The sequence below is a fragment of the Collinsella sp. LCP19S3_C9 genome, assembly GCF_052121575.1.
In the GTDB taxonomy this organism is placed as follows: Bacteria; Actinomycetota; Coriobacteriia; order Coriobacteriales; family Coriobacteriaceae; genus Collinsella.
Window position 1 is genome coordinate 57672 of sequence record NZ_JBQKDZ010000005.1, and the last position, 57333, is coordinate 115004.

General features: G+C 59.6%; 52 protein-coding genes and 2 tRNA genes (2 of these 54 running past the window's edge). 50 read left to right on the top strand and 4 right to left on the bottom strand.

Annotation, left to right across the window (positions count from 1 at the left end):
* From ACTQXI_RS03705 to ffh, 8 genes are all read left to right on the top strand, one after another.
* Nucleotides 1-8, top strand: the 3' portion of a protein-coding gene (locus ACTQXI_RS03705; protein WP_441041153.1) for a YceD family protein. 547 nt of this gene lie to the left of the window's left edge; 8 of the gene's 555 nt are visible here — the last part of the coding sequence; its start codon lies beyond the left edge, outside the window; the stop codon is at nt 6-8.
* A 64-nt stretch (nt 9-72) separates the two neighbouring features.
* A complete protein-coding gene (gene rpmF / locus ACTQXI_RS03710) occupies nt 73-252 on the top strand; it encodes a 50S ribosomal protein L32 (RefSeq protein WP_022094017.1) in 180 nt (59 codons plus the stop codon).
* An 88-nt stretch (nt 253-340) separates the two neighbouring features.
* Complete coding sequence (plsX, locus tag ACTQXI_RS03715; RefSeq protein WP_154515449.1) at nt 341-1357, top strand: phosphate acyltransferase PlsX; 1017 nt, start codon at nt 341-343, stop codon at nt 1355-1357.
* Nucleotides 1358-1474: 117 nt separating this feature from the next.
* Nucleotides 1475-1717: an acyl carrier protein gene (locus tag ACTQXI_RS03720; protein WP_441548341.1), complete on the top strand. Its 243-nt coding sequence runs from the start codon at nt 1475-1477 to the stop codon at nt 1715-1717.
* Nucleotides 1718-1720: 3 nt separating this feature from the next.
* Complete coding sequence (rnc, locus tag ACTQXI_RS03725; protein WP_154515455.1) at nt 1721-2446, top strand: ribonuclease III; 726 nt, start codon at nt 1721-1723, stop codon at nt 2444-2446.
* Nucleotides 2447-2456: 10 nt separating this feature from the next.
* The gene (gene smc, locus ACTQXI_RS03730; protein WP_441548342.1) at nt 2457-5993 is read left to right on the top strand and encodes a chromosome segregation protein SMC; all 3537 of its coding nucleotides are present in this window, start codon (nt 2457-2459) and stop codon (nt 5991-5993) included.
* Nucleotides 5993-6910 (top strand): signal recognition particle-docking protein FtsY, encoded by a 918-nt coding sequence (ftsY, locus tag ACTQXI_RS03735; RefSeq protein ID WP_441548343.1) that lies wholly within the window; start codon nt 5993-5995, stop codon nt 6908-6910. Before smc ends, ftsY begins: the two co-directional genes overlap by 1 nt.
* Before the next feature lie 10 nt (nt 6911-6920).
* Nucleotides 6921-8414, top strand: a complete 1494-nt coding sequence (gene ffh, locus ACTQXI_RS03740) for a signal recognition particle protein (RefSeq protein ID WP_441548344.1) — start codon at nt 6921-6923, stop codon at nt 8412-8414.
* Between the two features lie 116 nt (nt 8415-8530).
* Here the strand turns inward: ffh and ACTQXI_RS03745 are convergent, their stop codons facing one another.
* Nucleotides 8531-9295 carry a NifB/NifX family molybdenum-iron cluster-binding protein gene (locus ACTQXI_RS03745; RefSeq protein ID WP_441548345.1) on the bottom strand — a complete coding sequence of 255 codons (765 nt, stop codon included), beginning with the start codon at nt 9293-9295 and terminating at the stop codon, nt 8531-8533.
* Nucleotides 9296-9511: 216 nt separating this feature from the next.
* Between ACTQXI_RS03745 and thyA the strand changes: the two genes are divergently transcribed.
* The 4 genes from thyA (at nt 9512) to ACTQXI_RS03765 (ending at nt 13387) form a co-directional block, all read left to right on the top strand.
* Nucleotides 9512-10360, top strand: a complete 849-nt coding sequence (gene thyA, locus ACTQXI_RS03750) for a thymidylate synthase (RefSeq protein WP_154515464.1) — start codon at nt 9512-9514, stop codon at nt 10358-10360.
* Between the two features lie 9 nt (nt 10361-10369).
* Nucleotides 10370-10888, top strand: coding sequence for a dihydrofolate reductase (locus ACTQXI_RS03755; RefSeq protein WP_441016327.1), 519 nt, complete (start codon nt 10370-10372; stop codon nt 10886-10888).
* Between the two features lie 109 nt (nt 10889-10997).
* Nucleotides 10998-11912: a TrmH family RNA methyltransferase gene (locus ACTQXI_RS03760; protein WP_427719619.1), complete on the top strand. Its 915-nt coding sequence runs from the start codon at nt 10998-11000 to the stop codon at nt 11910-11912.
* A 125-nt stretch (nt 11913-12037) separates the two neighbouring features.
* Nucleotides 12038-13387 carry an MATE family efflux transporter gene (locus ACTQXI_RS03765; RefSeq protein ID WP_441548346.1) on the top strand — a complete coding sequence of 450 codons (1350 nt, stop codon included), beginning with the start codon at nt 12038-12040 and terminating at the stop codon, nt 13385-13387.
* Between the two features lie 85 nt (nt 13388-13472).
* Here ACTQXI_RS03765 and ACTQXI_RS03770 read toward each other — a convergent pair whose 3' ends face one another.
* A complete protein-coding gene (locus ACTQXI_RS03770) occupies nt 13473-13958 on the bottom strand; it encodes a cob(I)yrinic acid a,c-diamide adenosyltransferase (RefSeq protein WP_441548347.1) in 486 nt (161 codons plus the stop codon).
* 92 nt (nt 13959-14050) lie between these two features.
* Between ACTQXI_RS03770 and ftsH the strand changes: the two genes are divergently transcribed.
* The gene (ftsH, locus tag ACTQXI_RS03775; RefSeq protein ID WP_195838531.1) at nt 14051-15943 is read left to right on the top strand and encodes an ATP-dependent zinc metalloprotease FtsH; all 1893 of its coding nucleotides are present in this window, start codon (nt 14051-14053) and stop codon (nt 15941-15943) included.
* A 75-nt stretch (nt 15944-16018) separates the two neighbouring features.
* Nucleotides 16019-16471, top strand: coding sequence for a DUF523 domain-containing protein (locus ACTQXI_RS03780; RefSeq protein ID WP_441016321.1), 453 nt, complete (start codon nt 16019-16021; stop codon nt 16469-16471).
* A gap of 130 nt (nt 16472-16601) precedes the next feature.
* On the opposite strand, the gene ACTQXI_RS03785 is transcribed toward ACTQXI_RS03780, so the two are convergent.
* On the bottom strand, nt 16602-17690 hold the full coding sequence (locus ACTQXI_RS03785; protein WP_441048807.1) for an iron-containing alcohol dehydrogenase family protein: 1089 nt from the start codon (nt 17688-17690) through the stop codon (nt 16602-16604).
* Between the two features lie 510 nt (nt 17691-18200).
* Between ACTQXI_RS03785 and ileS the strand changes: the two genes are divergently transcribed.
* The 25 genes from ileS (at nt 18201) to ACTQXI_RS03910 (ending at nt 44158) form a co-directional block, all read left to right on the top strand.
* Nucleotides 18201-20978, top strand: coding sequence for an isoleucine--tRNA ligase (gene ileS, locus ACTQXI_RS03790; protein ID WP_427794734.1), 2778 nt, complete (start codon nt 18201-18203; stop codon nt 20976-20978).
* Between the two features lie 469 nt (nt 20979-21447).
* Entirely contained in the window at nt 21448-21975 is a 528-nt protein-coding gene (gene lspA, locus ACTQXI_RS03795; protein ID WP_441548348.1) for a signal peptidase II, read from the top strand.
* Nucleotides 21975-22988 (top strand): RluA family pseudouridine synthase, encoded by a 1014-nt coding sequence (locus tag ACTQXI_RS03800; protein WP_441016312.1) that lies wholly within the window; start codon nt 21975-21977, stop codon nt 22986-22988. Before lspA ends, ACTQXI_RS03800 begins: the two co-directional genes overlap by 1 nt.
* Before the next feature lie 82 nt (nt 22989-23070).
* The gene (locus ACTQXI_RS03805) at nt 23071-24366 is read left to right on the top strand and encodes a glycosyltransferase family 2 protein (protein ID WP_427793780.1); all 1296 of its coding nucleotides are present in this window, start codon (nt 23071-23073) and stop codon (nt 24364-24366) included.
* A 77-nt stretch (nt 24367-24443) separates the two neighbouring features.
* The gene (locus ACTQXI_RS03810; protein WP_441535921.1) at nt 24444-24866 is read left to right on the top strand and encodes a prepilin peptidase; all 423 of its coding nucleotides are present in this window, start codon (nt 24444-24446) and stop codon (nt 24864-24866) included.
* A 31-nt stretch (nt 24867-24897) separates the two neighbouring features.
* A complete protein-coding gene (locus ACTQXI_RS03815) occupies nt 24898-26145 on the top strand; it encodes a deoxyguanosinetriphosphate triphosphohydrolase family protein (protein WP_441548349.1) in 1248 nt (415 codons plus the stop codon).
* 60 nt (nt 26146-26205) lie between these two features.
* Nucleotides 26206-27555, top strand: a complete 1350-nt coding sequence (locus ACTQXI_RS03820) for a replication-associated recombination protein A (RefSeq protein ID WP_441548350.1) — start codon at nt 26206-26208, stop codon at nt 27553-27555.
* Nucleotides 27556-27655: 100 nt separating this feature from the next.
* Nucleotides 27656-28246: a hypothetical protein gene (locus ACTQXI_RS03825; RefSeq protein WP_441548351.1), complete on the top strand. Its 591-nt coding sequence runs from the start codon at nt 27656-27658 to the stop codon at nt 28244-28246.
* Entirely contained in the window at nt 28239-28616 is a 378-nt protein-coding gene (locus ACTQXI_RS03830) for an ATP-binding protein (protein WP_154515503.1), read from the top strand. Before ACTQXI_RS03825 ends, ACTQXI_RS03830 begins: the two co-directional genes overlap by 8 nt.
* Before the next feature lies 1 nt (nt 28617).
* Nucleotides 28618-29409, top strand: coding sequence for an RNA polymerase sigma factor SigF (locus ACTQXI_RS03835; protein WP_427717298.1), 792 nt, complete (start codon nt 28618-28620; stop codon nt 29407-29409).
* Nucleotides 29406-30815 carry an AI-2E family transporter gene (locus ACTQXI_RS03840; protein ID WP_441548352.1) on the top strand — a complete coding sequence of 470 codons (1410 nt, stop codon included), beginning with the start codon at nt 29406-29408 and terminating at the stop codon, nt 30813-30815. The genes ACTQXI_RS03835 and ACTQXI_RS03840 overlap by 4 nt, the downstream gene beginning before the upstream one ends.
* A gap of 148 nt (nt 30816-30963) precedes the next feature.
* The gene (gene alaS, locus ACTQXI_RS03845) at nt 30964-33621 is read left to right on the top strand and encodes an alanine--tRNA ligase (RefSeq protein ID WP_441048802.1); all 2658 of its coding nucleotides are present in this window, start codon (nt 30964-30966) and stop codon (nt 33619-33621) included.
* 17 nt (nt 33622-33638) lie between these two features.
* A complete protein-coding gene (gene ruvX / locus ACTQXI_RS03850) occupies nt 33639-34067 on the top strand; it encodes a Holliday junction resolvase RuvX (RefSeq protein ID WP_035138185.1) in 429 nt (142 codons plus the stop codon).
* Nucleotides 34060-35493: an endolytic transglycosylase MltG gene (mltG, locus tag ACTQXI_RS03855; RefSeq protein ID WP_441048801.1), complete on the top strand. Its 1434-nt coding sequence runs from the start codon at nt 34060-34062 to the stop codon at nt 35491-35493. Before ruvX ends, mltG begins: the two co-directional genes overlap by 8 nt.
* 2 nt (nt 35494-35495) lie before the next feature.
* Complete coding sequence (locus tag ACTQXI_RS03860) at nt 35496-35993, top strand: YqeG family HAD IIIA-type phosphatase (RefSeq protein ID WP_117646451.1); 498 nt, start codon at nt 35496-35498, stop codon at nt 35991-35993.
* A gap of 8 nt (nt 35994-36001) precedes the next feature.
* Nucleotides 36002-36535 carry a shikimate kinase gene (locus ACTQXI_RS03865; protein ID WP_154515515.1) on the top strand — a complete coding sequence of 178 codons (534 nt, stop codon included), beginning with the start codon at nt 36002-36004 and terminating at the stop codon, nt 36533-36535.
* Entirely contained in the window at nt 36532-37641 is a 1110-nt protein-coding gene (locus ACTQXI_RS03870) for a hypothetical protein (RefSeq protein ID WP_441548353.1), read from the top strand. Before ACTQXI_RS03865 ends, ACTQXI_RS03870 begins: the two co-directional genes overlap by 4 nt.
* A gap of 132 nt (nt 37642-37773) precedes the next feature.
* On the top strand, nt 37774-38904 hold the full coding sequence (locus tag ACTQXI_RS03875) for a M24 family metallopeptidase (protein WP_441048799.1): 1131 nt from the start codon (nt 37774-37776) through the stop codon (nt 38902-38904).
* A gap of 159 nt (nt 38905-39063) precedes the next feature.
* On the top strand, nt 39064-39627 hold the full coding sequence (gene efp, locus ACTQXI_RS03880) for an elongation factor P (protein WP_154515524.1): 564 nt from the start codon (nt 39064-39066) through the stop codon (nt 39625-39627).
* A 24-nt stretch (nt 39628-39651) separates the two neighbouring features.
* The gene (locus tag ACTQXI_RS03885) at nt 39652-40014 is read left to right on the top strand and encodes an Asp23/Gls24 family envelope stress response protein (protein ID WP_427717319.1); all 363 of its coding nucleotides are present in this window, start codon (nt 39652-39654) and stop codon (nt 40012-40014) included.
* Between the two features lie 3 nt (nt 40015-40017).
* Nucleotides 40018-40602, top strand: a complete 585-nt coding sequence (nusB, locus tag ACTQXI_RS03890; protein ID WP_441048798.1) for a transcription antitermination factor NusB — start codon at nt 40018-40020, stop codon at nt 40600-40602.
* A gap of 2 nt (nt 40603-40604) precedes the next feature.
* A complete protein-coding gene (locus tag ACTQXI_RS03895) occupies nt 40605-40871 on the top strand; it encodes an exodeoxyribonuclease VII small subunit (RefSeq protein ID WP_154515533.1) in 267 nt (88 codons plus the stop codon).
* Between the two features lie 8 nt (nt 40872-40879).
* Nucleotides 40880-41683: a TlyA family RNA methyltransferase gene (locus ACTQXI_RS03900; protein WP_441048836.1), complete on the top strand. Its 804-nt coding sequence runs from the start codon at nt 40880-40882 to the stop codon at nt 41681-41683.
* On the top strand, nt 41680-42540 hold the full coding sequence (locus ACTQXI_RS03905; protein WP_427728169.1) for an NAD(+)/NADH kinase: 861 nt from the start codon (nt 41680-41682) through the stop codon (nt 42538-42540). Before ACTQXI_RS03900 ends, ACTQXI_RS03905 begins: the two co-directional genes overlap by 4 nt.
* Nucleotides 42530-44158: a DNA repair protein RecN gene (locus ACTQXI_RS03910; protein ID WP_441048797.1), complete on the top strand. Its 1629-nt coding sequence runs from the start codon at nt 42530-42532 to the stop codon at nt 44156-44158. The genes ACTQXI_RS03905 and ACTQXI_RS03910 overlap by 11 nt, the downstream gene beginning before the upstream one ends.
* Nucleotides 44159-44378: 220 nt before the next feature.
* Here the strand turns inward: ACTQXI_RS03910 and ACTQXI_RS03915 are convergent, their stop codons facing one another.
* Complete coding sequence (locus ACTQXI_RS03915; protein ID WP_427717331.1) at nt 44379-45236, bottom strand: MurR/RpiR family transcriptional regulator; 858 nt, start codon at nt 45234-45236, stop codon at nt 44379-44381.
* 271 nt (nt 45237-45507) lie between these two features.
* On the opposite strand from ACTQXI_RS03915, the gene ACTQXI_RS03920 reads away from it, so the two are divergent.
* The 11 genes from ACTQXI_RS03920 to ACTQXI_RS03970 form a co-directional block, all read left to right on the top strand.
* On the top strand, nt 45508-47517 hold the full coding sequence (locus ACTQXI_RS03920) for a fructose-specific PTS transporter subunit EIIC (protein ID WP_441048795.1): 2010 nt from the start codon (nt 45508-45510) through the stop codon (nt 47515-47517).
* A gap of 506 nt (nt 47518-48023) precedes the next feature.
* Nucleotides 48024-48287: an HPr family phosphocarrier protein gene (locus ACTQXI_RS03925; protein ID WP_022094575.1), complete on the top strand. Its 264-nt coding sequence runs from the start codon at nt 48024-48026 to the stop codon at nt 48285-48287.
* Nucleotides 48288-48420: 133 nt separating this feature from the next.
* The gene (gene ptsP / locus ACTQXI_RS03930; protein WP_441548354.1) at nt 48421-50124 is read left to right on the top strand and encodes a phosphoenolpyruvate--protein phosphotransferase; all 1704 of its coding nucleotides are present in this window, start codon (nt 48421-48423) and stop codon (nt 50122-50124) included.
* Between the two features lie 74 nt (nt 50125-50198).
* On the top strand, nt 50199-51131 hold the full coding sequence (locus tag ACTQXI_RS03935; protein WP_441548355.1) for a 1-phosphofructokinase family hexose kinase: 933 nt from the start codon (nt 50199-50201) through the stop codon (nt 51129-51131).
* 227 nt (nt 51132-51358) lie between these two features.
* On the top strand, nt 51359-52291 hold the full coding sequence (locus ACTQXI_RS03940) for a 1-phosphofructokinase family hexose kinase (RefSeq protein ID WP_427717343.1): 933 nt from the start codon (nt 51359-51361) through the stop codon (nt 52289-52291).
* A gap of 192 nt (nt 52292-52483) precedes the next feature.
* Nucleotides 52484-53878, top strand: coding sequence for a CCA tRNA nucleotidyltransferase (locus tag ACTQXI_RS03945; RefSeq protein ID WP_441548356.1), 1395 nt, complete (start codon nt 52484-52486; stop codon nt 53876-53878).
* A 226-nt stretch (nt 53879-54104) separates the two neighbouring features.
* A tRNA-Glu gene (locus ACTQXI_RS03950) sits at nt 54105-54181 on the top strand.
* 22 nt (nt 54182-54203) lie between these two features.
* Nucleotides 54204-54280: transfer RNA gene (locus tag ACTQXI_RS03955), tRNA-Glu, on the top strand.
* Between the two features lie 151 nt (nt 54281-54431).
* Complete coding sequence (locus ACTQXI_RS03960; RefSeq protein WP_154515563.1) at nt 54432-55724, top strand: lysylphosphatidylglycerol synthase transmembrane domain-containing protein; 1293 nt, start codon at nt 54432-54434, stop codon at nt 55722-55724.
* A 136-nt stretch (nt 55725-55860) separates the two neighbouring features.
* Nucleotides 55861-56472, top strand: coding sequence for a TetR/AcrR family transcriptional regulator (locus ACTQXI_RS03965; RefSeq protein WP_441048792.1), 612 nt, complete (start codon nt 55861-55863; stop codon nt 56470-56472).
* Nucleotides 56473-56666: 194 nt separating this feature from the next.
* Nucleotides 56667-57333, top strand: the start of a protein-coding gene (locus ACTQXI_RS03970; protein WP_441548357.1) for a sensor domain-containing diguanylate cyclase. 995 nt of this gene lie beyond the right edge of the window; only the first 667 of its 1662 coding nucleotides appear in the window; it begins with the start codon at nt 56667-56669; the stop codon falls past the right edge of the window.

The window sequence follows — 57333 nt, forward strand, 5'->3', positions numbered from 1 at the left end:
ATGAGTAAAAATGTGGTAGTATCGCTACTTGCGCGTAATCGCCACACTGGATAGTTCATAAGGAAGGTCACTATGCCCGTACCTAAACAAAAGCAGGGTCGTATCCGTACCCATACCCGTCGTTCCGCCAACATGAAGATCTCGGCTGCGGCTCAGTCCACGTGCCCCCGTTGCGGCGCTGTCAAGCTCCCGCACCACGTGTGCCCCAGCTGCGGTTTCTACAAGGACCGCGAGGTTATCGTTACCGAGTAACTGTATACTCTGGATACGATGCCGTTCCAACTGGAACCACAATGGCCGGCTCAATGAGTCGGCCATTTTTGTATAAGGAGCACTTGAAATGAGTAACGTTCGCGTTTGTGTAGACGTTGTGGGCGGAGACGAGAAGCCCCAAGTTGTCCTCGACGGTATTGAGGCCGCACTTGCCGCCGATCCCGATATCGAGGTCATTGCTGTTGGCCCCGCCGATATCGTCAACCCCTTTGCCGCGGCGCACGCGCGCGTGGAGGCTCTGGAGGCCCCCGATGTCATCGCCATGGACGACGATCCCATCCGCGCCGTGATGACCAAGCGTAAGTCTTCGATCGTGCTTGCCTGCCGTGCTATTAAGAAGGGCAACGCGGACGCGTTTTTCTCCGCGGGGTCGACCGGCGCCATGACGGCTGCCGCCACCGCCTACGTGACGCCGTTTAGATATTTGGTAGAGGGTAAGAAGCAGCCGGTGCGCCCATGCCTCACCAATGCGCTGCCCAACCGCGCCGGTGGCCTTACGGTACTGTGCGACATGGGGGCCAACCCCGATGTCGAGGTCGACGACATGGTTCGCTTTGCCCAGATGGGTGCAGCCTATGCCCGCGTGGTCCTGGGCATCGAACATCCGCGTGTGGGCCTGCTTGGCAACGGCACCGAGGACGAGAAGGGTTCCAACTTTACCAAGGCGTGCTTCCCGGCTATGAAAGCCGCGGTCCCCGGTTTTGTGGGCAACTGCGAGGGCACCGATCTTACGTCGGGCAATTTTGACGTTGTGGTCGCCGACGGCATGTCGGGCAATATTGCGCTCAAGGCAACCGAGGGCGCTGCCAAGTTTTTGCTGCAAGAGCTCAAGGGCGCCTTTATGTCTTCGCTCGGTACCAAGATCGCCGCGCTGCTCATCAAAAAGCAGATGCGCCAGATGAAAGCCAAGCTCTCGGGCGATGCCAAGGGCGGCGCGATCCTGCTGGGCCTTCGCGGCGTCGTTTTGATTGGCCATGGCGCCACGTCGGCCGAAGCCGTTAAAAACGGTACGCTCGCCGCGGCTCAGGCCGTTCGAGCCGGGCTTATCGAAAGCATTGCCAATTCCATGGAAGGTATCGTTTAGCAAGAGCTCCGTTACGTGGCTCAAGCTATGCATCGTGGGGTAGAATCGGAGCCGTGCTGCAATGCGGCTTCCGCCCGCGCGACACATTGTATTCCACGACGTATGAGAGGATGCGCTATGGATCGCTCCGAAATCTTTGACAAGATCGCCGAGATCGCTGCCGACGTGCTGGGCATCGACGTTGCCGAGATCAGTGATGAGACGACTTTTGACGACCTCGATGCCAATTCGCTCGAGCGCCTGCAGCTGGTGACGGCCATCGAGGACGAGTTTGACCTCGAGATCGATGACGAGACCCTGTTGTCGCTCACCTCCGTTGCCGACGCCGTCGACGCTATCGAAAACGCCAGGGAGGCCTAGGTCTTGGCTTTATCTCAACGACTCACGCGCGCTCAGGAAATCCTGGGCCATGAGTTTAATAACAAGGTGCTGCTACGCGCGGCGCTCACCCACCCCTCGGCAGTAGAGGGGCAGCCGGTCTCTGCCAGCTATGAGCGGCTTGAGTTTTTGGGTGACTCCATTCTGGGCGCCGTAGTTGCCCGTTCGCTCTTTGAGTCTTATCCCGAGTTCGATGAAGGCAAGCTCACGCGTCTGAAGGTATCGCTTGTTTCGGGTGCCACGCTGTCCGAGGTTTCGCACGAGCTGGGCATCGACGACATCATCATCTTTGGTGCCTCCGAGACCGGTACCGGCGCGCGCGGCCTTAACTCGGCGCTCGAGAACGTCTATGAGTCGCTCGTGGGTGCGTTGTACCTCGATGCCGGCTGGGATGCGGCGGCGGAGTTCATCCATCGCACGCTTAAGCCCCATTTGGCCTCCGAGCGTGCCGAGCACCCCGCGAACCCCAAGTCGTTCTTGCAGGAGTGCGTGCAGGCAGACGGTCACGAGCCCCCGGCATACAAGCTGGTAGGCTCCGAGGGCCCGGCACATGCGCCCACCTTTACCGCCGTGGTGCTTGTCGACGGTATCCGTCAGGGCCGCGGCACCGGCGCCTCTAAGAAAGAGGCCGAGGGAGCCGCTGCACTCGAGGCGCTCGACCGCATGGGTTACACCACCAACGGTGTGATTCTCAACAAGAAGCCCGTTTAAGCGAGGAACCGTGTATCTCAAGTCCCTTACGCTCAAAGGGTTCAAGTCGTTTGCCGACCGCGCCCATATGACGTTTGAGCCGGGCCTGACCGTCATCGTCGGTCCTAACGGCTCGGGAAAATCGAATATCTCCGATTCGATTCTGTGGGTACTGGGTGAGCAGAGCGCCAAGCAGCTGCGCGGCCAGGCCATGGAGGACGTCATCTTCTCGGGCTCGTCGGCGCGCAAGCCGGTGGGCGTTGCCGAGGTCACGCTGGTGCTCGATAACTCGGACCATGTGCTGCCTGTCGACTTTGACGAGGTTGCCATCACCCGCCGCATGTATCGTTCGGGCGAGAGCGAATACCTCATCAACTCGAGTCCGTGCCGCCTGATGGATATCCAGGACATTTTGCACGATTCGGGCTTGGGTAAGGATACGCATTCCATTATCAGCCAGGGCAAGCTCGATGCCATTTTGCAGAGCCGTCCCGAGGAGCGCCGCGCCCTTATCGAGGAGGCTGCCGGCATTTCCAAGCACAAGCGCCGCAAGGAGCGTGCGCTCAAAAAGATTAAGTCGATGGACGAGCACCTTACTCGTGCCCGCGACATCAATAAGGAGATTGCCCGTCAGCTGCGACCGTTGGAGCGTCAGGTCGATCGCGCGCGCAAGTACAAAGAGCTGTCCTCGCGCGCGAACGAGCTTACGCAGATGCTGGCCGTTGACGAGCTTCGTTCGCTGCAGTCGCAGTGGAACGATCTGGAGAGCCGTTCCAAAGAGGGTGCCGCCGAGCTGGAGCTTGCGCAGTACCGCTTGGGCGAAAAGGAGCGCGAGCTCGAGAAGCTCCAGTTGATGCTCGAGGAAAAGGGCCTGTTTGTGGGTGACTTGGGCGAGCAACGCCGTCATATGCAAGATGTGGTCGGCCGTATTAACTCCGATATGCGCCTGCTCGAGGAAAAGGGCCACAATATGGTGTCGCGCCTGTCCGATATGCGCGGCCAGATTTCGAGCTCCGAGCATCAGCGTCGTCGCGTGGTCGAGGAGCTCGAGGATGCACGTGCCCAGCTAGAGGAAGTGACCGGTGCGCACATGCAGGCCCAGGACGACGTTGACGCCGCCGGCCCTGCCGCTGCCGAGCTCCACGAGCGCCGTGTTGCGCTCGACCATCAGATTTCGCAGCTTACGCGCGAGCAACGCGATGTGCAGCGCGTGGCCGACAAGGCTGCGCTCGAGCTTGCCAAGGTGAAAGACTCGCTGAGCAATGCCGAGGTCGAGGACAACATGTACGCCTCGCGCCTGGAGCAGATTGACGAGCAGCTCGAGGAGGTCACGGCCTCGCTCGAGAGTCGTCGCGACCGCGCCGAGGAGCTCGACGGCGCGCTCGATCAGGCTCGCCAAGCCCAGGCCGATGCGCGCCAGGCCACCGAGGTCGCCCGTGCGGCGTTGAAGGACTTGCGCGCCCGTGAGAGCGAGTCGCGCAACAAGCTGTCCGAGGTGCGCTCTGAGCTTGCGAGCCAAAAGAAGCTCGATGCCCGTATGGCCGATAGCTCGCCGTTGGTGAGCCGTCTGGTAGGGGCATTGGGCGATGACGTAACGGGCCGTCTGGGCGACGTGCTCGAGGCGCCGCGTGAGCTTGAGGGCCTGGTCGAGCAGCTGCTTGCCGGCGATATCGATGCCCTGTTGTTTGATGACGCCGCCACGCTTGAGCGTGCCGGTCGTGCGGCTTTGGACCAAAAGAAGGCCTCGGGCGAGGCACTGCTGGTGGCGCGTGGTGTGAGCGGCTCTGCTGCTGCCGAGGGCGCTGCCGGTTCGCGTCTGGTTGATCGCCTGTCCGTGCGTGCCGGTTATGGCCCGATTGTCGAGGCGCTGCTCGGCGGCTATTACGTGGTCGATGACTTAGCTGCCGCGCTGGCGGCGCCAGTCGTTGACGGTGTGACTTATGTGACGCCCGATGGCGCTCGCGTGAGCTTTGGTGGCCTGGTGCGCGTGGGGCTCGATGCCGGCGAGGCCTCGGGTGCCCTGGAGCGGAAGCGCCGCATTCGCGAGCTCGAAGGCCTGGAGCCCGATTTGGCTGCCGTTTTTGAGCATGTGTCGAACCAGGTTATCGAGGCCAATGCGGCCGTCGAGGAGGCGCGTGCCGCCGAGGGTGATGCCGCCGGCGAGATCGCCCGTCTTGAGGGCGAGCGCCGCTCGCTGCTCTCCGAGATTGGCCGCCTGGAGCAAAGCGCCAACAACGCTGAGGTCGAGCGTGCGCGCATCTCCAGGCGCCGCGAGCAGGCGGCCGAGGCCGTGAACGCCGCGCGCCCGCGCGTTGACGAGCTCACCCGTTCGCGCGACGAGGCCCGTGCGCAGGCAAGCGACCTGGGTCTCCAGATTGCCGAAGCCAACGACGAGCTCGATCGCGTGCGCCGTGACGATTCCGAGGCAGCCGGTAAGCTTGCCGATGCCAAGGTGCGCCTGGCCCAGACGAGCGAGCGCCTGCGTTCGCTGAAGGGCCGCGTGCCCGATCTGGAGCATCGCCTGGAGGGCATTGACCGCCGTATCCGCGGAACACGTCAGGCTTCGCGCTCGCTCGAGCTGCTGCGCTTGCGTGTCGATCCCATGCACGAGCGCTATTCGGCCCTGCTGGAGCGTGCATCTGATTGGGCCGCGCGCCTGCGTGACCAGGCCTCACTCGAGGAGGCAGACTCGGCTTCGCTCAAGAAAACCATCGAGGATGCCAAGGCCGAGGTCTCCCGCGCCAAGGAGCGGGTCGATGCCGCCACGGCGACACAAAACGAGTTCAAGGTCGCGCGCGGCAAGCTCGAGGTGCAGGTAGAGGCGGCCATCAAGGCCATTACCGCCGATGGCACCACCGTGCTCGAGGAAGCGCTCATGCTTCCTGCTCCCACCGATCGCGACGCCGCCGAGCGCGAGCTCAATCAGCTCGTGCGCCAGATCAACAACCTGGGCCCTGTGAACCAGGTTGCCATGGAGGAGTACGAGCAGCTCAAGCGCCGCGCCGACTACATCGAGGAGCAGCTGGCCGATCTGGAGAGCGCGCGCAAGGCGCTCACCAAGATTACCGTGGCCATCGACCGCAAGATGCGTAAAGCCTTCCTGGTGACCTTCGAAAAGGTCGATGCGAACTTCCGCGAGATCTTCGCCATGCTGTTCCCGGGTGGCCAGGCACATCTGGAGATGACCGACCCCGAGCACCCGGCCGAGACGGGCATCGAGGTCGTGGCGCAGCCGCGCGGCAAGCGTATCACCAAGATGATGCTCATGTCGGGCGGCGAGAAGAGCCTGACGGCGCTCGCCCTGCTCTTTGCCGTGTATCGCACGCGTACGGTGCCGTTCTATGTGCTGGACGAGGTCGAGGCGGCGCTCGATGACGCCAACCTGTCCAAGCTCATCGGCGCGCTCGACGTGCTGCGTTCCGATACGCAGCTCTTGGTTATCTCGCATCAGCGCCGTACTATGGAGGACGCTGACGTCCTCTACGGCGTCTCGATGCAAGCTGACGGCGTCAGTCGCGTCGTCTCGCAAAAACTCGATCGTGAAACCGGAAAGGTCGTGAATGCATAATGGGATTCTTCGATGCTCTCTCGCGCGGACTTGAGCGCAGCCGCGAGGCCCTCAACGAGGTCTTTTACTTTGGCGGCGAGGTCGACGAGGATTTTTGGGAGGACCTAGAGGACACCCTCGTCATGGGTGACATGGGTGCCGAGGTCGCCATCCAGGTCTCCGACGACCTGCGCGATGCCGCGGCCAAGAAGAACCTCAAGACCGCCCCGCAACTCCGTCGGGCCCTGGCCGAGCAGCTCGAGCAGCATTTTGTACCCGTCGAGCGCGATCCGTTCGCCGACACGCCGAGCTGTGTTCTGTTTGTGGGCATCAACGGTGCCGGCAAGACCACTACGGTCGGCAAGATCGCGAGCGCCATGGCCGCCCGCGGCAAGAACGTCGTGATCGGCTCGGCCGATACCTTCCGCGCTGCCGCCATCGAACAGCTCGATGTGTGGGGCCAGCGAGCCGGCGTCCCCGTCATAAAGCGCGACCGCGGCTCAGACCCGGCAAGCGTTTGCTACGACGTGCTCGACGAGGCCGATAAGCGCGGCAGCGACTTGGTGCTCATCGACACCGCCGGTCGTCTGCACACGAGCCCCGAGCTCATGCGCGAGCTTGCCAAGGTGGTCAACGTGACGCGTAAGCGCGCCGCCAATATGGCCGCCGGCCCCATGCCCGTCTCGGTCGTCCTCGTGATCGATGCCGCGACGGGCCAAAACGGCCTGAACCAGGCGCTCGAGTTTAATGATGCGCTGGGTCTGGACGGTATTATCATGACTAAGCTCGACGGCACGGCAAAGGGCGGTATCGCCATGGCCGTGGCCGAGAAGCTCAAGCTCCCGATCCTGCGCGTGGGCGTGGGCGAGCAGGTCGATGACCTGCAGGAGTTTAATGCCAAAGATTTCTGCCGCGCCCTGGTGGGCGAGTCCAACTAAGGAGTGACCAGTGTTTGATTCTCTGAGCGATCGCCTCAACGACACATTTGACCGCCTGCGCGGCAAGGGCAAGCTGACCGAGGCCGATATCACCTCGGCCATGCGCGACATTCGCATGGCGCTGCTCGAGGCCGACGTCAACTTTAAGGTCGTCAAGGAGTTTGTCGCCAAGACTAAGGAGCGCTGCATGACCTCCGAGGTCATGGAATCGCTGACGCCGGCGCAAAACGTCGTCAAGATCGTGCTCGACGAGCTCACCGAGATGCTCGGCTCCACCGAGAGCAAGCTCGTCTTTAGCAACCGCATTCCCAACGTCATTATGCTCGTGGGCCTGCAGGGCTCCGGTAAGACCACGGCGGCTGTAAAGCTGGCATACCTGCTCAAGAAGCAGGGCCGCTCGCCGCTGCTCGCCGCGTGCGACGTCTACCGTCCCGCCGCTGCCGACCAGCTGGCCACGCTTGGTGGAGAGATCGGCGTGCCGGTCTTCCGCGGTGACGGCGAGCACCCGGTCGATATTGCCAAGGGCGCCATCCAGGAGGCCGTCGACCACCTGCGCGATGTGGTCATCGTCGATACCGCCGGTCGTCTGCAGATCGACGAGCAGATGATGCAGGAGGCCGTGGACATCAAGAAGGCCGTCAAGCCCGATCAGGTGCTGATGGTCGTCGATGCCATGACCGGCCAGGATATCGTCAACGTTGTCTCGACCTTCGCCGAGCGCACCGACTTTGACGGCGTGATCATCTCCAAGCTCGACGGCGATGCCCGTGGCGGCGGCGCGCTTTCGGTGCGCCAGGTGACCGGCAAGCCCATCAAGTTCGTGAGCATGGGCGAGAAGCCCGATTCGCTGGAGCCGTTCTATCCCGATCGCATGGCCAAGCGCATCTTGGGCATGGGCGATGTTGTCGGCATTATCGAGAAAGCCCAGGAGGCAGCCGATGCCGAGCAGCTCGAGGCTGCCGAGCGCATGCTGCGCGAGGGCTTTACCATGAACGACATGCTCGACCAGATGAAGGCCGTCAAGAAGATGGGCGGTATGAAGGGCATTCTGGGCATGCTTCCCGGCGGCCAGCGCGCGCTCAACCAGATGGGCGGCAACCTGGATGAGGGCATCTTCGATAAGAACGAGGCCATCATCATGTCGATGACCAAGGAGGAGCGCCTGCGTCCTTCCATCATCAACGGCCAGCGTCGCGCCCGCATCGCCAAGGGTGCCGGCGTGACCCCCACCGAGGTCAATAGCCTTATGAAGCAGTGGGGCGAGATGAACAAGATGATGGGTCGCATGCGCTCGATGGCCAACCAGGCGCAAGCCGGCGGCAAGAAGGGCAAGAAGGGTAAAAAAGGCAAAAAGATGCGCATGCCCAATATTCCCGGTCTGGATGCCATGGGCCTGGGCAGCATGGGCGGCCTGGGTGGCCTGGGTGGCATGGGAACAGGTGGTCCCAAGTCCGATATGGACCTGCTGCGCCAGATGGAAGCGCAGATGCGTAATAAAAAGTAACGACTGGTTGAGTCGAGTATGGCGAAGGCCGCCTGGATGGTACTCCAGGCGGCCTTCGCCGTTCGTTCGCAGGTTTTCTCACGCGCGGAAGCGTGTTGGCGTTGAGGTGCTTGCCACTAGTGGCAGCCACAGCTCTCGTGCCCATCATGGTCGTGGTGGCCGTGGCAGCCGCAGGACTCGCCATGCTCGTGGGCGTGCTCGTGGTCGTGGCCATGGCAGTCGCAGGTGGCCTCGCCGGTCTGCGCGAGCGTGCCGGCAATGAGGGCCTCGACGCAGGCGTCGCAGCTGCCCTGGGCGCCCGCATAGACCGTGATGCCTGCCTGGGTGAGCGCGTTGATGGCGCCGCCGCCGATACCGCCGCAGATGAGCGTATCGACGCCACCGTTGGCGAGCAGACCCGCTAGGGCGCCGTGACCAGTGCCGCCGGTGCCTACGACCTGCTCGTTGAGTACCTTGCCATCCTGGATGTCATAGATTTTGAACTGCTCGCTGCGGCCAAAGTGCATAAAGATGTTGCCGTTGTCGTACGTCGTTGCCACCCTCATGGTGCCGACCTCCTTTGCTGGCCATATGGCCGTCGTCGTAGGTGTGGGGGAGTATGCGATATTGCCGCCCTCGATACTAAGTGCTCGCCCGTTGACCAGCGCGTTTGCCACCTTGCGATGCGCGCGGCTGCAGATGGCCGCCACGGTGGCACGGGCGATGCCCATTTGCTGGGCGACGGCCTCCTGATTGAGGCCTTCTAGGTCGCAAAGCCGTAGGACTTCGAGCTCATCGACCGTCATGTCGATGGCGTCTCCGCTGGCAAGGCCGTCAGGGGTAAAGCCGCGATATTCGGGAATGATCCCAACACGGCGCAATTTTTCGCGTCTTCCTGCCATACACTCTCCAAATCTGACATATGTCAACAATAGGATAGCGCGTATACGAAACCCTTCAAGCTATTTTTGTCATATGTCAAAAAAGCTAAAGGTGGAGCATTTGCGAATGCGGTGCCGTACTGCCGTGCATTGCGTGTGCCGCCCCAAGTGTGCAATTCGATGCTGCGCGCCTGGGCTACAATAAAAATCGCTTATAGGCGACTGACAGGAGGGTCAATGAGCAAAGCTGATCAACAGTTTGTAGCCATGTGCCGCGATATTCTGGACCATGGCACCACTACCGAGGGCCAAAAGGTTCGTCCGGTGTGGGAGGACGGCACCCCTGCCTATACTATTAAAAACTTTGGCGTTACGGCACGCTACGACCTGCGTGAGGAGTTTCCGGCGCTTACCCTGCGTCGTACGGCCCTCAAATCTGCCATGGACGAGATCTTGTGGATCTATCAAAAGAAGTCCAATAACGTGCATGACCTCAACAGCCATATTTGGGATGAGTGGGCCGACGAGACCGGCTCCATCGGCAAGGCCTACGGGTACCAGATTGGGCAGAAGAGCCATTATGCCGAGGGTGACTTTGACCAGATGGACCGCGTGCTGTACGACCTTAAGCACACGCCGTACAGCCGCCGCATCATGACCAATACGTACGTGTTTAGCGACCTGTCCGAGATGCACCTGTATCCGTGCGCCTACAGCGTGACCTATAACGTCACGCAGCGCCCGCAGGACGATAAGCCAACACTCAACATGATTCTCAACCAGCGCAGCCAGGACATTTTGGCCGCGAACAACTGGAATGTGTGCCAGTACGCCATTTTGCTGATGATGGTCGCGCAGTCGGTCGATATGATCGCTGGCGAGTTGCTGCATGTGATCGCCGATGCCCATATTTACGACCGTCATGTCGATATCGTCCGCGAGCTTATCGAGCGTCCGCAGTTTGCGGCTCCTAAGGTAACGCTCAACCCCGATGTGCATGATTTCTACGCGTTTACGACCGACGACTTGATCGTTGAGGGCTATGAGCACGGCCCGCAGGTCAAGAACATCCCCATTGCGGTGTAGGTGACGCGCATGACGTGTAAGCTTTCTGCCATTGTCGCCGTGTGCGATGACTGGGGCATTGGGTGCGAGGGTGACATGGTCGTGTCCAACCGTGCCGACATGCGTCATTTCGTGGCGTGCACCAAGGGTTGTCCGGTCATTATGGGACGCAAGACCCTGCTGAGTTTTCCCGGCGGGCGTCCGCTCAAGAACCGTCGCAACATTGTGCTCACGCGCGACGAGGGCTTTGCCCCCGAGGGCGTCGACGTGGTGCATAGTATCGACGAGGCGCTCGCCGCGGTTGCCGATGAGCCCGTTGCGTGGGTGATCGGTGGCGGCGAGGTGTATCGGCAGTTTTTGCCGTACTGCGTGGAGGCCGAGGTCACGCATGACCATTGCACCCATGCCGTGGACACGTATTTTCCCAATTTGGATGTCGATCCTGCGTGGGAAGTTGCGCGGCGCGACGGGGTTGCCACGATTGCCGCGGGCGAGGGTGACGAAGGCCTCGATTATGAGTTCGTGACATATCGTCGTGTTGATGCTTAAATCGTCTGGCGTGAACGGTATCACCGGGTTGATTGAATGCATGGGGCGGCGCTTAGCGTCGCCTCGTTTGGTATAGATGTGCTGTAAAGAAGGGTACGGGCTGGCTGCTATGACTGATGCCGTTGAGGTGCTGCGAATCGATTCCCTTAATGATGAGCGGCTCGACGCCTACGTGCGACTGACCGAGCGCGAGCTGCGCTGCGTGCTGGAGCCGCAAAAGGGCATCTTTATCGCCGAGAGCGCCAAGGTCATCGAGCGCGCGGTGCGTGCCGGATACGAGCCGGTGAGCTTTCTTTTGGGTGAGCGCTGGCTCGATCAGATGATGCCGCTGTTCGAGCGTCTGGTTGTACGCGAGGGCGCAGGTCCGGTTCCTGTGTTCGTGGCCTCCATGGAGCTCATGGAGCAGTTGACGGGCTTTAACGTGACGCGCGGTGCGCTCGCGGCGTTCCGTCGCCCGCGTCAGATTCCGGTTGATGAGTTCTTGGGCGGCGTCGTCGAGGTGGCGGGTGAGCGCCCGGTGCGCGTGTGCGTGCTCGAGGGTATTGTCGACCATACTAACGTGGGTGCGATTTTCCGCTCGGCGGCAGCGTTGAATGTCGATGGCATTTTGGTAAGCCCCACTTGCTGTGACCCGCTGTACCGCCGCTCGGCCCGTGTGAGCATGGGCACGGTGTTCCAGGTGCCGTGGACGCGCATTGGCAGCGAGGCGCGCGTATGGCCGCATGATGGGCTGGCGGCGCTGCACGATGCCGGCTTTTCGTGTGCCGCCATGGCATTGACGGATGATTCGGTGTCGTTGGACGATCCCGCGTTGCGGGAGATTGACCGGTTGGCGATCTTTATGGGCACCGAGGGCGCCGGCCTGGGCGCCAAGACCATCGCGGGCTGTGACCGGGCTGTGCGTATTCCGATGGCGCATGGGGTCGATTCGCTCAACGTGGCCGCGGCGAGTGCTGTCGCTTTTTGGCAGTTGTGTCCGCACGTGAGCAACGAGTATCACTACCAGCCGGGACTGTATCACTAGGCAGATATTTTGCACCGGGCTCTGAGTCCGGGTGTTTCGGTTGACGCCGGTCGGTGCTAAGCTGGTGCTGGCCTTGGTCTTAAATTGACGTTTTGTTGTTTGACGTGCGCTGGTGGGGAGGGCGTGTGGCTAAGAAATCTACGGCTATCGATGTAACACAGGGTGTTATTTGGCAGCAGTTGCTTTCGCTGTGCGTTCCCATCTTTTTTAGTTCGTTTTTTCAGCAGGCCTACACACTTATCGGTACCTATATCGTCGGTCAGTTTGGCGGCAAGCTCGCGCTGGGTGGCATCCAGGCCACGATGGTGCTCACGGAGCTCTGCATCGGTTTTTGCGTCGGTGTTGGCGCCGGCTGTGCTGTTATTACGGGTCAGTATTTTGGCCAGCACGATGATGAGCGACTGAGTCGTTCGGTCCATACGGCCATGACGCTCGCTCTGGTGGGCGGTATCGTCGTCTCGATTTTGGGCATAGTGTTCGTTGAGCCCATGCTGGTGCTTATGAATACGCCGCATGAACTATTAGCCGAGGGTGTGGCCTATGCTCGTTGCTATTTTGCCGCCATGGTTGCGGCGCTGCTGCTCAATATGGGAACGGCACTGCTGCGCGCCGTGGGCGACACGCGTGGACCTGCCGTGATCATCGCTTCCGGCTGCCTCGTTAATGTGGTGCTGGATATCATTTTTGTTGCCGTGCTGCATATGGAGGCTCTGGGCTGCGGCATTGCGGTGGCGCTGACCATTTGCTCCAACGCCACGATGATCGTGATTCGCATGATGCACGCACCGGGTGCGTGGCGGCTTTCACTGTCCAAACTCGGCATTGATCCAGGTATTTGCAAGAGCATGATCTCGTGTGGTCTGCCGCTTGGCTTTCAGTCTGCTGCGTATTCGATTTCCAACGTTTTGATTCAGGTGTCGGTCAACTCGTTTGGTGCCGATGTCACCACGGCTTGGGGTCTTTCGGGCCGCTTAGATGGCATTGTCTGGATGGTTACCGAGGCGCTTGGCGTGTCGATCACCACGTTCTCGGCACAGAACTTTGGCGCGCGCAACTACGAGCGCATGCGCAAGGGCTACCATACGTCGCTCGTGCTGTCGTTTATGCTCATTGGTGGCCTGTCTGCCGTGCTGCTGGTGTTCTCGGGTCCTCTGTCGCGTCTGTTTGTCGACGATGCTTCGATTTCGGCCTACACCACGACCATCATCCATTTTATTGCGCCGTTCTATGCGATTTTCTCGATTATCGAAAACGCGTCGGGCTCCATTCGCGGTGCCGGCGTGAGCTTGCAGCCCATGATTCTCACGATTTTCGGCACCGTCGTGCTCAGGGTGATCTGGGTGTTTGCGATCATGCCTTTCGATCCGTCGCTTGAGCTCCTGCTGCTGGTTTACCCCGTAACCTGGCTCATCACGGCCACGATGTTCACCATCTACCACCACAGCGGCAACTGGCTAGGCCGCGCCACTGCCTAATGATCCGTATGAGACAGAGGAAAACGGATCATTGCTCTCCGTGGTGATGTCGATGATTCGTTTTCCTCCGTCCCCTTTGGATCAATTAGTATTCGATGCCTTGGCGGGCTAGGAGGCCTTCGTCGAAGTAGTGTTTGACGGGGCGCATTTCGGTTACGAGGTCGGCAAGGTCGGCGAGGGGCAGCAAGCCGCGGCCAGTGAGCACGAGCTCCGTGGCGGTGGGTTTCATCGCGATCAACGTTTCGACATCTTCGCGCGTCACAAAGCCCCGTCGCATGGCTTCTCCCAGCTCATCCAAGATCAGCACGTCGACTTGGCTAATCTGCTCGCGCGCCAGCTCCATGATCTGTGCGGCACAGGCTTCGGGCGTGTCGCGGTCGGCTTGTACGATGCAAAGCCCCAATCGAGGAGCTGCGTCATGTTCGGCGCAGTGCAGCTTCTTGGCAAACTGAAGCATGAGCACGTTAAGTCCATAGCCCGTGGCGCGCAGCGCGAGCCCCAGCGCAGCCGTCGTCTTGCCCTTGCCGTCGCCCGTATAGATTTGAACCTTGCCGACTTCCAGTGATGCCATCTCTGTCCTTTCGTGTCCGGTGTCGGTTTATCGCCGGCCGGGTGGGGTATTCTAGTTAGCATTATCAACCCCAGTAGATGGAGTTCAAGCAGATGGAGATGGATGACAACAAACGTAGACGGAATATGATCCTCTACGTGCTCATCGCCTTCGTCGTCTACCTCGTGCTCTCGACCGTTCTGTTCCCCAACATCGGTCACACGCAGCAGATTACGAAGACCGATTACTCGACGTTTGTCAAAGCGCTCGACAAGAAGAGCGTCGATAAGGTCGAGTACAACACGGACGATTACTCGATTTATTACACCAAGAAGGGCGAGGACGAGAACATCGCCTACAAGACGACCGGTGTGCCGAATGATGCGGGCTTTACCGATCGCGTGCTTGAATCTGGCGCCTCGCTTGAGTCGGTCGTTCCCGATAAGAACTCGGGTCTGATGACTTACTACCTGCTCACCCTCATTCTTCCCATGGCGATTTTCTTCCTGATCGGCTGGTGGCTCAACCGCCGCATGAAGAAGGCCATGGGTGATGACGGCCCGTCGATGAACTTTGGCGGCGGCGGTTTTGGCGGCGGTGGACTGGGCAAGTCCGGCGCGCGCGTGATTGCCTCCAAGGATGTGGGCGTGACCTTTAAGGATGTCGCTGGCCAGGAAGAGGCCAAGGAGTCCCTCAAGGAGGTCGTCGACTTTCTGGAGAAGCCGCAGCGCTACGAGGAGATTGGCGCCAAGCTGCCGCGCGGTGCCCTCCTTGTCGGCCCTCCGGGTACCGGTAAAACCCTGCTTGCCAAGGCTGTGGCGGGCGAGGCTGGTGTGCCGTTCTTTAGTATTTCGGGCTCTGAGTTTGTTGAGATGTTCGTCGGCCGCGGCGCCGCCAAGGTTCGCGATCTGTTTAAGCAGGCCAAGGAAAAGGCCCCGTGCATCGTCTTTATCGATGAGATCGATACCATCGGCAAGAAGCGCGACGGCGGCGGCTTTAGTGGCAACGACGAGCGCGAGCAGACGCTCAACCAGCTGCTGACCGAGATGGACGGCTTCGATAACCACAAGGGTATCGTCGTCCTCGCTGCCACCAACCGTCCCGACAGCCTTGACCCGGCCCTGTTGCGCCCCGGTCGTTTTGATCGCCGCATCCCCGTTGAGCTGCCCGACCTGACCGGCCGTAAGAACATTCTTGAGCTGCACGCCAAGAGCGTGAAGACGCAGCCGCCGATCGACCTGACCGCGATTGCCCGCGCCACGCCCGGTGCCTCGGGCGCCGACCTGGCCAACATTATCAACGAGGGCGCCCTGCGTGCCGTCCGCGAGGGTCGCAAGCGCGCCACGCAGGACGACTTTGAGGAGTCGGTTGAGGTCGTCATCGCCGGTCAGCAGCGCAAGTCCACGGTGCTGTCCGACCACGAGAAGCAGGTCGTTTCTTACCACGAGATCGGTCATGCCATCGTTGCCGCTCGCCAGAAGGGCTCTGCGCCGGTCACAAAGATCACCATCGTGCCGCGCACGAGCGGCGCTCTGGGCTACACCATGCAGGTCGAGGAGGACGAGCGCTTCCTGACCACGCGCCAGGAGATCCTGGACAAGCTCGCCGTCTATTGCGGTGGCCGTGCAGCCGAGGAGCTCATCTTTGGCGAGATGACGACCGGCGCCGCCAACGATATCGAGCAGGCCACCAAGCTCGCCCGTAACATGGTGACGCGCTTTGGTATGTCCGATGAGTTTGGCATGATGGCGCTCGGTACCGTGCAGAACGCGTACCTTAACCAGGATACGTCGCTCACCTGCGCCCCCGGTACGGCCGAGCGCGTGGACGCGATTGTCGCCAAGCTGATCGAGGATGCGCACGACCGCGCCCTGCAGATCTTGAAGGAGAACAAGTTTAAGCTCCACGAGTTGGCTCGTTATCTGTACAAGAAGGAGACGATCACGGGCGAGGAGTTTATGAATCTCCTCACGCGTGAGAATCCGCTGATGCCAAAGCAGCAGTAATACTAGTTGCGCAGTGCTTTCGCCCCATTTGAGTGTCCACCTCAAATGGGGCGTTTTGCTTGGGAAGGGTTGTATATGAAGATCGTGGTAAGTGCCTGCTTGATGGGCGAGAGCTGCAAGTATAACGGGCTCGATAATTATCATCGCGAGCTTGTTGAGGCTTGCGAGCGCACGGGAACCGAGGTGCTCCTCGTGTGCCCTGAGGTTTTTGGCGGCCTGCCCACACCGCGCAAGCCGTCCGAGATTGTGAACGGCGAAGTCCGTACCTGTGAGGGCGCCTCGGTCGATCGTGAGTTTCGCCTGGGTGCTGAGCGTGCACTCGACATGTGCGAGCAAGCGGGCGGGCCGGAAGAGATCGCCGCGTGCATCTTACAGGACCGTAGTCCCTCGTGCGGTGCAGGTCGCATCTACGATGGCACCTTTAGCGGCACGCTCACCGCGGGCAACGGCGTTTTCGTCGACCTGCTCCTGCGCCACGGGTACCGTGTGATTCCCGCAAGTGAATTTGACCCGAGCATGTTGGAATAGCAAAAGAATGGGGGCGGCCATCGAGTAGATGGTCGCCCCCTTTACTGGCAAGCTAAACAATTTCAACAGATGTTCAATGGCGTTTGCCCAGATAAAACCTGCCAAAATAAACCTGTCCCTTTTTGGTAGGTTAGGCGAGGAGCGTGTGGCCGTAGGCGTTGGCTGCCTTGATGGCGGCGGCGAACTTCTCGTCGGTGAAGGGCTCGGGGTTACCCTGCTTCCACTCGTTGGTGGCGTGCGCGTACTCGCACAGGGCAGGGATATCGGCCTCGGAAAGCCCGACCTGCTCAAGCGTCACGGGCAGGCCCATCTGCTTGTTAAAGGCGGCATAGCGCTCAAGGTTCTCGGTGTCGCCCGTGTAGGCGAACAACACGAGCACGCCCAGGCTTACGACCTCGCCGTGCAGGTAGGTGCCCTCACGCGGAATGCTGCAAGTGGCGTTGTAGAACGCGTGTGCCACGCTCGAGTTGTAGTAGTAATCGTTCTGGTTGGTCAGGTTCGAGACATAGCCCGTGTTGACTACGATGTCGAGCGCGATCTGCTTGACGGCCTCGCTCGACAGGTCCTGGCGCACGTCCTCAAGACCCTGGACGCCATAGGTAAACAGCGGCTCGGAGCAGGTGTGGGCGAGTGCCAGGCCAAGACCGGCGGTGTGCTCCAAATTTCCGGCGCTCGTGGCGTACTCGACCTCGGGCTGCTTAGACAGGGCATCGCCCACGCCGGCCCAGAAGTACTCTGCCGGTGCCTCGGCGATGATCTTGGGGTTGATGAAAATGTGCGCCGGTCGGTTGGGGTACGAATAGCCCTCGAGCGAGCCGTCGTCGTTGTAGACAACGGCAATGGCGGTCGCGGCGGAGCAGTTAGAGCAAATCGTCGGCACGGTAAAGACGATCTTCTTGAGCTCGATAGCTGCGGTCTTCACGGTGTCGAGTGCCTTGCCGCCGCCGCAGGCGATAAGCACGTCGGCTTCCTGGCAGGCGGGGGAGTTTACGACCTTGGCGATATTGGCGCGTGTGCTGTTGGTGCCGTAGACGCGCGTCTCCAGAACCTCGACGCCGGTGCCTGCCAGCGCGGCTTCGATACCGGGAAGTGCTGCAGCCAGTGCTCGCTTGCCACCGATGATTGCGACCTTGGTCGCTCCGTATTCGGCCAGCGTGCCGGGCAGCTCGTCGAAGCAGTCCTCGCCGACGGTATAGTCGCTCATTCCGATCGTGCGCATAGCAACCTTCTTTCGTTCGATAAAGTGCTTTCAGGTATTTTGCTCCTAGAGAAGGTCCACAGCCGCGAGAAATTTCGAACGTATAAAACCAGTGTTGAGGGTTTTTCGTCGGCGCGGAACGTGCTAGCATACTCCGCATAAGCGTTGATGGGGACGAGTAGTCGGCCGTCCGCATGCTACAGAGAGCGGGTAGCGCTGAGAACCCGTGCATGCGACCGATGAAAATCACCCCGGAGCTGCGGTCCCAACGGACGTGCCGCGCAGGCACGTCTTAGTAGATATCGCCGAGATGGTCGTCGATACAGGCCAGCCGAGTAACGGATGCGAGCGCGCGGCGACGCGGGCGAGGGCATCTAAGCTGGGTGGTTAAGCGAAGAGCTTTTACGGGCAGACTGCCTGTCTTGTGGCGCTTCGTCCCAGCTTGCAGGGACGGGCGCTTTTTTGGTGCCCAGAGGGCGTGCGCGCCCATGACAAGAAAGGGGTACCGTGGCAAACGAGTACAAGCAGACGATGAATCTGCCCAAGACCGGTTTTCCCATGCGTGCCGGTCTTTCCAAGTCCGAGCCCAAGCGACTCAAGGACTGGCAGGACAACAAGGTCTACGAGCAAGTTCTAAAGAAGAACAAGGGTCACAAGAAGTTCGTGCTGCACGACGGCCCTCCGTATGCCAACGGCCCGATCCACATCGGCCACGCCATGAACAAGATCTCTAAGGACATGATCAACCGTTACTGGATGATGCAGGGCTATGAGGTTCCCTATGTCCCCGGTTGGGACTGCCACGGTCAGCCGATTGAGCACAAGGTCGAGGAGAAGCTCGGCACCGAGAAGTTCAACCAGACCTCCACGGCTAAGATCCGCGAGCTTTGCAATAAGTTCGCTGTCGAGAACATCGAGCTGCAGAAGGCCGGCTTCCGTCGCCTGGGCGTGCTTGGCGACTGGGACAACCCGTATCTGACGCTCTATCACCAGCATGACGCCGCCGACATCGAGGTCTTCAAGGCCATGTTCGACAAGGGCATGATCTATCGCGGTCATAAGCCCGTCCACTGGTGCAAGCACTGCCACACCGCGCTGGCCGAGGCCGAGATCGAGTACTCCGACGAGACGAGCCCGTCCATCTTCGTGCGCTTTGAGATGACCACTAAGCCTGCCGGTCTCGAGAACTTCGACGGCCCGGTTGACTTCATCATCTGGACGACCACGCCGTGGACCATCCCCTCCGACCAGGCCGTTTCCCTTAAGCCCGGCGCCGCCTATGTTGCCGTTGAGCACGATGGCCGTGCCGAGGTTATGCTCGAGGACCTGGCTCCCAAGTGCTGTGAGGAGTTTGGCTGGGAGTACACCCCGGTCATGGTCGACGGTAAGCCCTATGTGGTTCCCGCTGAGACCTTCCACCACATCCACTACAAGCAGCCAATCTTTGACGGTGTCGAGGGCGTGGCACTGCTGGCCGATTACGTCGGCGTCGATGACGGTACCGGTATCGTCCACAACTCGCCCGGCCACGGCGTCGACGACTACTTCGCCTGCCTCAAGGAGGGCATCACCGATATCTGCATGCCGGTCGATGACGACGGTAAGTTCTACACCGGCGAGGAGTTTGGTACCGGTGGCCCCTTCAGCGGTATGGATACCGACGAGGCCAATCCGCACATCATCGAGTTCCTGCGCGAGCGCGGCACCCTGGTCCTCGAGAAGAAGATCACGCACAGCTATCCGCACTGCTGGCGCTGCAAGCACCCGGTGCTCTTCCGTGCTACCGACCAGTGGTTTGTCTCGATGGACAAGACCGGTTTGCGCGAGCAGGCTGGCAAAGAGATCCGCGAGAACGTCAAGTGGTATCCGGCCCACGCGGCCAACCGCATCGGTGCCATGGTCGAGCAGCGTCCCGACTGGTGCATCAGCCGTCAGCGCAACTGGGGCGTGCCTATCCCCAGCTACACCTGCGCCGACTGCGGCGAGAAGGTCATGAACGACGCCACGCTCGACGCCGTCATCAAGCTCTTCCACGAGAAGGGCTCCGACGCCTGGTTCACCGACGCTCCCGAGAGCTACCTGGGCGAGGCTTGCGTCTGCCCCAAGTGCGGCGGCCATCACCTCAAGGCCGATAAGGACATCCTCGACGTGTGGTGGGACTCCGGCGTGTCCTGGAAGGCCGTCTGCGAGTATCGCCCCGAGCTTGAGTACCCGGCGGATGTCTACCTCGAGGGCTCCGACCAGCACCGCGGTTGGTTCCAGAGCTCGTTGCTCACCTCGGTGGGTGCCAATGGCCACGCTCCGTACAAGGCGGTCGTCTCGCAGGGCTTCACGCTCGATGGCCAGGGCCGCAAGATGTCCAAGTCGCTCGGCAACGTCATCGACCCCAACAAGGTCTGCGACGAGATGGGCGCCGATATCATCCGCCTGTGGGTCGCCTCGGTCGATACCAGCTCCGACGTCTCCATCGACCACGAGATCCTTGCTCGTACGTCCGATGCCTACCGTCGTTTCCGCAACACGCTGCGCTTCCTGCTCTCCGAGCTCGAGGGTCAGTTTGAGCCCGAGACCGACGGCGTCGCCTTTGCCGACCTGCTGCCGCTCGACAAGCTCATGGTTGCCCGTCTGACCCAGGTCCAGGCAGAGGTCGACGACGCCTACGCCAGCTACGAGTTCCCGCGCGCCTACCGTGCGCTCTACGACTTTGTGGTTACCGAGCTTTCCAACGTGTACCTCGACGCCCTGAAGGACCGTCTGTACTGCGACAAGCCCGGCTCGCTCGAGCGCCGCAGCGCCCAGACCGTGCTGGCTGAGCTCTTCTCGATGCTCATGCGCGACCTGCAGCCGATCCTGTCCTACACGGTCGACGAGGCCATGGCCTATGCGCCCGCCGGCTGCGTCGATCATCAGAAGTACGCCGCGCTGCTCGATTGGTACAAGTCGCCCATCACGGTCGACGAGGCCAATGAGTTCGAGGGCGTGCTCGAGGCCTCGCTCGAGCTCCGTAGCGCTGTGACCAAGGCCCTTGAGGATGCCCGCTCCGCCGGCACCTTCACCAAGAGCCAGCAGGTCCGCGTCAAGGCGGTCGTTCCCGCCGAGATGTATGCGCTGCTGACCGGCGACAAGGCCGTCGATCTGGCCGAGTTCTACATCGTCTCCGATGTTGAGCTGACCCAGGGCGAGGAGCTTTCCGTCGCTATTGAGGCCGCCGAGGGCGAGTGCTGCGACCGTTGCTGGAACTATCGCACCACCGTCGGCGAGTACAACGGTCACGCGCATATCTGCAAGCGCTGCGCGAATGCCTTGTAGTTACGCGGTTTTACCAAACCGCGTAACAGGTTGACGCTGCAAACCCGCCAGAGCGGCAATCTGCCTTTCAGCTTCGGCGGCATGACCAGAAGGTCTATGCCGCCTTGCTTCAAGGCACCTTGCTCGCTCTGGCGGGTTTTCGATGTCGGTAGTCTTTTTGGGACGGGGCTTTTTTAGCTGCCCTACCTCAAATAAGGACTTAATCTTCGAAAGCGCTGGACTGAGTAGCTAAAAAAGCCCCGTCCCAAAAAGACTACCAAAAAGACTGCCCGGTGAAGGGACAAGGGGACAGCCCCTTTGTCGCATTGGTGGATATGTCGTGCGTTCTGCGTATGGCAATATAAGATGGTTATTTGCGTTAAATGGAATTCGATTGTTTTGAGGGTAGGGGATTTCTTTGGGTCGTGGTGCGGATATGACGCCGCCTTTGCGTTGGCGGTTGGGTGTTGCTGGTGGGGTGGCGCTCTTTGTGTTGCTTGTTGACCAGCTGACCAAGCTTGCGGTTCGTGCCGTGGGCGATACCCTGCATATGACCGCTATCCCCGGCGTGATCGATTTTGTGTTTGTCCGCAATATCGGAGCTGCCTTTAGCATGGGCGAGGGCCATGGCAAGGCGTTTGCCGTGCTGGCGCTTGCGGCCATTGCCGCCATTGCCGTGTACTTGCTCCGTGCTCCTCAGCTCGCTCGCCTAGAGGTCGTGGGTATGGCCATGGTTGCGGGCGGCGCCATCGGCAACGCGATCGATCGCCTGGCCATGGGCTTTGTGACTGATTTTATTGCCACTACCTTCATTGATTTCCCCGTCTTTAACGTGGCCGATATCGGCATTACCGCCGGTGTCGTGCTGGCGCTCATCGGATACATGTTCTTGAGTCCGGCCGCTCGCGAGGTCGATGCGACCGCCGAGCTCAACGCCCGTGACGAGGCCCGCGCCAAACGTAAAGCTAAGCAGCGTGGGGAGCGTGCCCGCAAGATTCGCGAAAGGAATGAGCGCTAATGGCCGACATCCATATTCTCGTTGCCGACGATTGCGCCGGTCAACGTCTCGACGCCTATCTGGGCGCCAACGATGGCTGTCCCACGCGCTCTGCCTGCGCGCATCTGATCGAGGGAGGCGCCGTTGCCGTCAACGGCGAGACCTGCCTATCTAAAAAGTATGCCGTACGCTCCGGTGACCGCATCTCGGTCGACCTGCCCGAGCCGCATGACCCGACCGACGTGATCCCCGAGGCCATCCCGCTCGACATTCGCTATGAGGACGACTATCTCATGGTGCTCTCCAAGCAGCGTGGCCTGGTGTGCCATCCTGCGCATGGTCATGAGAGCGGCACCCTTGCGAATGCCCTGGTCTATCACTGCGGCATCGACCATCTGGGTACCGTGCAGGGCGAGGACCGCCCCGGCATCGTGCATCGTCTGGATCGCGATACCTCGGGCCTTATGCTCGCGGCTAAAGACGACGACACCCAGCGTGCGCTTCAAAATCTCATCCGCACGCGCACGCTCGACCGTCGCTACATTACGCTCGTTCATGGGCACATCGCCATGGACGAGGGCACTATCAACACCGGTATTGCCCGATCGACGCGCGACCGCGTGAAGATGGCGGTTTCCGATGACCCCTTTGCGCGCCAGGCCATCACGACCTTTAAGGTCCTTGAGCGTTTTGATTCCACGCGCTTCGACGACGGCTACACGCTTGTCGAGTGTCACCTGTTTACCGGCCGCACGCATCAGATTCGCGTTCACATGCGCCATATCAACCACGCCTGCGTGGGCGATCCACTCTATGGCAAGTGCGATGCTCGTGCCGATCAGGGTTTGACCAGGCAGTTCCTGCATTCCTGGCGTGTGGCGTTCGATCATCCCGTGACGGGGGAGCACATCGAGTGCCGTGACGAGCTGCCATGGGATCTTGCGGCGGTTCTGGATGATCTGGCCCCGCGTTCGCTCGGTCGCACTGCCGCTGGCAACGAAATCGTCCCTCAGCTCGGTCTGCTCGAGGCCTAGCCAGTATTAGGTGGTTTCTTGAACTCCGTAAGCCTGCGGTAAGATATACGGTTGTTTACGTCACGCGTTCCTGGGAGCCTGCATGCTCGCCTTTTTACAAACCAACACACCTATCGTGATCTTCAACCAGATTGTCGTCACGCTGCTTACGGTCTGTTTTCTGTACCAGGTGGTCTTCTTTGTCATCGGCGCTCTTCGTGGTGAGGTCGCGCCTCCCAAGGCCAAGAAGCTCCATCGTTATGCCTTCTTTATCGCGGCGCATAACGAGGAGGCCGTGATCGCCAACCTCGTGCGCTCCATTAAGGACCAAGATTATCCGTCCGAGCTTATCGAGGTCTTCGTGGTCGCCGATGCCTGCACCGACAACACGGCGCAGCTCGCGCGCGAGGCGGGCGCCGTCGTCTATGAGCGCAATGACTTGGCCCGTAAAGGCAAGAGCTGGGTTATGGACTATGGCTTCGACCGCATCCTTAACGAGTATCCCGATACGTTTGAAGGCTACTTTATCTTCGATGCCGATAACGTTATCGCCCGCGATTACGTGACCAAGATGAACGATGCTTTTGACCAGGGCTTCCATGTTGTTACGAGCTATCGCAATTCCAAGAACTTTGGCAGCTCGTGGATCTCGGCAGCTAATGCCACGTGGTATCTGCGCGAGGCGCGCTTTCTCAACAATGCGCGCAACATCTGTAAGACGTCTTGCGCCGTTTCGGGTTCGGGCTACCTCATCTCCGCCAGCGTTATCGAGGGTATGCACGGCTGGCAGTTCCACACGCTGACCGAGGATATTCAGTTCACCACGTTCTGTGCCATTCACGGCATTCGCATTGGCTATGCGCCGGCGGAGTTCTTTGACGAACAGCCCGTGACGTTTAAGGCATCCTGGAAACAGCGTATGCGTTGGACCAAGGGCTTCTACCAGGTGTTCTTTACGTACGGTAAGCACCTGGTCAAATCGACCTTCCGCTATCATCGCTTTGCCGCCTACGACATGTTTATGACGATCGCACCGGGCATGCTGCTCTCTCTGATCTCGATGCTCGCTAATGCGACGTTCCTCATCGTGGGCGGCCTTTCGCACGGTTTCTTGGCTACCGAAGTCGAGATGCAGGCGTGTGCCGCTTCGCTCATTATGACCTTCGCTATGATGTATCAGACTTTCTTTATCCTGGCGCTGCTCACGACTATCTTTGAATACAAGCATATTCACTGCGCACAAAAGTGGCGTCTGGTAACCAACCTGTTTACCTTCCCGATCTTTATGTTCAGCTATATCCCCATTACGGTGGCAGCGCTGTTCTTGAAGGTCGACTGGGTGCCGACGCAGCACGCCGTAAGCGTTACCCTCGACGAAGTCATGCAGGGTGCCAAATAACCACCATCAAAACCACCACAAAGGGGATAGAACCTTTGCGGTGGTTTTACGTTTGAGCGCTCAGTTGAGGGGTTTCGATGTTCTATATCCCGTTTTGGATTTGCATCTTTGCCGGCGCGGCGATTGATGCCCGCGAGCGGCGGTTTCCCAATGAGCTTGCCGGCGCGTGTGCGGTGGCGGCGTTTGCAGGCGTCTGGCTCGACAAGGGCGTTAACATGGCGCTTGACCACGCCGGTCTTGCGGTCATCGTCTACCTTGCCCTTGTGCTTACTGAGTCACTCTGGCGTCGCCTTCGCCATGCCCCTGGCGTTGGCATGGGGGATGCCAAGGCGCTCTTTGCCCTTTGCACCTTCGATCCCCTGGGCGGCGTCGTCGCGTTTGCGGTTGCGCTCCTGACCCTTGCCGCTGCCTGTCTCATCGTAAAATCGCGCTCGCTGCCTTTGCTGCCGTTTTTGGTGCCAATATTTGCCATAATCGAGTTCGTGGGTAGTACGCTATAACCGTTTGCGCGCCCTTTTTAAGGAGCATGCCATGGCAATCAATCAACAGACAGCCGCCATCAAGGCGCGCCTGGATCGCATTCCCGCGGCGTTGTCGCCCGAGCTGGTCGAGCGCATTGCCGCCGACCGCGCCTCGGGTGTCGTTAATCCCTATCGATGCGGTGACGACCAGGCCATCCGCCGTGTCGATCGAGCCGCAGACGAGGGCACGCTTATGCGTCCGGCCTTTATGCGCGATATCGAAAAGATTCTGCATCTGCCAGCATACACACGTTATGCAGGCAAAACGCAGGTCTTCAGTTTTCGCAGCAACGACGATCTGTCGCGCCGCGGCCTGCACGTGCAGCTTGTCTCGCGCATCGCTCGCGATATCGGGCGTGCTCTGGGGCTCAACTGCGATCTGATCGAGGCGATTGGCTTAGGCCACGACTTGGGCCACACGCCCTTTGGCCATGCCGGTGAGCGTTTCCTCAACGACATCTATCATGAGCGCACGGGGCGTTATTTTTTCCACAATGTGCAGTCGGTCCGCGTGCTCGACGCGCTGTACGGCCGCAACGTGTCGCTCCAGACGCTCGATGGCGTACTGTGCCACAACGGCGAGTACGAACAGCGTGTTTTTGAGCTTTCGGACATGGGTTCCTTTAACCAGTTCGACCGAACCGTCGAGGAATGCATTGCCACGGGTTATAGCGCAATTGAGCACCTGCGCCCCATGACGCTCGAGGGCTGCGTGGTTCGCATCTCGGATATCCTTGCCTACGTTGGGCGCGATCGCCAAGACGCCATTGCGGCGGGCCTGCTGTCACCCGACGCCTTTGACGATGACCTGGGCGGTGCATACAACAGCTGGATCCTTACGCATGCCTCTATCGATATCGTCGAGCACAGCTATGGCAAGCCGCGCATCGAGATGAGCGAGGACCTGTTTGAGGAGATCCGCCGGGCCAAGCGCGAGAACTACGAGAAGATCTATAGCAAGGGCGGCATAGAAGGCGACTCCGAAGCGGAGCTGCGCGAGGCCTTCGAAAAGCTCTATGGCCGTTGCCTGCGGGACATAAACGAAGGCGACGAGTCCTCGTATATCTTTAAGCACCACATTTCGCGCATTGAGCAGCAGCTTTCCTACTACGATCGCACCTATGCCTGGCAGGACGATAAGGACCAGACGGTCGTGGATTACATTGCGAGCATGACGGACGGTTATTTCTGCGAGCTCACGAGCAAACTGTTCCCGGGATTGATGTTTCCGCACCGTACCTATATTAACGAACGGTAGTTCGTATATATTCGGTATACTGTTTATGGAAAACGTTTTTGATTGATGCACGGGATGGCTATGGACGACCTTTTTTCTGCTTCGACGCGTGAGCGTTCCTTTCAGAATGCGCCGCTTGCGGTGCGCATGCGGCCCAATTCGCTCGACGAGTACGTGGGCCAGCAAAAGGCCGTCGGTAAGGGCTCGTGGTTGCGTGCCGCGATTGAGCATGACGTGCTGTCGAGTGTGATTCTGTATGGGCCGGCCGGTACGGGCAAGACGACGCTGGCCCACATTATCGCCAACCATACCAAGAGCGAGTTTGTCGAGGTCAGCGCCGTGACGGGCACTGTGAAGGACCTGCGCCGCGTGATTGACGAGGCCAAGACGCGCCTGAATACGTACGACCGTCGCACCATTCTTTTCATCGACGAGATTCACCGCTTCTCCAAGTCGCAGCAGGATGCCCTGCTGCATGCGGTTGAGAACCGTACCGTCATTATGATTGGCGCCACGACGGAGAATCCGTACTTCGAGGTCAACTCGGCGTTGCTCTCGCGCGGTCGCGTGGTGGAACTTGAACATTTAAAGGACGAGGATATCGCCACGCTTATCGAGCGTGCGCTCGAGGCGCCGCAGGGTTTGAACGGCAAGTTCTCGGCCGATGAGGATACGGTTAAGACCATCTGCACGCTGGCTGCGGGTGACGCCCGCTCGGCACTCACGACGCTCGAGCTTGCGAGCGAGATTGCCGTCACGCGTCCCGATACCGAGGGAACGTCAGCGCCGGCGGCGGGGGAGCGTTATCCCATTACCGTGGATGACGTAAAGATTGCCAATCCGCGCCGTGGTTTTTCGTATGACAAAAACGGCGACATGCACTACGACATCATCAGCGCGTTTATTAAGTCTATGCGCGGCAGCGACCCCGATGCCACGATCTATTGGCTCGCGCGCATGATCGATGCGGGGGAGGATCCTAAGTTTATCGCTCGCCGTATTATGATTCAGGCTTCTGAGGATGTTGGCAACGCCGACCCGCAGGCGCTATTGGTGGCCCATGCCGCGTTTAAGTCTGCCGAGGTTATCGGTTATCCCGAGTGTCGCATTAATCTGGCTCAGGCTGCACTCTATGTGTGCTTGGCGCCAAAATCCAACGCGTGTGAGGCCTCGATTGATGCGGCGTTGGCCGATATTCATTCAAGTGGGCTGCGCGAGGTGCCGAGCTATCTACGCGATCGTCATCGCCCGGGCAGCGACGAATACGGTGTGTATAAGTATCCGCATGATTATCCCGAAGGCTGGGTCGATCAACGCTATTTGCCCGAGGGGCTGGAGCGCGGTGCGTTTTGGCAGCCTGCCGGCCGCGGCTGGGAAGAGTGGCGTGTAGAGCAAAGCGAGCGCGACCGTAGCGGGAATGCACCGAAGTAGCTGCTGGTAATTTTGTCTCACGTTGCTGCTTTTGGCATGTTCGGTCCCCTTTGGGGTACCATGAACAGCGTCTGTATTTCGATTCCTTCGGGAGGCTTGTATGAGTCCCATCCAAATCGCCCTGCTGCTGCTCGCCGTTGCCGGCGTGTGGGCTGTCATCGAGCTCGCGCTCACGCTGCGAAAGACCCGCACTGTCGTTGATTCGCTCGACAAGACGGTGAGCGACCTTAACAACACCATCGCCGAGGCTCAGCCCGTGGTAGCAAAGCTCGATGGCGCCGTCGATGAGCTCACCCCCGCGCTGGCGCAGGTTGAGCCGCTCCTCAAGTCGAGCAAGACCGCCGTCGACGCTCTTACCTCCAATCTCGTAGAGGTCGAAGCCGTGGTTCGCGACATTTCCGAGGTTACGGGCAGCATGGCCGAAGCCAGCAATGCTGTGTCGAGTGTGACCGACTCTGCGGCCGGTGCCGTTCAGAAATTCTTTAACAAGGTGAAGGCCCCCGCGGTCGAGGCCGAGCATAATCTTTCCGCTGCCGCCGAAGCCGAGCAGCCGACCGAGCGTGTCCTGATTGGCGAAGCCGGGGACGATGCCGCTGCTGGTGACGATGATGCACAGAAGCCTGCTGCTAAAGCAGCCCGGTATTACACTTACACGCCCGCCGAGACCTCCGAGGAGTCCTGCGATGAGTAGTGAAGCAACTTGCTCTATCACGCTGACTGTTGCCGGGGATCCGCGTCTTGCACGCCTGGTGCGCATGACGGCGGCTAATGTCGGCGCGCTGTGTTCCATGTCCGTCGATCGCATCGAGGACATTCGTATGGCTGCCGAGGAGGCCTTCATCTTTGGCTGCACGGCCGTTGATTCTGACGTTATCTCGATCAAATTCGATGTCGATGAGTCTCACGTGGGCATGACCTTCACCTTTGGCGACCAGGCGACTGTCGATGAGGATGACCAGGCCGCCGTATATGCCGAGCTCATTCTGGCAAGCGTGTGCGATTCCTACGAAAAGACTGCGGCGCCTCTGACGCTTTCCCTCGATCTCAAGGCGGATATCTAATATGACCGAACGTTCCCGGAGCGGTAAGACCGCTTGGGACAAGGAGAAAACCCGCGAGCTGTTTCGTCGCTACAAAGAGACCGGTGATCCGGACGCCCGCGAGCAGCTCGTCATGTCCCATATGAACCTGGTAAGGTTTCTTGCCAACAAATTTAAGAATCGCGGCGAGCCGCTCGACGACCTCATGCAGGTCGGCTATCTGGGTTTGCTCAAGGCTATCGACCGCTTTGACCCCGAGCGCGGACTTGAGTTCACCACGTTCGCCACGCCCACCATCTTGGGTGAGATCAAGCGTCACTTCCGCGACAAGGGTTGGAGTGTGCGCGTTCCGCGTCGCCTACAGGAGCTCTCTGCCAAGGTTAACCAGGCCACCGACAAGCTCACTAACGAGCTGCAGCGCTCGCCTAAGGTTGAGGAAATCGCTGAGTACCTAGACGTGACCGTTGACGAGGTGCTGGAGGCCATGGAATCGTCCTCGGCCTATACCTCGGTGCCCATCGAGGCCCCCGGTGCGTCCGATTCTGACGACGCGCCTTCAATTCTCGACCGTTACGCCGACGATGACAACGAGCTCGACTTCACCGATGACCGCCTGGTGATTGAGGAGGCCATCCGCGATTTCTCGCCGCGCGAGCGCGAGGTTATCGAGCTGCGTTTCGTAAAGGGCATGACCCAGATCGAGATCGCCAAGAAGCTGGGCATCTCGCAGGTGCAGGTCTCGCGCCTGCTGCGCCGTACCCTTAAGAAGGTTCAGGATAAGATCGACCCCGACGGAGTGATGGTTCGTTCATGAGTGAACACCCCCAACAAACCGATCGCGCGCTGCGCGATACCCGTATTCTGACGCTTCGCATTTGGGCCGTCGTCGGTTGCATTGCCATCGCCGCCGTCATCTTTAACCTTATGGGTATCTTGGCGCCGGTTATCGAGTTTCTAGCTGTTGGTTCCATCATCGCTTTTGTGATGTCGCCGATCACTAACTGGCTTGAGCATCACGGCGTTAACCGTGGCATTGGTTCGCTCATCGCGCTTATTGTGGTCGTTGCTGTGCTCGTCGGTGTCGTTTGCATCTTGTCGCCGATTCTCTTTGGTCAGATCATGGAAGTCCTGAGCCGCCTGCCTGAGCAGCTTCGTGTTGCGGGCGGTGATCTCAACGAGATGGTCTCGCATGCCAAGACGCTCAACAATACGCCGCTCAAAGAGTATCTGGACGATAATCTTTCTTCGCTGGTTACCGTGGCGTCCAAGTATGTGTCTCAGATTGCCGCTGAGCTTGGTCGCGGTGTATTCCCGTTCATTACCAATACGGCCTCGCAGCTGTTCGTCATCTTCCTCGGTCTGGTGCTTGCCTATTGGCTGGCCTGCGACTATCCCCGTATGCACCACGAGGTCTGCACCATCATTGGTCAGGAAAAGGAGACCTCCTACCGCTTTATGGTCGCGATTCTTTCGCGCTCGGTCGGCGGCTATATGCGTGGCATGGTCGTGACGTCCATCTGCGGTGGCATCCTCGCCTTTATCGGCTTTACGCTCATTGGCCATCCCTACGCGGCGCTCATGGCCATCTTTACGGGCATTATGCACTTGGTCCCGGTTGTTGGCCCCTGGGTGAGCGCGGCGATCGCCACGGTGCTCGGCTTTATGTTCAGCCCGATGCTGGCTTTGTGGACCTTGATCGTGACCATGGTGGCACAAAATGTCACCGACAACGTCATTTCGCCTAAAGTCATGCAGAGCTCGGTGCAGGTGCATCCCATCATGAGCCTGACGGCACTCGTTATCGGTTCGGCGCTTATGGGCGCCATCGGCATGGTTATCGCCATTCCGCTGTGCGCGGCCCTCAAGGGCATTTTCGTTTACTACTTTGAGAACGAGACCGGCCGCCAGCTCGTGGCATACGACGGCGCCGTGTTTAAGGGCACGCCGTATCGCGATGCCGAGGGTAACGCGGTTGCCGCCTACGATGCGCTTGGAGACGATACATTCATCTATGAGTCCGAGCTCATCGGTAACGAGACTGCGCCCGAGGCCCAGGCCATGCCCAGGCCCGAGCTCGATAACCCCTGGATCAAGCTCTCGGGCCTTCAGCCCGATGCTACGGGCTTTTTCAAGAATCCCTTCGCCAAGGACGACGATTCCAACTCGGACGACGACACCAATACCGGCATCGACGGTTCCATGGACGATGATGAGCAGTAAGCCATTTCAAGTTCAAGTTCATAGGCAATAACGTGCAAATTCGCTGGAGGGTCGCTGTTTGGCGGCCCTCTTTTTTGCACAGGCGCGGTGGGATGGTAATATCGTTACGTTTGAACTGTTTCGATGTGAAACCGAGGAGATTCCCTCTATGAGTGCTGACTACCCGTCAATGACTACGGCTGAGATTCGCTCCAAGTTCCTCAACTTCTTTGAGGAGCGCGGTCTTAAGCTCTATCCTTCTTCGTCCCTCGTCCCCGACGATCCTTCGCTGCTGCTTGCCAACGCCGGCATGAACCAGTTTAAGGAGTATTACCAGGGCAAGAAGACCATGAAGGAGATCGGCGCTATCTCCTGCCAGAAGTGCGTCCGCACCAACGACATCGACTGCATCGGCGAGGATGGCCGTCACCTGTCCTTCTTTGAGATGCTCGGCGACTTCTCCTTTGGCGGCGTCTCCAAGCAGCAGGCCTGCGCTTGGGCCTTTGAGCTCATCACCAAGGAGTTCAAGCTGCCGCTCGACCGCCTGTACTTCACCGTCTTTACCGAGGACGACGAGACCCATGACGTGTGGCGCTCTCTGGGCGTTGCCGAGGATCACATCTCGCGTCTGGGCGAGGACGACAACTTCTGGGCCGCCGGCCCCACCGGCCCCTGCGGTCCGTGCTCCGAGATCTACTTTGACATGGGCGAGGAGGTCGGCTGCGGCAGCCCCGACTGCAAGCCCGGCTGCGACTGCGACCGCTTCCTGGAGTTCTGGAACCTCGTGTTTACCCAGTACGACCGCCAGGAGGACGGCTCCATGCCGGAGCTGCCGCACCGCAACCTCGATACGGGCATGGGTCTGGAGCGCATGGCCGCTATCATGCAGCACAAGACCGCCAACTACGACGGCGATCTGATGCAGCACCTCATCAAGCTGGGCGAGGAGATCAGCGGCAAGACCTATGACGCCGACGATTACTCCGGTGCCAGCCGCTCGCTGCGTATCATCGCCGATCACTCCCGTGCCGTCGACTTTATGATCTCTGACGGCATCCTCCCCGGTAACGAGGGCCGCGAGTACGTCCTTCGCCGCCTGCTCCGCCGCGCCGTGTTCCACGGTCGCCTGCTGGGTATCGAGGGCGCCTTCCTGACCAAGTTTATCGATGAGGTCAACGCTCAGATGGGTGAGGCCTACCCCGAGCTGCTCAAGAACGTCGCGCTCGTCAAGGGTATCGTCGCCTCCGAGGAGGAGCGCTTCTCCACGACGCTCGACAACGGCCGCGTTTACCTGGACGAGGCCCTGGCCGCGCTTGCCGAGGGCGCCGTGCTTCCGGGCGACGTTGCCTTTAAGCTGCACGACACCTTTGGTTTCCCCATCGACCTGACCGTCGAGATCGCCGGCACCGCTGGCCACGACGTCGACATGGACGGCTTTACCGCCTGCATGGAGGACCAGAAGGCCCGCGCCCGCGCCAACGCCAAGGGCGACGCCTGGGGTAGCTTCAACGACGTGTGGGTCGAGCTTTCCGACAAAGTTTCCGCGACTGAGTTCGACGGCTATGACAACGATGTGATCGAGGGTGCCAAGGTTGTCGCCATCGTGCGCAACGGTGAGTCCGTCGAGTCCGCTGCCGCCGGCGAGGACGTCGAGGTCGTGCTCGACCGCACCCCGTTCTATGCCGAGATGGGTGGCCAGCAGGGCGACGCCGGCGAGCTTTGTGCCGAGGGCGTTGCGCTGACGGTTTCCGATACCAAGAACCACAACGGCCTGTATGCTCACGTCGCCCATGTTGCCGAGGGCACGCTGACCGTCGGCGCCACCGTGACCGCCGCGCTCGACGCCGAGCGTCGTGGCTTCCTGCGCCGCAACCACACCGCCACGCACCTGCTCGACGCCGCGCTTAAGCAGGTCCTGGGCGCGCATGTCTCCCAGGCCGGCTCGCTGGTGACGCCCGAGCACCTGCGCTTTGACTTCACGCACTTCGAGGCCCTGTCCTCCGAGCAGCTCAAGGCTGTCGAGGACCTGGTCAACCACCAGATCTTCGCTTCCAAGCCGGTCGTTACCCGCGTTATGGGCATCGATGAGGCCAAGGCCGCCGGCGCTGTCGCCCTCTTTGGCGAGAAGTACGGCGACGTTGTCCGCGTTGTCTCCGTGGGCGCCGAGGACCAGCCGTTCTCCCGTGAGCTTTGCGGTGGCACCCATGCCGCCAACACCGCCGAGATCGGTCTGTTCAAGATCATTTCCGAGTCCTCCACGGGCTCCAACGTCCGCCGTATCGAGGCCGTGACCTCTAAGGGTGCCCTCGACTACATGGCCGACCGCCTGGCACTCGTTGACGCCGCTGCCGCTGCGCTCAAGTGCCGCGTCGACGAGGTTCCCGCTCGTGTGGAGAACCTGCAGGCCGAGCTGCGCGAGACGTCCAATAAGCTCAAGAAGGCCCTGACCGGTGGCTCCTCCGACGCTATCTCCAGCGCCATCGAGGGCGCCGTCGAGCTTGATGGCTACAAGCTCGTCGTCGCTGAGCTCCAGGGTCTCGAGGCCGCCGACCTGCGCAACGTTTGGGATACCGTGCACCAGAAGGTCGCCGGCCCTGTCGCCTGCGTCGTCGCCAGCGTGACCGAGAAGGGCACCCCGGTGCTGCTCGCCGCCGGCTCCGATGACGCCGTCAAGGCCGGTTTCCACGCCGGCAACGTGATCAAGCAGATCGCGGGCCTGGTCGACGGTCGCGGTGGCGGCCGTCCCAACATGGCCCAGGCCGGTGGCAAGAACGCCGCCGGTATCGCCGATGCCCTCGCGGCCGCTAAGACCGCGCTGGGCGCCTAAGAACCGAAGTAGTCGCTGTGGTCGCGCTCGCACTGGACATAGGGGAGACCAGGATTGGCATTGCCGTCTCGAGCCGTGATGGCAAGATGGCGATGCCTGTCAAGGTACTCCCGGCCGCCGAGGTCACCGGTATGGCCAAGACGTTCCGTTACCTGGTCGAGGACTATGAGCCCGACATCCTGGTAAGCGGACGTCCCTTGACCATGGCCGGCGAGCCCGGCCCTCAAGCCGAGCGCGTTGCCGCCGTGGCACAAAAGATCGCCGACGAGCTTGATCTTCCGCTCGAGTTTGAGGATGAGCGTCTGTCCTCGCAAGAGGCAAAGCGTATCTTGCGCGAGCAGGGCCTCAACGAAAAGCAGATGAGGGGCAAGATTGACATGATTGCCGCCAGCCTGTTTTTGCAGACGTGGCTCGATCGTAAAAACGAGGAGGTTTCGCATGCCTAGCGCTTCCGATCCGCGCCAGCCGAATCGTACACGTCAGCCCGAGTCGCGCCCTGCCCAGCCTGGCCAGCGTCCGGCACAGCCGACGCAGCGCGCAGCTCAGCCTGGCGCGCGCCCGGTGCAGTCCTTCGCTCGTTCGGCCCAACCTGCTCAAAGGACGGGTCAGCAGCCTTCTGCTCGTTCGGTTCAGCATCCGGCTTCTCGCGCGGCTCAGCAGCCCACTGCTCGTACGGCCCAGCCTGCAGGCGGTACCCGCTTTAAGCAGCAGGCACCTGTCCGGCGAACGCAGGCTACCCAATCTCATTCGCATCATGCTCGCGGTTTGCATGGCGTTGCTCCGGCGACCCGCTCGAGCTACGACACGCGTGCTCGACGCGGTGCTCAAAAGAAGAGTTCTCCGGTTCCCATGATCATCGGCGTTGTGGTGGCGGTGCTCGCGCTTGCTGCGATCGCTTTCTTTGTCGTGCCGGCCGTCAAGGGTTTCTTTGCCGGTGAGGATACGAAGGTTACGGCTGGTCAGCAGGTTACGGTGACCATTCCCGACGGTGCTTCGGGCGACACCATCGCCTCGATCCTCTCCGAGAACCATATCGTCGAAAATCCCAAGGATTACTATGCGGCGGTCAAAAAGCTTAATGCCGATATGTCGCTCAAGCCTGGTACCTATTCGTTCACCACATTCATGGATGCGACCAAGGTTGTTCAGCAGCTCATGGAAGGCCCCAATGCGGGCTCCAATGCGCTTACTATTCCCGAGGGTCTAACGGTCGATCAAGTCGCCGACCGTGTGGCCCAGGCCTACGACAGCATCTCTAAGGAGGACTTCCTCAACCAGGCCAAGGCCTCCAACTACGTGGACGACTATAGCTTCCTTAAGGGCGCCGCCAACGATTCGCTCGAGGGTTTTCTGTTCCCCAAGACCTATTCGCTGGGCAAGGACCCGAGCGCCGATGACGTTATCCGCGCCATGCTCGATCAGTTCAACACCGAGTACAAGTCTCTCGATTTTGCCGGGTGCGAGGCCAAGATCAAAGAGCGTTACGGCGTGGAGATGTCCGATTACGACATCATCAATCTCGCTTCCATCGTTGAGCGCGAGGGTCTCAACGCCGAGCAGCGCGCACATGTCGCCTCGGTCTTCTACAACCGCCTTGCCGGCAAGCTCGACGGTCTGCGTTATCTCAACAGCGATGCGACCATGATGTATGTCACCGGTGGCGAGGTTTCCGCCGACGACCTGCAGAGCGATAGTCTGTATAACACCTATAAGCACGAGGGTCTGCCACCCACGCCCATCTGCTCCCCGTCGCTCGAGGCACTCAAGGCCACGCTTGAGCCGACCGACTCCGATGACCTGTATTTCTACATTACGCAGGACGAGGAGTACTTCTCGCAAACCTACGAAGAGCACCAACAGTCTTGGAATTAAACATGAGGATTTTCAGCCCCAAACGATATGTTGCATCCGTCGACCGCATCGACCTTGATACCCTGTGGGCCGACGGCAAACGCGCCATTCTGCTCGATCGCGATAACACCCTGGTGCCGCGTGACACCGAGCAGGTTCCCGCCGCGGTTTCCGCTTGGCTCGATGCCGCCCGCGCCAAAGGCTTTAAGCTGTGCATGGTGTCTAACAACTGGCATCGCGACCAGGTCATGAGCTCGGCACGCGAGCTGGGACTCGAGGCCATTAGCCACGCCATGAAGCCGGCTCCGTTTGCCCTCAAGGCGGGTCTTAAGCGCCTCGGCGCCACGGCCGACGAGGCGGTGCTGATCGGTGATCAGCTCTACACGGACGTGTGGAGCGGCAATTTCGCCGGCGTCGATACCATCTTGGTAAAGCCGCAGGCCACTCAGGACCTGTGGTATACGCAGATCTTCCGTATCTTTGAGCGCCGGGCCCTGCGCGACCTTCCCTGCGAGGAATAGGTCTCGCTATGTCCCAGCACACCAAACACGGCTGCGACCATATCTTCTTTATCGGCTTTTTGGGCGCGGGCAAATCGACGCTTGCGCGCAACGTGGGCACTATGTTCAAACGTCGCTTTATCGATACCGACCGCCTTGTCGTGCGTCGTTGCGGTAAATCGGTGACCGAGATTTTTGAGACCGAGGGGGAGGAACGTTTTCGCGAGCTCGAGACCTCGGCGCTCCGTTCGCTCCAAAGCGAGCGCAGCCTGCTGGTTTCCTGCGGCGGAGGTATCGTCGAGACTCCGGTGAATATTGAGCTTATGCACCAGATGGGTATCTGTGTGTATCTCGAAGGCGACTTTGAGGATTCGATTCGCCAGATTCGTCGGTCCGACACGCGTCCCGATTTCCGTTCGCCCGAGCATGCCGCGCGCCTGTTTGAGCATCGCCGTCCGCTATATCGCCAGGCCGCCGATATTACTCTTGATATTCGCAACAAGTCCTTCGAGGACGTTTCCTACCTTTGTGCCGAGATGCTTTTGGAGCGTGGGCTGCTATGATTCGCCGTCAACTGATCAATTTCCAAAACCGCAGTGTCGATGTCCGCGTCGGATTGGGCGCGTTCGAGGAGCTGTCGCGCATGTTTGCCTCGGCTGTGGGCAAGACTAAGCGCGCGTTGGTGGTTTGGAACGACGCCACGTCAGAGCGTTTTGGCGAGGTCGTCGAGCATGCGCTGGTTGATGCCGGTTTTGTCGTGTCGCAGCTCCCACTCGAGATTTCGCCTGCTGGTGCTACGCTGGCCGATGCCGATGCAATCTTTGGCGCCCTATCTGTCAACGGCATTACCTGCGACGATCTGGTTGTCGCCGTTGGTGATGCCGCAACCTGCTCGGTTGTTAGCTGGTGCGCCAACCAGTGGTGCGGTCGCACCGAGTGCGCCTTGCTGCCGACAACGTTCGACGCCATGCTCACGGTCGCGACGACCATGAAGCCGCTCGTCGCCTCGTCGTCGAATGCACTTCCCGCTATCGCGTTCCGTCCCGAATCGGGCTTGGTCGTGTGTGACCTCGACCTTGTTCGCGAGGCGGACCCCGAGGATCTCAAGCTCGGCTATGTGGTGCTTGTTGGCACCATGCTTTCGAGCAGCAAGTCCCGCTGGAATCAGTTTACCGAGACTGTTCCCGAGATTCTTTCCGGCGAGGAGGTCGCGCTCGTCAATGCTGTGCAGTGGTCCCAGACCGCGCGCAAAGACGTGCTCATGGCCACGAACCCCAGTGCTCGCCATGCACTCGATTTTGGTAAGACAGGGGAGCGCACCCTTCGCGCCTGCCTGGGCGAGGCCGCGGATAACGTTCCCGCATACCAGCTCCTTTCCGAGGGTATGCGCTTTGAGGCGCGCCTAGCACATGATGCCTGCGACTTCGATATCGACAATGTGTTTGATCTCGACGATTGCCTGGAGGACTTTGGCATCGAAGAGCTTGCCTTCGACTTGGAGCCCACCGCGTTTATCGAGGAGTTCCGCAAGCAGCAGTTTGCCCGCTCAAACCGCAGCATGCTGCCGCTGCCCGCGGCGCTCGGCGCCATTCGCCTGACAAATGTCGAGGACGAGATTCTCGAACGCCATGCGCAGGCGTATCTGGCTTCTCGCAAGGAACTTTTTTAACTTTATTGACATCCATCGTCTTTCGTATCATTTTGAGGGACGGGTTTTCAATCGGTTGCGAATCGCTTGTGGTTCGGCTATTCGTTTGAAGCCCGTCCTGCTCTTTTTGAGGACAATAAGAAAGGAATCTGAATGTCTGAGTTTGCTGCCGGTCCTTCCGGTCGTATCGAGCGTGTCCGTGCCCTGATGGTCGAGCGCGGCTACGATGCTATCGTCGTGCGCGATGAGGCCAACCTCCGTTGGCTCACGGGTGTGAAGGGCGTCTTCGATTACACCTTCGAGTTTCCGCACGCCGCATTTATTACGGCCGATCAGTGCCTGTTCCATACCGACTCGCGCTATCTCAACAGCTTTGAGGAGAACACGCCCGCCGGCAGCCCCTGGGTCTACGACATGGACGAGGGCACCATCCCCGGTTGGGTTGCCGACAAGATCGCGGCCAACAAGTGTCGTGTCTGCGCCGTCGAGGATGACATGCAGATTAACTTTTACCAGGGTATTCAGCGTGGTCTTGAGGATCGCTCCGTCGCCTGCATGCTGCCGCTGATGCATGACGACATTCGTAAGATGCGCGCCATCAAGGACGCCGAGGAGATCGAGCTCATGCGACACGCGCAGTCGATCACCGATGCCGCCTTCCAGCACATGCTCGGCTTTATTAAGCCCGGTATGACCGAGAAGCAGGTTCGCAACGAGCTCGAGAACTTTATGTTCGCCAACGGTGCCGACAGCTTGGCCTTTGGCTCCATCGTCGCGAGCGGTCCCAACACCGCCAACCCGCATGCCGTCCCGAGCGACCGTGTCATCGAGAAGGGCGATTTCGTCCTCATGGATTATGGCGCGGGCTACTGCGACTATCGCTCCGATATGACGCGTACCGTCGTGATGGGCGAGCCCACGCAGGAACAGCTCGACCTGTACGAGCTCGTGCGCCGCACCCACGAGGAGTGCGTCGCCGCTATCCATCCGGGCGTCGAGGGTAACGATATCTTCAAGCTTTCCAAGAAGATCATCGGCGATGCCGGTTATGGCGATTACTACAACCATGGCCTGGGCCATGGTGTCGGTATCGACATCCACGAGCTGCCCAACTTCAACCGCAGCAAGAACATCATCGAGGTCGGCTCGGTTGTCACCATGGAGCCCGGCGTCTACCTGCCCGGCGTGGGCGGCGTGCGCTTGGAGGATTACGGTGTTGTCACCGAGAACGGCTATGAGCCCTTCACTAAGACCCCGCACGACTTGCACGTCATCGACTGCTAAGACATTCAGTTCGATTTTGGAAGCGGGGCGTCCGAAATGATTCGGGCGCCCCGCGTTCTCTTTTTATGCGCTCGCCGCAGGCGCCGCCTGCAAGTGTATAATTTCGCTCGTATGTAATTTGGACGCTTGTGCGTTCTACCCATAACAAGAAAGGTCGCTATGCCTACCATTTCTACCGCCGACTTCAAGAACGGCCTCGGTCTCCGCATTAAGGACAAGGTCTACACCATCGTCGAGTTCCAGCACGTCAAGCCGGGCAAGGGCGGTGCTTTTGTGCGCTACAAGACCCGCGATATCAAGAGCGGTCGTGTCGTCGAGAACACCTGCAACGCCGGTACCAAGTTCGAGAGCGTCATGCTCACCACCCGTGAGTTCCAGTACCTCTACAACGACGGCGCCGACTACATCTTCATGGACAACGAGTCCTACGAGCAGGTTCCCGTTCCCGAGGACATGGTGGGCGAGAACTCCAAGTGGCTGCGCGAGAACGACACCTGCCAGTTGCTCTTCGCCGACGACGAGCTCATGGGCGTGACCCCGCCGATGTTCATCGAGACCACCATCGTCCAGACCGACCCGGGCTTTAAGGGCGACACCGTTCAGGGTTCCACCAAGCCGGCCACCATCGACACCGGTGCTGTCATCCAGGTCCCTATGTACCTCAACGAGGGCGAGGTCATCAAGGTTGACACCCGCGACGGCAAGTTCGTCTCCCGCGTCTAGCAACCAACTCTTCTAGGAGGACTCATGCCCCAGGAAATCAAGATTGACGGCATCGGTATTTCGCCCGATGTTCTGACCGCCATCGTCTCGCGCGCCGTCACGGATGTCGAGGGCATCGCCTCCGTGGGCGTCAAGGACCTTGCCACCAACCTTGTCTCCATGATGTTTTCGTCCAAGTCCCCGGCTTCCGATCCGGCGGTAGAGGCCGAGGTCATCGGCGACAAGCTCGCACTCACCGTGCGCGTCGTGGTGTTCTTTGGCTATCCGTTCAAGAAACTCGCCGAGGCCGTTCGCTCCGCCGTGGTCGCAGCTATCGATGCCCAGGTAGGCGTCGAGGTCGAGCGCGTTGACGTTTGCATCGACGGCCTCGTTTTCCCCAAGGAGTAACCTTTGAGCCTTAAGGTTTATCGCGGGCGTACGCTTGCCCGCAGTCAGGCGCTGCAGCTGCTGTTCCAGGCCGAGGCGACGGACAGCCCGCTCGAGCGCGTCCTCGAGGGCGATTTCCTGATCTCGAAGGGTCCCCTCGACCCCTACGCTCTGGAGCTGTGCCGCGGTGCCTACGAGTATATCGACCGCATCGACTGCGCCCTGCGCTCCATCGCCAAGAACTGGGATCTTATGCGCATGCCCGGCGCCGATCGCAATTTGCTGCGTATCGCCGTCTATGAGATGCGCTTCCTCACCGACGAGGAGGTCTCGGACGCCATCGTGATCAACGAGGCTGTAGAGCTTGCCAAGGCCTATGGCACCGACCAGTCCGCGTCGTTTGTCAACGGCGTGCTGGGCAAGATCGCGCGTAGCGAGGAGCTACCGGGCGAGGACCTGTATCAGGAGCTGCTGGCCGAGGACCGCGCCCGCGAGGAGGCCCAGGCCGCCGAGGCTGCCGCCAAGGTTGCCGCCGCTCAGGCTGCGGCCGACGTTCTCGACGAGGGTGCCGAGGTCGCCGAGGCCGAGAACGGTACCGTCGAGGAGTAGCCATGCCAGAGGGTTCCGTCCGCAACTTCGACGAGATCTCGGACCGCTTGGACCAGATCATCGCTACCGTTCGCTCCAAGGATACGTCCTTGGAGCGTTCGCTCGATTTGTTTGACGAGGCGATCGAACTTGGCTCCCGTGCGGTCGATATGGTCGACAAGTTTGAGTTGACGCCTCGTGAGGCCGATAAGCTCGAGCAGGAATACGATGAGGATGCGGCAAACGAATCCCAGGATAGCCAGGCCGCGTCTCCGGATACGAATGGTTGATGGCATTCATGAAACGCGTGCGTCTCGATGACGAACTGATTTCACAGGGCATCTGCGCCGACCGCGCGGATGCCCTTCGCACTCTTATGGCCGGCTTGGTCTCGAGTGGCGGCGAGCGTTTGACCTCGCCGGGCCTTAAGGTGACGCCCGGTCTGCCCCTGCACGTGAAGGGCCGTATTCCCTACGTGGGGCGCGGCGGGCTCAAGCTCGAGGGCGCGCTCGATGCGTTTGGGATCGATCCCCTGGGACTTGCTTGCCTCGATGTGGGTTGCTCCACGGGCGGCTTTACCGATTGCCTGCTCAAGCGTGGCGCCGCAACGGTCGTTTCGGTCGATGTGGGTCGCGCTCAGTTTGATTGGTCGCTGCGCCAAGACGAGCGCGTGAGGCTCCATGAGCGCACCAACGTGACACAACTGCCCGAGCTTGGCTACGGCGGCGCTATCGACTTGGCTGTCTGCGATGTGTCGTTTACGAGTATCGCGCATATCATCGACGCCGTGTTGGCGTGCCTGAAGCCTTCGGGTTCGTTCTGCACGCTCGTAAAGCCGCAGTTTGAGGCGCCGGCTGCGCTGGTGGGCGAGGGCGGTATCGTGACCGACCCCTCCGTCCGCCGCGATACGCTTGTGGCGGCGATTGAGCTCTTTGCCGCCAAGGGCCTGTTCCCGCTCGACGTGTGCGTGTCACCCATCCATGGCGCCAAGGGCAACGTCGAATTTTTCCTGTACGGCACGAGGTTTGCCTCTGGCGAGCGTGCCGACGATGAGCTGCAATCACAGGTAACGGCTTTGAGCGAGAAAGCTGCAACGCTATGAAGGTCTTTCTGGTTCCCAATTACTACAAGCAAGAGGCGGTCGAGAGCGGCCTAATGCTCGAGCTTTGGCTTTCGCGCCAGGGCTACGAGGTCGCATGGGCTGCCGATCAGCGTTCCAAGATCCAGCGTGCGCCCGATGTTGACGATGCCGACCTGGTCATTACGCTCGGCGGCGACGGCACGCTGTTGCGTGCCGCCCGCATTCTCAACTACCGCGAGATCCCCATTCTGGGCCTTTCCTATGGTCATTTGGGTTTTTTGACGGCTGCGAGCCCCGAGGATCGCGATATTTTGCAGGTCGTGAGCGATGCCCTTTCCGGTGAGCTCCATGTGAGTCGCCGCGCCACCCTCGCCGCGGATATCGTTTCGGTGCGCGAAGATGGCACGAAGGATGTCGTGCGCACGTTTGCCCTTAACGATATGGCGCTTACGCGCGGGCCCCTGTCCGATATGGTTGAGTTCGACATCACGGTGTCCGGCCATCATATCGACCGCCTGCGCGGTGACGGCGTCGTCGTTTCGACAGCGACCGGTTCCACCGGCTACGCGCTTTCCGCCGGCGGCCCCATCGTCAGTCCCGATTACACGGGCATGGTTTGCGTGCCCATCGCCCCACATACCATTCAGGCTCGCGCCTTTTTGACCTCGCCAAGCGATGTCGTCGAGATTTTTATGTCCGATGACCGCCCGAGCGTGCCTGCGATCGCCATCGATGGACAGTTTATTACCTGCGATGGCACGGTCGAGAGCGTGGCCGTGCGTCGCGGTCCCGGCGATGTTCTGCTGCTGGATTACGGCCCCGAGAGCTTCTATAACTCGGTGAGCCGCGTGTTCTACGGAGTGCGTCATGATCGATGAGCTGCAGGTTTCCAACATTGCCCTCATTCGCGAGGCGACGTTGGTTCCGAGCGCGGGCTTAACGGTTCTGACCGGAGAAACCGGCGCCGGTAAGACTGCGTTGCTCTCGGCGCTTAAACTCATTCTGGGCGAGCGCGCGGATTCGTCGACGGTGCGCGAGGGCGAGACGCTTGCCAACGTCGAGGCGCGCCTGTTTGACGGTCCGCACGACACGGAGGGCTTCACCGCGCAGCGCAGCCTTTCTGCCGAGGGCCGTAGCCGCGTAAAAATTGACGGCCGCATCGCCAGCGTGCGTGAGCTTTCGGAGCGCGTCGGCGTGATGATGGATCTTTGCGGCCAGCACGAGCACCAGCGCCTGCTCGACCCTGCGCATCATGTTGCCATGGTCGATGCATGGGCGGGGCGCCCGGCGCTCGAGGCGCTCGATCGCTATCGTGCTTGCCTTAAGGCATCGCGCGCGGCTGCCAAAGAGGTCCGTCGCGTCGAAGAGGCCTCACGCGCGCAGGGGAGTCGTGTCGAGGAAGCGCGTTTCGCTCTGGAGCGTATCGCCGAGGTCGACCCCAAGCCGGGTGAGTATGAGGAGCTCGAGGAGCTGCTGCCGCGCTCCGAGCATGCCGAGGTGCTGGTGGCAACGGCCAACGATGCCCATGCGTCGCTTGCTGCCGAAGGGGGAGCACTCGATGCCGTGAACAGCGCCGTGGCGGAGCTTTCACGCATGGCTACTGTCGATCGCAAGTTGGGTGATATCGCCGATGAGCTTTCGGATGCCTGCATCTCGCTCGAGGATTGTGCCAACGAGCTGCGTGCCTATCGAGATGGGGTCGCCTTCGACCCGTGCGAGCTGGCTCGTATGCGCGAGCGGTATTCCGACCTTAAGGGACTTTTGCGTCAGTGGGGTCCCACCATGGACGACGTGTTTGCTATGCGCGATAGCTCCCGAGAGCTGTTGTCGCTGGTAGACGATGGTGATGAGCAGATCAAGAAGGCGCGCGAGGCGCTTGGCGCGGCGGAGCGCGAACTGTTCGCTGCCGCCAAGGCACTTAAGCGTGCGCGCAATACGGCAGCCCCGCGCTTTTGCCACGAGGTTGGCCGTCAGATGGCGCGCCTGGAGATGGGCGGCGCCGAGCTCGTTTGGGACTCGCGCGATCTTCCGCGCGCCGAGTGGACGCCGGCGGGTCCTTCGAGCTACGAGCTTTTGTATCGTAGCGGTGCCGGATTGACGCCGCGCCCCCTGCGCCGCATTGCGTCCGGTGGCGAGCTGAGCCGTGTCATGTTGGCGAGCAAGGTTGTTTTGGGTAACGCGGACGGCGTGGATACGTTGGTGTTCGACGAGGTCGATGCCGGTGTTGGCGGCTCTACTGCACGCGCCCTTGCGAGCGTTCTGGCAGATCTTGCCGCAACGCATCAGGTGATTGTCGTAACGCACCTGGCACAGGTCGCCGTCATGGCCGACAAACATTACGTGGTGAGCAAAGAGCCCGGCGACGTTCCCCAAACCCATCTGGATGAGGTGGCCGGGGACGCCCGTACCGCAGAGATCGCCCGCATGCTGAGCGGCGATCAATCGGAGGCAAGCTTGGCGCACGCTAAGCAGATGCTCGAGGAAGCGCGTGCTTAGGCCGAGCCGTTACATGTATGTTCGACCCGGCCGCCACGAAACCGGACCATCTACTACGTTTAATAGGCTATCGGCAACCACGCCTTGAATTGCAAAAAGAAAACCGCAGGTAGAACGCCTGCGGTTTTTCTATTTTCGGTATGTGGTTGGGCCATACTGATAAAACGTAGTAGATGGGCCGGTTTCGTGGCGAGTGGCGTTTGTCGGCTCGCCAAAATATCTATTCCACGACCTTATCCGGCTGGATAAGCTCCTCGTAGTAGCTGATGTGCTCTCGGGCGTCCTCGATTTCGGGCAGCAGGAAGTTGTAGATAACCTCGATGATCATCGTGGCGCTGATCTTGGAGAACGCAAAGTCGCCCGTGGTGAGCAGCGCCTCGTGGTTCACGGTATTAAAGGTGTAGTCGGCTAGGCGAGCAAGCGGAGACTTGCTGTCGCTGCTGATGACGACAACGGTGGCACCACAGCCTCGAGCCGCTTTTGCCATGCGATTCAGTCGACGCGACTTGCCAGAGTTCGAGATCAGCACGATAACGTCGCCGGGGCGCAACGTGAGCGCAAAGCCGATTGATGTCTCGCTGATGGTGCTTGACATACAGCGAAGGCCCAGTTGCGAAAACTTAAACGTCGCGTCGAGCGCAACGGCGTTGGTATTACCTACGGCTGCAAACTCGATAGCCCCTGCGTTCTTAAACGCGTGCACGACGGCTGCCAGTGTATCGTGATCAATGCCATCGATGGTCGCATTGAGTTCACTGACCTTTGCGGCGAGGATGTTTTTGAGGCTCTGCTCCATATTATCGAGCGAGACCTCGTCTGTCAGGCCCTCGTTGCGCTGACTCTCCAGATCGCGCGCCAGCGAAAACTGAAAGCTGCGAAAGCTTCCAAAGCCCAGCTTGCGGCAGAAGCGCGAGACGGTGGCCTCGGAGGTTGCGGCGGCGCGCGAGAGTTGCGCGGCTGTTAGGAGCGGTGCCTCGGACTGGTGCTCTAGGATATAGTCGACAATGCGTTGCTCGGACTCGCTGTATCCCTTGTGCGTGCTAATAAGGGAGAGTGCGCTCTTGCTGCTATAGGACATGGATGACTCCTGGTTGGCGTTAAAACCTGTCTTGTTGTGTGCCGCCCTAGTATACGGGGAAATCAATTACAAGATACACCTTGCTGTTTCAATAGTTGATGGTAAACTTTCATCGACCGTTTACGGTTGTGAAAGAACCTTTCACCGGAGAAATAGGCTGGATTGCTTCTCATATAAGCGGTGGCTTGGTATCTTTCAGGTGTGGAAAAACGCGCACCGTAGCGCGTGTAGGGGAGCGCCCGCGGGCGCAGTACTCAAGAAGGAGGGACACATGGCTAAGTTTGACATCATCGCCGCCACCGGTTGCCCGACCGGCATCGCGCACACCTTCATGGCGAAGGAGGCGCTGGAGAAGGCAGCTGCCGAGCGCGGTCTGACCATTAAGGTCGAGACCCATGGCCAGGTCGGTGTCGAGAACGAACTCACGAAGGGTGAGATCGCCGGTGCCAAGGCCGTCGTCGTCGCAGCCGATAAGGATGTCCAGGCGGAGCGTTTCGCCGGTAAGCCCATGGTTTCCGTCGGTGTTTCCAAGGCCCTGTCCGTCGAGGCTGCCGGCAAGCTGATTGACCGTGCTCTCGCCGCCAAGGGCGACGACACGGTTGCGGCTGCTGCCGATGTCGAGGATGAGGTCGAGGAGAAGGAGTCCATCGGTCACATCATCTATAAGCACCTCATGAACGGCGTCAGCCACATGCTGGTCTTCGTCGTTGCCGGTGGTGTTCTGACCGCCGTTTCGTTCCTGTGGGGCATCACGTCCTTCGACTCGACGGCTGCCGACTACAACAGCTTTGCCGCTATGCTCAAGATCATCGGCGGCATCGCCATGAACCTCATGGTTCCCGTGCTTTCCGCCTATATCGCCGAGTCCATCGGCAAGCGCCCGGCGCTCGTTCCCGGCTTTGTCGCCGGTATGATCGCCATCCAGGGCCTGCCCGTTAATGCCGAGACCGGCATGATCGATGCCGGCGGTGCCGGCGTGGGCTTCGGCTTCCTGGGCGGCATCGTCGGCGGCTTCCTCTCTGGCTATGTCATCCTGCTGCTCGAGAAGGTTTTTGCCAAGCTGCCCAAGAACCTGGACGGCCTCAAGGCTATCTTCCTGTACCCGCTGTTCTCGACCGCCATCGTCGGTCTGGTCATGCTCGGCATCTCCGGCCCCATGGCTGCCATTAACACCGCCATGATGGACTTCCTCAAGGGTCTGTCTGCCTCTGGCGCTGTTGTCCTGGGTCTTGCCATTGGCTGCATGTGCGCCTTTGATATGGGCGGCCCGGTCAACAAGGCTGCTTACGTCACCGGTACCGCTATGCTCACCGAGGCCCTGGCTGCCGGTGTCGGCACCGACACCTATAACTTCGGCACCAACTTCATGGCTGCCGTCTCCGCCGCCTGCATCGTTCCGCCGCTGATCACCACCTTCGCCGTTATCGTCGGCAAGAAGTACTTCAGCCAGGAGGATCATGACGCCGGTATCGTCAACCTCATCCTTGGTTGCACCCACATCACCGAGGGCGCCATTCCGTTCATGACCAAGAACATCTGGCCCGTCATGCCCATCATGATGCTCGGTTCCTCCATCGCCTCGATTCTGACCATTATGTTCAACGTCCACGATCCGGCGCCTCACGGTGGTTTCCTGGTCCTGCCCGTTGTCGAGAACGGTCCGCTGTGGGTCCTCGCGATCCTCATCGGCGCCGTGGTCGGTGGCATCCTGTTCGTTGCTTTCAAGAAGTATGACTTCGAGAAGAATCAGAAGGCCGCTCCCGCCGCTGCCGCTAAGCCGGTCGAGGCTCCCAAGGCCGCTGCCGTCGAGGCCCCCAAGGCTGAGGCTTCCGACTTCGTGAAGGTCGAGAACGTTTTTGTCGCCGAGGATTTTGCTTCTCGTGACGAGGCCCTGAGCTTTGTCTCCAACCAGGCTGTCAAGGCCGGTATCGCTGACGACGCCGACGCCGTAATGAACGCCTTCCTGGCCCGCGAGGCCGAGGGCACCACGGGCATGATGGAGGGCTTCGCTATTCCGCATGCCAAGTCTGATGCCATTACCGAGGCCGCCGTCATCGTCGTCAAGGACGACTCTGGCGTGACCGGTTGGGACACCATGGACGGCGCTCCTGTCAACGTGGCTATTGCCCTGCTCATCCCCGGTGCCCAGGCCGGCACCACGCACCTCAAGATCCTGTCCAAGGTCGCCGAGGCGCTCATGGACGAGGGCTTCCGTGCCACCGTTAAGGGTTCCACCGACGCTGCCGAGATCGCTAAGACGATCAATGCCCGTCTGGTCTAATCCCGCAGCTTGCGAATAACATCGCCCCCTGTATATAAGGCGGAGACTCCATCAGGGGTCCCCGCCTTTTTTCAAGTAACCCGGTACTGAGGGACATTTCCTTCCTGCCGACAGTTCGGCATATTCCTCAGTTCACAAGAGGGCATAGATAGCCCCATCAACCAGATCAACCAGGCGAACAAATTATCAGCCAAAATTTCGTTCGCACGATATTGCTCTGGACCGACCGAGTTTCCGCAGCTCGCCTGCCGGACGGGGCGGTTAAGTTTGTCGCGAGTTCCGCACGCAAAGGAAAGCACTTAATGTGCTTTCCGTCTTGCGCAGGACTGTAGAGCAGCAAACTTAACCGCCCCGCCCGGCAGGCGAGCGTGCAGGAACGACATCTGTCCAACAATTCGTGCGAAACATAATGAAAAACCGTTTGATGTGAGTTAATATAATCAACGTCGTGAATATGGCTCCTGTCGCATTGCTGATAGGGGTTAAACACAAAAAAGGAGTCAATTATGGTTTCTGAGAAGGCTACCCTCGTTAATCCTCAGGGTCTTCACATGCGTCCGGCTGGTCTCTTCGCCTCCACCATGGGCAAGTACGCCTGCGACGTGACGGTCGTCACCCCCGAGAAGGAGGTCAACGGCAAGTCCCCGATGGCCCTCATGGCTGCCGGCATCCCCTGCGGTACCGAGGTCGAGGTCAAGTGCGACGGCGCTGACGAGGCCGAGGCTCTGGCTGCTGCCATCGAGCTCATCAAGAGCGGTCTTGGCGAGTAGAACTCAAACGGGTCGCATGTTGAACAACTAAGTTCATATTTGGGGGCGCAGTGACCTGTTTAAAGGGAACTGCGCTCTTTTGTCATGGATATGGCAAAACGCTTTATCACATGACACGGAGAGAGGAATAGGAATGTATCAGGGAGTCAACGCTTCCGAGGGCATCGGTATCGGCACCGTCATGGTTGCCGTCGAACCCGACTTGAGGTTTGAGCCGCACGAGGTTGCTGATTCGGCAGCAGAGAAGGAGCGCTATCAGACCGCCCTTTCGGTCTTCTGCGAGAAGACCCAGGCTCAGGCCGACCACATGAAGGAGACGGTGGGCGAGGCCGAGGCCGAGATCATGAGCGGACACATTGTCCTGGCTCAGGACCCGGGCATGACCGACGCCATCAACGCCGCCATTGACGGCGGCACCTGCGCCGAGCAGGCGCTCATGGACACCTCGACCATGTTTGAGAACATGTTCCTGTCCATGGACGATGAGATGTTCCGCCTGCGCGCGGCAGACATCGCCGACATCCGCACCGGTATTCTGGCCGAGCTTTTGGGCAAGGAGGTCGTCGATCTCTCCGTCCTGCCCGAAAACACTGTCGTTGTCGTGCACGACCTTACGCCGTCCATGACCGCCACGATCGATAAGGCCCACGTTGCCGGTATCGTCACCGAGACCGGTGGCCGCACGTCGCACTCCGCGATCATCGCCCGCGCCCTCGAGATTCCGGCTGTCCTTTCGGTTGCCAACAGCTGCACCGCGCTGCGCAACGGCATGACCGTTGTCGTCGACGGTGGCAAGGGTATCGTCGAGGCCGATCCCGACGAGGAGACGCTCGCCGCCTACACCGCCAAGGCCGAGGCTTTCGCTGCCGAGAAGGCAGCCCTCGAGGCTTTCCGTGGCAAGCCGTCCGTGACTGCCGATGGCATCAAGAAGATCATTGCCTGCAATATCGGTAACCCCGATGACGTGCCCAACGCGCTCGATCACGACGCCGAGGCCATTGGCCTGTTCCGCTCCGAGTTCCTGTTCATGGATTCCGCCGAGCTTCCTTCCGAGGAGGAGCAGTTCAACGCCTATCGCAAGGTTGCCAGCGCGCTCAATGGCGCTCCGGTCATCATCCGCACGCTCGACGTGGGTGGCGACAAAGAGATCCCGTACCTGCACATGGTCAAGGAAGAGAACCCCTTCATGGGCTTCCGTGCCGTGCGTTACTGCCTGGCCAACCCCGACCAGTACAAGGTACAGCTCCGCGCTCTGCTGCGCGCCAGCGCCTTCGGTGATGTCAAGATCATGATCCCGCTCGTCACTTGCGTCGAGGAGGTCTTGGCCGTTAAGGAGCTCGTCGAGGAGTGCAAGTCCGAGCTGACCGAAGAGGGCCGCAAGTTCAACGAGAACATCGAGGTCGGCATTATGGTCGAGACGCCTGCCGCATCGCTGATCGCTGACCGCCTGGCCGAGGTCGCCGACTTCTTCTCGATCGGCACCAACGACCTGATCGGCTACACCATGTGTGCCGACCGTGGTAACGACACCATTTCTAACCTGTACCAGGTGTACTATCCCGCCGTGCTTCGCTCGCTCAAGAACATCATCGAGAGCGGCGTCAAGGCTGGCATCATGGTCGGTATGTGCGGCGAGGCCGCTGCCGATCCGCTGCTTGAGCCGCTGCTGATCAGCTGGGGCCTCGAGGAGTTCTCGATGAGCGCTCCGTCTATCCTGCGCGCCCGCAAGACCATCAGCCAGTGGACCAAGGCCGAGTGCGACGATCTCGCCGAGAAGGCGCTCGCCTGCAACACTGCCGAAGAGGTCAAGGCGCTGCTTGAGGCTGCCGCTCGCTAATTTGGTATCAGAGGTAACCGCGTGGTTGGAATGGGCTGGCCGCGCGGCCCTCAAATATACAGGGGGTACTGTAAATGTTCTACACGCTAACCGCTAACCCGGCTGTCGACATGACGGTTTCGAGCTCTCCGCTCAAGCCCGACGAGAACGTCCGCACCGGCTCGGCCAGCTACACGGCTAACGGCAAGGGCCTCGACGTGTCCTTCGCCTTTAAGAAGATGGGCGTCGACACCGTCGCGCTTGGCTTCTTCGCCGGCTTCACGGGCAAGTTCATCGTCGAGGAGGTCATGAACCTGGGTTGCCTGTGCCGCCCGGTTTGGACCGACGGCATTACGCGTATCAACACCTATGTCAACGATGGCCAGCACGAGTACGGCATCCTTAACCCCGGCGCCCCGATTACGCCGGAGCACCAGAAGGAGCTCTACAACATCCTGGACACCGCGGGCGATCTTGAGTGCCTGATCGTCTCCGGCTCCGTGCCTCCCAAAGCTACGCCCGACTTCCTGGCTCAGGTCATGGATCACGCTCAGGCTCGTGGCGCCGACGTCGTCCTGGACCTGTCTTCCGACAAGCTCAAGGAGCTCGCTCACAAGAAGCCGCTGCTCATCAAGCCGAACCATCACGAGATGAAGGCCATCTTTGGCGTGCCGGTCGACACCGACGACGAGGTCCGCGTTGCTATGAAGATGGCTCACGATGCCGGCGTCCAGAACGTGCTGCTCACCCGTGGTAGCCGCGGCGACGCTTACTTCTCCAACGGCGAGGACATCTGGTACGCTAAGCGTGAGTTCAACATCAAGCTGGTCTCTTCCGTCTGCGCCGGCGACTGCACGCTCGCTGCGTTCCTGCACAAGTGGTACAGGGATCGCGATAACGTCGAGGAGGCCATGAAGCTCGCTATGGCCACCGGCGCCAACGTTGCCGAGTCCGTGGGCATCGGCGACTTCGGTCACGTCGATGAGTATAGTAAGCGCGTTGCTGTCCGCAAGCTCGATCGCAAGTAAGCGAAACGCTACATATTCGTGGCTATATGGCGCCCCGGTTTAAGCCGGGGCGCTTATTTGTAAATTGCAAATGAGCTTCAGGGCAAGCACTCATGATTTTTTTGCCCCGCCTTGCTGCTTTTCTGGCGACCTGCACGCGTTCTACACCGTTCGCCGAGTTGCTATGGTCTTTTCACAAGGTGTGGAATATACTTTCATTATCACGTTGCTTTGTGAAAGGAACATTCATGATTTACACGCTCACTGCAAATCCCGCCATTGATTACAACATTTCCTGCGACGGACTTTCCGCCAACACCGTCACCCGCACGCGCAACGCGGTCTATACGCCCAATGGCAAGGGTCTCAACGTCTCGTTCACCCTCGATCACTACGGTGTCGACACCACGATCCTGGGCTTTTTTGCCGGCTTCTCAGGCGAGTATATCGTCAAGGGCGCCGAGGCCCTGGGTGTGCCCGTCAAGCCCGTGTGGACTGACGGCATCACGCGCGTCAACGTTTTCCTCAACGCCGGTCCCGATACCGAGTACAACATGGTCAATGCAGGCGCTGCCATCAATGCTGCCAACGAGCAGGAGATGTTTGAGCTCATCGATTCGCTCGACGACATGACCTGCCTGGTCATTAGCGGCTCGCTGCCCCCCAACACCTCCGAGGGTTTCCTGGCCGAGGTTCTTCGCCGTGTTAAGGCAAAGGGTGCCGAGTTCGTGCTCGATATTTCGAGCCATCAGCTGGCCGATCTCATTGCCATGGAGCCGTTGCTCATTAAGCCCAACGACGACGAGCTGCTCGACATCTTTGGCATTAAGGTGAGCGGTGGCGACGACGAGTCCGTTAAGTGCGCTATGGCTGAGCTGCACGCCAAGGGCGCTAAGAATGTGCTGCTGACCCTTGGTGGCGACGGCGCGTACTTCTCCAACGGTGAGCACATTTGGTTTGCCAAACGTACCTTTGAGGTCAAGCTGCTCTCGACGGTCTGCGCCGGCGATTCCTCGCTTGCCGCCTTCCTGTCCGTGTGGCACGATGCCCCCGAGTGCGTCGAGGACGCCCTGCGCCTCTCGATGGCAACCGGTGCCAACGTGGTCGAGTGCCCTGGTTTGGGCGATTTTGCCAAGGTGGACGAATATAAGAAGCACATCGACGTTCGCCAGGTCTGCTAACCGTTTAGACACATCGTTGCCGAACACCCGCTTTGGATCTCCGAGGCGGGTGTTTTTATCTGTTGGCCGCATGGGCTCTACTGTCTCGTTCGCGCGAATCGACGATGTGATTTCATGTGCGCTCACGCTTGTTTCTTGCTAGACTGCTTGAGAACCATCGTTTAACGCTCTCAAGCGTAGGAGGCCATAGGTATGTGTAATGTTTCGCTCAACGGTACGCAGCCCACAGATGCCTCCCTGCGTGTGCTACGTGCGCTTGAGGACGCCGGTCTCGAGGCCTGGTTCGTAGGCGGTTGGGTGCGTGACGCCCTGATGGGACGTCCCAGCCACGATGTTGACATGTGCTGTAGCGGCCTGTGGCAAGAGTCCAAGGCGGCGCTCGAGGCAGCCGGCATTGCGGTAGTTGAGTCGGGCATAAAATTTGGCGGCATTACCGCCCTTTGTGACGATGAGCGTATTGAGGTCACGACGTATCGCCTGGACGGTTTTTACACCGATGGTCGCCATCCCCAGAGTGTGGAGCGTGCGGCGTCGCTTGAGGACGATCTGGCACGTCGTGACTTTACCGTTAACGCCATGGCTTGGCATCCCCAGCGCGGTCTTGTCGACCGTTATGATGGCCAGGGCGACCTGGAGCGTAAGCTGATTCGTGCCGTTGGAGATCCCAAGCGTCGCTTTAACGAGGATGCGCTTCGCATGCTGCGCGCCGTGCGTTTTGCCTGCCGTCTGGATTTTATGATCGAGCCTAAGACCAAACAGGCGCTTGCCGAGTGCTCGCCGCTGCTCGATGCCGTGGCACGCGAACGCGTGGGCATTGAGCTCGAGGGGATTCTATCGACCGGACATGGGGGAGACGCGATGCTACGCTACCCCGAGCTTGTTTGCGCCGCCGTGCCCGAGCTTGCGCCGGCTCGTGGGTTTGACCAGCGCAGCGTCTACCACGCCTTTAATGTCTACGAGCATATCGCTCGCGTTTTGACGGTAGCGGGGGAGCTGGCACTGTGTGACGGCGTGGCGCCTTCGTCGAGCTTAATGTGGGCAGCGTTTTTGCACGATGTCTCCAAGCCCGATTGCTTTACGGTCGATCATGCGGGCAGCGGCCACTTTTACGGTCATCCTGAGCTTGGTGCCAAGAAAGCGCGCGCTATTATGGATCGCTTGGCGCTTTCGCACGATTTGGTTCGCGACGTGTGTCTGCTTATCAGGTATCACGATAAGCCGTTGCGCCCCGAGCGCTCCTGTTTGCTCAATATGATGCGCTCGCTTTCGGGTGAGGGCGTCGACACGCCGCGTTTGATTGACGAGCTTATGGACCTTAAGCGTGCCGATACGCTGGGTAAGGCACCGTCGTGCTTCTATTACGTCGAGACGATCGAGGAGATGCGTTCGCTCGCACACGAACTGTTGGAAGCGGGGGAGCCCTATACGCTTAAGATGCTTGGCATCAACGGAGGGGACCTGATTCGCGCCGGCGTCAAACCGGGGCCTGAGCTGGGACAGCTTCTCAACGTCGCCCTCGACGCCGTGATCGAGAAGAACATTCCCAACACCCGCGAGGCCCTTCTGTCCCACCTCAACCTGGGGTAGCTAATTTGGGACGGGGCTTTTTTAGCTACCCCCGCTGTCAATAGGACGAACAATCGTGATTCTGGCAGGGGTAGCTAAAAAAGCCCCGTCCCAAATTAGCTACCAGGTTGACCTGCTTGTTCCATAACCTCACGACAAAATTTGGCCAATTTGGAATTTCTTCTTGCGCTCGCGTTTTTTGTCCCGTAATATATGTCCTCGCAGCACGGCAGTGCAGATGTCATGTGGCCCGTTCGTCTAGCGGTTTAGGACGCCGCCCTCTCAAGGCGGAGATCACCAGTTCGAATCTGGTACGGGCTACCACTTCTTTTCTGCCGAGGCTTATGGCCCGTTCGTCTAGCGGTTTAGGACGCCGCCCTCTCAAGGCGGAGATCACCAGTTCGAATCTGGTACGGGCTACCAAGTTTTGGATACCCGACCTTCTTTTCGAAGGGCGGGTTTTTTATTACCTGCGGGCTTGTCTGTTAATCCCATTTGCCCCATAGCTTTACGTTTTGCTTGTCTCCCATACGGGTACAATAGGCCAGATACATTGACGGTCAGAAGGAGCCTCATGACGGAGTCCTCTCAGCATACCCCAAAGCCTCAAGTCGATGTTTCGGGCGGCGATGACAACAAGAGCGCACGTCGTGGTGCCATCTTTATTGGCATTGTGCTGGTGGGCTATATTGTCTATTTGGTCGTGACCGGTCAGATGGGTCAGTTCTGGGCCGCCATGGCTAGCGTTCAGGCGCCGTGGCTCGCTGCCGCGTGCTTCTGCATGTTCTTATACTTGTTTTTTGGCATCGTGGCGTACGCGATTGCCGTATGGCTCGATCCCAATTCGCCTGTCGGCATCCGCGACCTCATTTCGGTCGAGGCGAGCGGCATCTTCTTTGGCAACCTGACGCCCATGATGATGGGCTCCACGCCTGCCCAGATTTATCGCCTGACCAAAGCCGGGCAAAATGTGGGCGAAGCGGGTGCCACGCAGTTCACCCGCTTTATCGTGTACCAGTTTGGTTTGGTGGCATGGGGTGCCATTCTGCTGCTCGCCCGCATGCCGTTTTTCGCCGAGCGCTATGGCGACATGACGCTGCTTTGCGTCTTTAGTTTTGGCGGCCACTGCTGCATTCTTCTCGGCATCTTTGCCGTGGCGTTGATGCCCAAGACCGTCACGCGCGTCGCACATTGTATTATCAATTGGCTCGAGCGCATGGGCGTTTCCGCTACTAAGATCGAGGGCTGGCGCACCTTTGTCGATGGCGAGATCTACTCGTTCTCCGAGAAATTCAAACTCTCTGCCGGCCATTTTTCGTCCATGCTGCTCACGGTCGTCATCACCATGTTGCAGCTGGCGTTTTTCTACCTGGTTCCGTATTTTTTGATGCTTGCCTTTGGTCAGTACGACGTTGACTTTTTCTCGGTCATGGCGGCGAGTGCTTTTGTACAGCTGTTGAGTTCCGCCGTCCCGCTGCCTGGCGGCACCGGTGGTGCCGAGGGCGGCTTCGCGCTGTTCCTGGGTCACTTTTTTGGCACGGCAGCGACTGCCGGCTATCTGCTTTGGCGTCTGATTACCTTTATCGCGCCGACCATTTTGGCCGCCCCTCTTTTGGGCCTTAAGAGCGCTCATAACGAGAGTATCCATGCACGCTGGGACCGTATGATGTGCAAGCTCGGGCGCACTCCTCAGAAGCCTTCTGCGTCCGTTAAGGCACATCCAACCTCTCAGGTTACCGTGGACCCCAATCAGCATGCTCAAAAGACTGCTGTGGCCTCTAAACCGGCACGGAAGACCTATGTTCGTCAGACTGGCGACGGTATCCGCGTTTCCCCTGCGGCGCTCAATAAAAAGAAGCGGCCCTAGAGCCCAGTTGGTGAGTCGTGCGTTCTTAATGATGCTCGTCATTGCGATGCTAGATGTAGGATAATCCTCTTACGTTGATTATCTCCCACTTGTACAGGAGCTATAGGTGGGCAGTTGACATGAAGGGGACACGTCTATGGACACCACTAAACCGCGCCTTGACCGCCGCATCGTTCGCAGTCGCAATGCGATTCTTTCGGCATTCGAGCGACTGCTGATGGAAAAGCCCCTCGCCGATATTACGGTGAGCGCCATCGCGCGCGAGGCAAATGTCGACCGTAAGACCTTCTACGTGCACTTTGGCACGGTGGACGGCTTGCTCGATGCCATTGCCGTGGATGTGGTCGAGATGATTGTCGACTCAGTCGAGAAGACGCTTTCCTCTATGGGCGGTAACACCAACGAGCGAGCACTCGGAGCGGCGGCGACCTTCTTCAAAACCGTTAACGAGGCGCTTTGCAACAATTTGGTGCTCAATCGCCAGCTGATTGAAAACATTCCGCTCGACGACTTTATGGCTCGTCTTCGTGCGCCGCTCGAACATGAGATTGCCGAGCGCGATCTGCTGCCCCAAGGCCTCAAGGACGAGATGTTCGATTACTACCTGGCGTTTCTGCTGTCCGGTATTATCGGTATCTATCGCACGTGGGCATTATCCGACGGATCGGTTCCCATCGAGCGCGTCTCGGCGGTCGCCAACGACCTGACCCTGAACGGCCTTTCGAGCCTAGAGACCCGTTTGTCTTAGTGCGGCATCCCCTGGGGCTCCCTTGCCGTTTAGGTCGTCTATCCGTAGTGTGATGCTCGATTGGTTGGGATGGATCTGAGTAAATACGCCCGGCGATACCCGAAAGATCGGTATCGGTTTTCTTGAATTATTGCGGGAGAGTGGTAAAACCTAATTTAGGTTGTTTTGAACCCGGTGACTATGGCCTGATTCTGATGGATATTCAGATGTTTGTTATGGACGGGCAAAGTAGCAATAAAACAGAGATTGAAAAAATATGTATGAATAATATCGTTTCCTTGTTTATGTTTAGTCGTTGTGATTATGAGAAAGTAAAACAGAATGCATGGGAAGAAAACTGGAAAGCCATGCGGCTGTATTCTGTTGTGGCGCTTGTTGCCTTTGGAGTCATAACGCTGCTGAGTGCGGTTTCCCTGAGTATCGGAAATTATAAATGGGTGTATCTGGCCTATACGTTCCTTTCTTTGCTCTATTTTTGCATTTCTCGTTGTCAACTTAGAAGCTTCTTGGGGAAAGAGCTGGTTATATACAGCTTTTTTGCCGCGCTGCTGCTGTTTGGCATTATTACGGGAACGGTGATTACGCCGGAGGAGCTCACGGTCAACTACATTGTGTTCATGATGGTAGCGCCGCTGCTGTTTACCGCTAGAGCGGCGGTCATGAACGGGCTGATCCTGAGCAGCATGCTGCTCTATATCGGACTTGCTTTCTTTGCGCAGCACGACCCAATTCTTTCCAAAAACCTCGTGAATGTTATTCTGTACGGGGTGCTGAGTATGTTTCTGACTGCCACGATGATGCGAAGCAAGCTCCAGAGAATCCTGTACCATAAGGAAATGGAAGCGTTGGAAGTCGGCAAGC

What these genes read in the sequence shown, in the direction of transcription:
- ACTQXI_RS03770 (WP_441548347.1), bottom strand. Translation starts at nt 13,958, where the DNA reads ATGGCATCACTGGAAGTCGGCAAGGTTCAAATCTATACGGGCGACGGC.
- alaS (WP_441048802.1), top strand. Translation starts at nt 30,964, where the DNA reads ATGAGTGCTGACTACCCGTCAATGACTACGGCTGAGATTCGCTCCAAG.
- ACTQXI_RS03820 (WP_441548350.1), top strand. Translation starts at nt 26,206, where the DNA reads ATGGACGACCTTTTTTCTGCTTCGACGCGTGAGCGTTCCTTTCAGAAT.
- ACTQXI_RS03800 (WP_441016312.1), top strand. Translation starts at nt 21,975, where the DNA reads ATGGCCGACATCCATATTCTCGTTGCCGACGATTGCGCCGGTCAACGT.
- ACTQXI_RS03965 (WP_441048792.1), top strand. Translation starts at nt 55,861, where the DNA reads ATGGACACCACTAAACCGCGCCTTGACCGCCGCATCGTTCGCAGTCGC.
- ACTQXI_RS03835 (WP_427717298.1), top strand. Translation starts at nt 28,618, where the DNA reads ATGACCGAACGTTCCCGGAGCGGTAAGACCGCTTGGGACAAGGAGAAA.
- ACTQXI_RS03810 (WP_441535921.1), top strand. Translation starts at nt 24,444, where the DNA reads ATGTTCTATATCCCGTTTTGGATTTGCATCTTTGCCGGCGCGGCGATT.
- ACTQXI_RS03780 (WP_441016321.1), top strand. Translation starts at nt 16,019, where the DNA reads ATGAAGATCGTGGTAAGTGCCTGCTTGATGGGCGAGAGCTGCAAGTAT.
- ACTQXI_RS03720 (WP_441548341.1), top strand. Translation starts at nt 1,475, where the DNA reads ATGGATCGCTCCGAAATCTTTGACAAGATCGCCGAGATCGCTGCCGAC.
- ACTQXI_RS03905 (WP_427728169.1), top strand. Translation starts at nt 41,680, where the DNA reads ATGAAGGTCTTTCTGGTTCCCAATTACTACAAGCAAGAGGCGGTCGAG.
- ACTQXI_RS03840 (WP_441548352.1), top strand. Translation starts at nt 29,406, where the DNA reads ATGAGTGAACACCCCCAACAAACCGATCGCGCGCTGCGCGATACCCGT.
- ACTQXI_RS03745 (WP_441548345.1), bottom strand. Translation starts at nt 9,295, where the DNA reads ATGGCAGGAAGACGCGAAAAATTGCGCCGTGTTGGGATCATTCCCGAA.
- ptsP (WP_441548354.1), top strand. Translation starts at nt 48,421, where the DNA reads ATGTATCAGGGAGTCAACGCTTCCGAGGGCATCGGTATCGGCACCGTC.
- ACTQXI_RS03755 (WP_441016327.1), top strand. Translation starts at nt 10,370, where the DNA reads ATGACGTGTAAGCTTTCTGCCATTGTCGCCGTGTGCGATGACTGGGGC.
- rpmF (WP_022094017.1), top strand. Translation starts at nt 73, where the DNA reads ATGCCCGTACCTAAACAAAAGCAGGGTCGTATCCGTACCCATACCCGT.
- ACTQXI_RS03870 (WP_441548353.1), top strand. Translation starts at nt 36,532, where the DNA reads ATGATTCGCCGTCAACTGATCAATTTCCAAAACCGCAGTGTCGATGTC.
- plsX (WP_154515449.1), top strand. Translation starts at nt 341, where the DNA reads ATGAGTAACGTTCGCGTTTGTGTAGACGTTGTGGGCGGAGACGAGAAG.
- thyA (WP_154515464.1), top strand. Translation starts at nt 9,512, where the DNA reads ATGAGCAAAGCTGATCAACAGTTTGTAGCCATGTGCCGCGATATTCTG.
- mltG (WP_441048801.1), top strand. Translation starts at nt 34,060, where the DNA reads ATGCCTAGCGCTTCCGATCCGCGCCAGCCGAATCGTACACGTCAGCCC.
- ACTQXI_RS03895 (WP_154515533.1), top strand. Translation starts at nt 40,605, where the DNA reads ATGCCAGAGGGTTCCGTCCGCAACTTCGACGAGATCTCGGACCGCTTG.
- ACTQXI_RS03830 (WP_154515503.1), top strand. Translation starts at nt 28,239, where the DNA reads ATGAGTAGTGAAGCAACTTGCTCTATCACGCTGACTGTTGCCGGGGAT.
- ACTQXI_RS03960 (WP_154515563.1), top strand. Translation starts at nt 54,432, where the DNA reads ATGACGGAGTCCTCTCAGCATACCCCAAAGCCTCAAGTCGATGTTTCG.
- ACTQXI_RS03885 (WP_427717319.1), top strand. Translation starts at nt 39,652, where the DNA reads ATGCCCCAGGAAATCAAGATTGACGGCATCGGTATTTCGCCCGATGTT.
- ACTQXI_RS03760 (WP_427719619.1), top strand. Translation starts at nt 10,998, where the DNA reads ATGACTGATGCCGTTGAGGTGCTGCGAATCGATTCCCTTAATGATGAG.
- ACTQXI_RS03935 (WP_441548355.1), top strand. Translation starts at nt 50,199, where the DNA reads ATGTTCTACACGCTAACCGCTAACCCGGCTGTCGACATGACGGTTTCG.
- ACTQXI_RS03925 (WP_022094575.1), top strand. Translation starts at nt 48,024, where the DNA reads ATGGTTTCTGAGAAGGCTACCCTCGTTAATCCTCAGGGTCTTCACATG.
- ftsH (WP_195838531.1), top strand. Translation starts at nt 14,051, where the DNA reads ATGGAGATGGATGACAACAAACGTAGACGGAATATGATCCTCTACGTG.
- ACTQXI_RS03865 (WP_154515515.1), top strand. Translation starts at nt 36,002, where the DNA reads ATGTCCCAGCACACCAAACACGGCTGCGACCATATCTTCTTTATCGGC.
- ileS (WP_427794734.1), top strand. Translation starts at nt 18,201, where the DNA reads ATGAATCTGCCCAAGACCGGTTTTCCCATGCGTGCCGGTCTTTCCAAG.
- ACTQXI_RS03940 (WP_427717343.1), top strand. Translation starts at nt 51,359, where the DNA reads ATGATTTACACGCTCACTGCAAATCCCGCCATTGATTACAACATTTCC.
- ACTQXI_RS03900 (WP_441048836.1), top strand. Translation starts at nt 40,880, where the DNA reads ATGAAACGCGTGCGTCTCGATGACGAACTGATTTCACAGGGCATCTGC.
- ACTQXI_RS03785 (WP_441048807.1), bottom strand. Translation starts at nt 17,690, where the DNA reads ATGCGCACGATCGGAATGAGCGACTATACCGTCGGCGAGGACTGCTTC.
- ACTQXI_RS03815 (WP_441548349.1), top strand. Translation starts at nt 24,898, where the DNA reads ATGGCAATCAATCAACAGACAGCCGCCATCAAGGCGCGCCTGGATCGC.
- ftsY (WP_441548343.1), top strand. Translation starts at nt 5,993, where the DNA reads ATGGGATTCTTCGATGCTCTCTCGCGCGGACTTGAGCGCAGCCGCGAG.
- ACTQXI_RS03915 (WP_427717331.1), bottom strand. Translation starts at nt 45,236, where the DNA reads ATGTCCTATAGCAGCAAGAGCGCACTCTCCCTTATTAGCACGCACAAG.
- ACTQXI_RS03860 (WP_117646451.1), top strand. Translation starts at nt 35,496, where the DNA reads ATGAGGATTTTCAGCCCCAAACGATATGTTGCATCCGTCGACCGCATC.
- ACTQXI_RS03875 (WP_441048799.1), top strand. Translation starts at nt 37,774, where the DNA reads ATGTCTGAGTTTGCTGCCGGTCCTTCCGGTCGTATCGAGCGTGTCCGT.
- ACTQXI_RS03805 (WP_427793780.1), top strand. Translation starts at nt 23,071, where the DNA reads ATGCTCGCCTTTTTACAAACCAACACACCTATCGTGATCTTCAACCAG.
- efp (WP_154515524.1), top strand. Translation starts at nt 39,064, where the DNA reads ATGCCTACCATTTCTACCGCCGACTTCAAGAACGGCCTCGGTCTCCGC.
- ACTQXI_RS03920 (WP_441048795.1), top strand. Translation starts at nt 45,508, where the DNA reads ATGGCTAAGTTTGACATCATCGCCGCCACCGGTTGCCCGACCGGCATC.
- ACTQXI_RS03910 (WP_441048797.1), top strand. Translation starts at nt 42,530, where the DNA reads ATGATCGATGAGCTGCAGGTTTCCAACATTGCCCTCATTCGCGAGGCG.
- ACTQXI_RS03825 (WP_441548351.1), top strand. Translation starts at nt 27,656, where the DNA reads ATGAGTCCCATCCAAATCGCCCTGCTGCTGCTCGCCGTTGCCGGCGTG.
- ACTQXI_RS03945 (WP_441548356.1), top strand. Translation starts at nt 52,484, where the DNA reads ATGTGTAATGTTTCGCTCAACGGTACGCAGCCCACAGATGCCTCCCTG.